62 protein-coding genes and 1 pseudogene (2 of these 63 running past the window's edge) are annotated in these 57671 nt (G+C 38.4%); 52 read left to right on the forward strand and 11 right to left on the reverse strand.

The genetic code is table 11. The annotated features are described in order from the left end of the window. The 13 genes from DWX57_RS01805 to DWX57_RS01860 form a co-directional block, all read left to right on the forward strand. Window positions 1-673, forward strand: the final stretch of a protein-coding gene (locus DWX57_RS01805; RefSeq protein ID WP_133300864.1) for a hypothetical protein. Its footprint begins 2318 nt before the window's first position; 673 of the gene's 2991 nt are visible here — the last part of the coding sequence; the start codon falls outside the window, past its left edge; it ends in the stop codon at window positions 671-673. Window positions 674-939: 266 nt separating this feature from the next. Then, on the forward strand, window positions 940-1140 hold the full coding sequence (locus tag DWX57_RS01810) for a hypothetical protein (protein ID WP_118016652.1): 201 nt from the start codon (window positions 940-942) through the stop codon (window positions 1138-1140). A gap of 136 nt (window positions 1141-1276) precedes the next feature. Beyond that, window positions 1277-2203, forward strand: a complete 927-nt coding sequence (locus DWX57_RS01815) for a DUF932 domain-containing protein (RefSeq protein WP_120122933.1) — start codon at window positions 1277-1279, stop codon at window positions 2201-2203. Window positions 2204-2220: 17 nt separating this feature from the next. Next, window positions 2221-2373 (forward strand): hypothetical protein, encoded by a 153-nt coding sequence (locus DWX57_RS14015; protein WP_158564566.1) that lies wholly within the window; start codon window positions 2221-2223, stop codon window positions 2371-2373. Beyond that, window positions 2364-2723: a hypothetical protein gene (locus tag DWX57_RS01820; RefSeq protein WP_118016650.1), complete on the forward strand. Its 360-nt coding sequence runs from the start codon at window positions 2364-2366 to the stop codon at window positions 2721-2723. The genes DWX57_RS14015 and DWX57_RS01820 overlap by 10 nt, the downstream gene beginning before the upstream one ends. Then, window positions 2711-3643: a YqaJ viral recombinase family nuclease gene (locus DWX57_RS01825; RefSeq protein WP_118016649.1), complete on the forward strand. Its 933-nt coding sequence runs from the start codon at window positions 2711-2713 to the stop codon at window positions 3641-3643. Before DWX57_RS01820 ends, DWX57_RS01825 begins: the two co-directional genes overlap by 13 nt. Before the next feature lie 14 nt (window positions 3644-3657). Then, window positions 3658-4458 (forward strand): recombinase RecT, encoded by an 801-nt coding sequence (locus DWX57_RS01830; protein WP_118016648.1) that lies wholly within the window; start codon window positions 3658-3660, stop codon window positions 4456-4458. A gap of 82 nt (window positions 4459-4540) precedes the next feature. Next, complete coding sequence (locus tag DWX57_RS01835; protein ID WP_118016647.1) at window positions 4541-5449, forward strand: DUF5688 family protein; 909 nt, start codon at window positions 4541-4543, stop codon at window positions 5447-5449. A gap of 49 nt (window positions 5450-5498) precedes the next feature. Next, the gene (locus DWX57_RS01840; RefSeq protein WP_118016646.1) at window positions 5499-5798 is read left to right on the forward strand and encodes a hypothetical protein; all 300 of its coding nucleotides are present in this window, start codon (window positions 5499-5501) and stop codon (window positions 5796-5798) included. 136 nt (window positions 5799-5934) lie between these two features. Next, a complete protein-coding gene (locus DWX57_RS01845; protein ID WP_118016645.1) occupies window positions 5935-6549 on the forward strand; it encodes a recombinase family protein in 615 nt (204 codons plus the stop codon). Window positions 6550-6638: 89 nt separating this feature from the next. Continuing rightward, a complete protein-coding gene (locus DWX57_RS01850) occupies window positions 6639-6812 on the forward strand; it encodes a helix-turn-helix domain-containing protein (RefSeq protein WP_118016644.1) in 174 nt (57 codons plus the stop codon). A gap of 128 nt (window positions 6813-6940) precedes the next feature. Continuing rightward, window positions 6941-7696, forward strand: coding sequence for a phospholipase D-like domain-containing protein (locus DWX57_RS01855; RefSeq protein WP_118016643.1), 756 nt, complete (start codon window positions 6941-6943; stop codon window positions 7694-7696). 23 nt (window positions 7697-7719) lie between these two features. Further along, window positions 7720-8499, forward strand: coding sequence for a hypothetical protein (locus DWX57_RS01860; RefSeq protein ID WP_118016642.1), 780 nt, complete (start codon window positions 7720-7722; stop codon window positions 8497-8499). A gap of 285 nt (window positions 8500-8784) precedes the next feature. Here DWX57_RS01860 and DWX57_RS14790 read toward each other — a convergent pair whose 3' ends face one another. After that, window positions 8785-8976 (reverse strand): helix-turn-helix domain-containing protein, encoded by a 192-nt coding sequence (locus DWX57_RS14790; protein ID WP_118016641.1) that lies wholly within the window; start codon window positions 8974-8976, stop codon window positions 8785-8787. Further along, window positions 8973-9134: a hypothetical protein gene (locus DWX57_RS14020; RefSeq protein WP_158564565.1), complete on the reverse strand. Its 162-nt coding sequence runs from the start codon at window positions 9132-9134 to the stop codon at window positions 8973-8975. The genes DWX57_RS14790 and DWX57_RS14020 overlap by 4 nt, the downstream gene beginning before the upstream one ends. Window positions 9135-9688: 554 nt before the next feature. Here DWX57_RS14020 and DWX57_RS14795 point away from each other — a divergent pair. The 27 genes and pseudogenes from DWX57_RS14795 to DWX57_RS02000 all read left to right on the forward strand — a co-directional run. Continuing rightward, a pseudogene (locus tag DWX57_RS14795) lies at window positions 9689-10126 on the forward strand (CHAP domain-containing protein); the annotation flags it as partial. 158 nt (window positions 10127-10284) lie between these two features. Further along, window positions 10285-10497 carry a helix-turn-helix domain-containing protein gene (locus DWX57_RS01880; RefSeq protein ID WP_008703822.1) on the forward strand — a complete coding sequence of 71 codons (213 nt, stop codon included), beginning with the start codon at window positions 10285-10287 and terminating at the stop codon, window positions 10495-10497. 5 nt (window positions 10498-10502) lie between these two features. Continuing rightward, window positions 10503-11204 (forward strand): VanR-ABDEGLN family response regulator transcription factor, encoded by a 702-nt coding sequence (vanR, locus tag DWX57_RS01885; protein ID WP_004853366.1) that lies wholly within the window; start codon window positions 10503-10505, stop codon window positions 11202-11204. Next, complete coding sequence (locus DWX57_RS01890) at window positions 11191-12276, forward strand: sensor histidine kinase (protein WP_008703821.1); 1086 nt, start codon at window positions 11191-11193, stop codon at window positions 12274-12276. Before vanR ends, DWX57_RS01890 begins: the two co-directional genes overlap by 14 nt. A gap of 137 nt (window positions 12277-12413) precedes the next feature. Next, entirely contained in the window at window positions 12414-13268 is an 855-nt protein-coding gene (locus tag DWX57_RS01895) for a hypothetical protein (protein WP_226841040.1), read from the forward strand. A gap of 4 nt (window positions 13269-13272) precedes the next feature. Next, window positions 13273-13986, forward strand: a complete 714-nt coding sequence (locus tag DWX57_RS01900; protein ID WP_004853372.1) for an ABC transporter ATP-binding protein — start codon at window positions 13273-13275, stop codon at window positions 13984-13986. Then, window positions 13976-15160, forward strand: a complete 1185-nt coding sequence (locus DWX57_RS01905; protein ID WP_120123139.1) for an ABC transporter permease — start codon at window positions 13976-13978, stop codon at window positions 15158-15160. The genes DWX57_RS01900 and DWX57_RS01905 overlap by 11 nt, the downstream gene beginning before the upstream one ends. A gap of 27 nt (window positions 15161-15187) precedes the next feature. After that, window positions 15188-15691: a hypothetical protein gene (locus tag DWX57_RS01910; RefSeq protein WP_015514509.1), complete on the forward strand. Its 504-nt coding sequence runs from the start codon at window positions 15188-15190 to the stop codon at window positions 15689-15691. A 43-nt stretch (window positions 15692-15734) separates the two neighbouring features. Next, a complete protein-coding gene (locus DWX57_RS01915) occupies window positions 15735-16691 on the forward strand; it encodes a D-alanyl-D-alanine carboxypeptidase family protein (RefSeq protein ID WP_012744280.1) in 957 nt (318 codons plus the stop codon). 65 nt (window positions 16692-16756) lie between these two features. Continuing rightward, window positions 16757-17155: a winged helix-turn-helix domain-containing protein gene (locus DWX57_RS01920; protein WP_015514508.1), complete on the forward strand. Its 399-nt coding sequence runs from the start codon at window positions 16757-16759 to the stop codon at window positions 17153-17155. Window positions 17156-17596: 441 nt separating this feature from the next. Next, window positions 17597-18325, forward strand: a complete 729-nt coding sequence (locus DWX57_RS01925; RefSeq protein WP_118016639.1) for a site-specific integrase — start codon at window positions 17597-17599, stop codon at window positions 18323-18325. 287 nt (window positions 18326-18612) lie between these two features. Further along, window positions 18613-18837, forward strand: a complete 225-nt coding sequence (locus tag DWX57_RS01930) for a UDP-N-acetylenolpyruvoylglucosamine reductase (RefSeq protein WP_118016638.1) — start codon at window positions 18613-18615, stop codon at window positions 18835-18837. Continuing rightward, window positions 18827-19243 carry a PIN domain-containing protein gene (locus DWX57_RS01935; RefSeq protein WP_118016637.1) on the forward strand — a complete coding sequence of 139 codons (417 nt, stop codon included), beginning with the start codon at window positions 18827-18829 and terminating at the stop codon, window positions 19241-19243. Before DWX57_RS01930 ends, DWX57_RS01935 begins: the two co-directional genes overlap by 11 nt. Before the next feature lie 523 nt (window positions 19244-19766). After that, the gene (locus DWX57_RS14025; RefSeq protein ID WP_158547569.1) at window positions 19767-19922 is read left to right on the forward strand and encodes a hypothetical protein; all 156 of its coding nucleotides are present in this window, start codon (window positions 19767-19769) and stop codon (window positions 19920-19922) included. Further along, window positions 19900-21381 carry an RNA-binding domain-containing protein gene (locus tag DWX57_RS01940; protein ID WP_120122934.1) on the forward strand — a complete coding sequence of 494 codons (1482 nt, stop codon included), beginning with the start codon at window positions 19900-19902 and terminating at the stop codon, window positions 21379-21381. The genes DWX57_RS14025 and DWX57_RS01940 overlap by 23 nt, the downstream gene beginning before the upstream one ends. Window positions 21382-21853: 472 nt before the next feature. Next, complete coding sequence (locus DWX57_RS01945; RefSeq protein ID WP_120122935.1) at window positions 21854-22168, forward strand: hypothetical protein; 315 nt, start codon at window positions 21854-21856, stop codon at window positions 22166-22168. A gap of 13 nt (window positions 22169-22181) precedes the next feature. Then, entirely contained in the window at window positions 22182-22493 is a 312-nt protein-coding gene (locus tag DWX57_RS01950; protein ID WP_120123140.1) for an HIRAN domain-containing protein, read from the forward strand. A 99-nt stretch (window positions 22494-22592) separates the two neighbouring features. After that, window positions 22593-23072 carry a hypothetical protein gene (locus tag DWX57_RS01955; protein ID WP_120122936.1) on the forward strand — a complete coding sequence of 160 codons (480 nt, stop codon included), beginning with the start codon at window positions 22593-22595 and terminating at the stop codon, window positions 23070-23072. A 385-nt stretch (window positions 23073-23457) separates the two neighbouring features. Beyond that, window positions 23458-25188: a phosphoadenosine phosphosulfate reductase domain-containing protein gene (locus DWX57_RS01960; RefSeq protein WP_243106143.1), complete on the forward strand. Its 1731-nt coding sequence runs from the start codon at window positions 23458-23460 to the stop codon at window positions 25186-25188. Between the two features lies 1 nt (window position 25189). Next, entirely contained in the window at window positions 25190-26050 is an 861-nt protein-coding gene (locus tag DWX57_RS01965) for a DUF4007 family protein (RefSeq protein ID WP_120122937.1), read from the forward strand. 8 nt (window positions 26051-26058) lie between these two features. After that, on the forward strand, window positions 26059-29640 hold the full coding sequence (locus tag DWX57_RS01970) for a hypothetical protein (protein ID WP_120122938.1): 3582 nt from the start codon (window positions 26059-26061) through the stop codon (window positions 29638-29640). 11 nt (window positions 29641-29651) lie between these two features. Continuing rightward, entirely contained in the window at window positions 29652-30794 is a 1143-nt protein-coding gene (locus DWX57_RS01975; protein ID WP_120122939.1) for an aminotransferase class V-fold PLP-dependent enzyme, read from the forward strand. Continuing rightward, window positions 30787-32520 (forward strand): DEAD/DEAH box helicase, encoded by a 1734-nt coding sequence (locus DWX57_RS01980; protein ID WP_120122940.1) that lies wholly within the window; start codon window positions 30787-30789, stop codon window positions 32518-32520. The genes DWX57_RS01975 and DWX57_RS01980 overlap by 8 nt, the downstream gene beginning before the upstream one ends. Before the next feature lie 9 nt (window positions 32521-32529). After that, window positions 32530-34326, forward strand: coding sequence for an ATP-binding protein (locus tag DWX57_RS01985; protein WP_120122941.1), 1797 nt, complete (start codon window positions 32530-32532; stop codon window positions 34324-34326). Between the two features lie 8 nt (window positions 34327-34334). Then, a complete protein-coding gene (locus DWX57_RS01990; RefSeq protein WP_120122942.1) occupies window positions 34335-35243 on the forward strand; it encodes a phospholipase D-like domain-containing protein in 909 nt (302 codons plus the stop codon). Next, the gene (locus DWX57_RS01995) at window positions 35243-35791 is read left to right on the forward strand and encodes a GIY-YIG nuclease family protein (protein WP_120122943.1); all 549 of its coding nucleotides are present in this window, start codon (window positions 35243-35245) and stop codon (window positions 35789-35791) included. The genes DWX57_RS01990 and DWX57_RS01995 overlap by 1 nt, the downstream gene beginning before the upstream one ends. 11 nt (window positions 35792-35802) lie before the next feature. Beyond that, window positions 35803-37047: a DGQHR domain-containing protein gene (locus DWX57_RS02000; protein ID WP_120122944.1), complete on the forward strand. Its 1245-nt coding sequence runs from the start codon at window positions 35803-35805 to the stop codon at window positions 37045-37047. A 134-nt stretch (window positions 37048-37181) separates the two neighbouring features. Here the strand turns inward: DWX57_RS02000 and DWX57_RS02005 are convergent, their stop codons facing one another. From DWX57_RS02005 to DWX57_RS02020, 4 genes are all read right to left on the reverse strand, one after another. Continuing rightward, window positions 37182-37760 carry a TetR/AcrR family transcriptional regulator gene (locus DWX57_RS02005; protein WP_120122945.1) on the reverse strand — a complete coding sequence of 193 codons (579 nt, stop codon included), beginning with the start codon at window positions 37758-37760 and terminating at the stop codon, window positions 37182-37184. Between the two features lie 94 nt (window positions 37761-37854). Further along, window positions 37855-39414 (reverse strand): AMP-binding protein, encoded by a 1560-nt coding sequence (locus tag DWX57_RS02010; RefSeq protein WP_120122946.1) that lies wholly within the window; start codon window positions 39412-39414, stop codon window positions 37855-37857. Between the two features lie 68 nt (window positions 39415-39482). After that, complete coding sequence (locus DWX57_RS02015) at window positions 39483-39731, reverse strand: acyl carrier protein (RefSeq protein WP_015534183.1); 249 nt, start codon at window positions 39729-39731, stop codon at window positions 39483-39485. A 59-nt stretch (window positions 39732-39790) separates the two neighbouring features. Beyond that, the gene (locus DWX57_RS02020) at window positions 39791-41182 is read right to left on the reverse strand and encodes a condensation domain-containing protein (RefSeq protein ID WP_119999145.1); all 1392 of its coding nucleotides are present in this window, start codon (window positions 41180-41182) and stop codon (window positions 39791-39793) included. A gap of 745 nt (window positions 41183-41927) precedes the next feature. Between DWX57_RS02020 and DWX57_RS02025 the strand changes: the two genes are divergently transcribed. The 5 genes from DWX57_RS02025 to DWX57_RS02045 all read left to right on the forward strand — a co-directional run bounded on the left by DWX57_RS02025 (window position 41928) and on the right by DWX57_RS02045 (window position 44768). Next, window positions 41928-42374 carry a LytTR family DNA-binding domain-containing protein gene (locus tag DWX57_RS02025; RefSeq protein WP_004853256.1) on the forward strand — a complete coding sequence of 149 codons (447 nt, stop codon included), beginning with the start codon at window positions 41928-41930 and terminating at the stop codon, window positions 42372-42374. 11 nt (window positions 42375-42385) lie between these two features. Further along, window positions 42386-42841, forward strand: coding sequence for a DUF3021 domain-containing protein (locus DWX57_RS02030; RefSeq protein WP_004853253.1), 456 nt, complete (start codon window positions 42386-42388; stop codon window positions 42839-42841). A gap of 261 nt (window positions 42842-43102) precedes the next feature. Then, window positions 43103-43333: a type III toxin-antitoxin system ToxN/AbiQ family toxin gene (locus tag DWX57_RS02035; RefSeq protein WP_015534180.1), complete on the forward strand. Its 231-nt coding sequence runs from the start codon at window positions 43103-43105 to the stop codon at window positions 43331-43333. 185 nt (window positions 43334-43518) lie between these two features. After that, window positions 43519-44079, forward strand: coding sequence for an RNA polymerase sigma factor (locus tag DWX57_RS02040; RefSeq protein ID WP_044998344.1), 561 nt, complete (start codon window positions 43519-43521; stop codon window positions 44077-44079). Beyond that, window positions 44076-44768 carry a hypothetical protein gene (locus tag DWX57_RS02045; protein ID WP_004853247.1) on the forward strand — a complete coding sequence of 231 codons (693 nt, stop codon included), beginning with the start codon at window positions 44076-44078 and terminating at the stop codon, window positions 44766-44768. The genes DWX57_RS02040 and DWX57_RS02045 overlap by 4 nt, the downstream gene beginning before the upstream one ends. Here the strand turns inward: DWX57_RS02045 and DWX57_RS02050 are convergent, their stop codons facing one another. From DWX57_RS02050 to DWX57_RS02070, 5 genes are read right to left on the reverse strand one after another with little or no spacing between them, the layout of a single operon-like run. Next, window positions 44769-45863, reverse strand: coding sequence for an NTP transferase domain-containing protein (locus tag DWX57_RS02050; protein WP_243106144.1), 1095 nt, complete (start codon window positions 45861-45863; stop codon window positions 44769-44771). Beyond that, window positions 45796-46131 (reverse strand): winged helix-turn-helix domain-containing protein, encoded by a 336-nt coding sequence (locus tag DWX57_RS02055; protein WP_022216050.1) that lies wholly within the window; start codon window positions 46129-46131, stop codon window positions 45796-45798. The genes DWX57_RS02050 and DWX57_RS02055 overlap by 68 nt, the downstream gene beginning before the upstream one ends. Then, window positions 46128-46952, reverse strand: coding sequence for an ABC transporter ATP-binding protein (locus DWX57_RS02060; protein ID WP_120122948.1), 825 nt, complete (start codon window positions 46950-46952; stop codon window positions 46128-46130). The genes DWX57_RS02055 and DWX57_RS02060 overlap by 4 nt, the downstream gene beginning before the upstream one ends. Then, entirely contained in the window at window positions 46949-47950 is a 1002-nt protein-coding gene (locus DWX57_RS02065) for a FecCD family ABC transporter permease (RefSeq protein WP_117548800.1), read from the reverse strand. Before DWX57_RS02065 ends, DWX57_RS02060 begins: the two co-directional genes overlap by 4 nt. After that, the gene (locus tag DWX57_RS02070) at window positions 47934-49055 is read right to left on the reverse strand and encodes an ABC transporter substrate-binding protein (RefSeq protein WP_118016634.1); all 1122 of its coding nucleotides are present in this window, start codon (window positions 49053-49055) and stop codon (window positions 47934-47936) included. The genes DWX57_RS02065 and DWX57_RS02070 overlap by 17 nt, the downstream gene beginning before the upstream one ends. A 129-nt stretch (window positions 49056-49184) precedes the next feature. Here DWX57_RS02070 and DWX57_RS02075 point away from each other — a divergent pair, with 129 nt between their 5' ends. The 7 genes from DWX57_RS02075 to DWX57_RS02105 all read left to right on the forward strand — a co-directional run. Next, complete coding sequence (locus DWX57_RS02075; protein ID WP_165852745.1) at window positions 49185-49985, forward strand: FAD binding domain-containing protein; 801 nt, start codon at window positions 49185-49187, stop codon at window positions 49983-49985. Beyond that, window positions 49976-50446 carry a (2Fe-2S)-binding protein gene (locus DWX57_RS02080; RefSeq protein ID WP_117548803.1) on the forward strand — a complete coding sequence of 157 codons (471 nt, stop codon included), beginning with the start codon at window positions 49976-49978 and terminating at the stop codon, window positions 50444-50446. Before DWX57_RS02075 ends, DWX57_RS02080 begins: the two co-directional genes overlap by 10 nt. A 12-nt stretch (window positions 50447-50458) precedes the next feature. Next, window positions 50459-52753 carry a xanthine dehydrogenase family protein molybdopterin-binding subunit gene (locus DWX57_RS02085; protein ID WP_117548804.1) on the forward strand — a complete coding sequence of 765 codons (2295 nt, stop codon included), beginning with the start codon at window positions 50459-50461 and terminating at the stop codon, window positions 52751-52753. 69 nt (window positions 52754-52822) lie between these two features. Beyond that, window positions 52823-54214 carry a uracil-xanthine permease family protein gene (locus DWX57_RS02090; RefSeq protein WP_022216044.1) on the forward strand — a complete coding sequence of 464 codons (1392 nt, stop codon included), beginning with the start codon at window positions 52823-52825 and terminating at the stop codon, window positions 54212-54214. Between the two features lie 233 nt (window positions 54215-54447). Further along, window positions 54448-55443, forward strand: a complete 996-nt coding sequence (locus DWX57_RS02095; RefSeq protein ID WP_120122949.1) for an ROK family protein — start codon at window positions 54448-54450, stop codon at window positions 55441-55443. A 25-nt stretch (window positions 55444-55468) separates the two neighbouring features. Beyond that, window positions 55469-57010 carry an MATE family efflux transporter gene (locus DWX57_RS02100; RefSeq protein ID WP_243106147.1) on the forward strand — a complete coding sequence of 514 codons (1542 nt, stop codon included), beginning with the start codon at window positions 55469-55471 and terminating at the stop codon, window positions 57008-57010. 73 nt (window positions 57011-57083) lie between these two features. Further along, window positions 57084-57671 carry the start of a Y-family DNA polymerase gene (locus tag DWX57_RS02105; protein ID WP_117548808.1) on the forward strand. 948 nt of this gene lie beyond the right edge of the window, so the window shows 588 of its 1536 coding nt (coding positions 1-588); its start codon is at window positions 57084-57086; its stop codon lies off the right edge, out of view.

The raw sequence follows: 57671 nt of genomic DNA on the forward strand, positions 1-57671 counted from the left end.
CACCAATAGTACTATATGCCATGATATTCCGCCTAAAGATGATAATGAAAAAAAGATTGCTCATAATAAAACTATAACTGATAATGAAAACTTAGATGGCAAAGAAATTACCATAAAGAAAAACGTACTGGAAGAATCAGGGAAAGAAACAGAACATGTGACAATGATATCCTCCACAATTGTTAATAAAGTTGATGACAATGGAGAAAAGATAATAGCTGTTGAGCAACCTGTTGCAGTAGAGCCAGTAAAAATTAACCAGAAAGAACAGGTGACTAAAAATCAAAAGCAAATAGAAGAGCAAAACATTGAAAATAGAGATGTTAATAAAATAGTAGAAGATAGGGTAAATAAGAATCAAAAACAACCAACTCAAAATGTTACAGATCAGGATGACGACGACAGAATACGAAGAGAAGAAATATTAATGACGTTGGCTGAAAAAATAGAAAGAAAAAATACTATAGGTGTAGTATCGTTGATTTTGAGTATTATTGGTTTGGTGACAACATTTATAGTTGTAGGTATTGTTCCAGATGTAATATCTTTAATTCTAAGCGTGGTGGCACTTTCTAAGAAGGGAAAGAAAAAGAAGGCTGCAACGGCAGGTTTGATTATATCACTTATAGGAACCGCTATTTGGATAGCAGAAGCGGTAATACTGGGATTGTGATTATTCCGTAATTTGGTACTTCCTGTTTATATATCATCTATATGATGATAATAAATCATAGAAAACAGGAAGGAGGATGATGAGATATAAACAGGCATACGATAGCAGCTATAGGACTTGCTGTACTTCAGGGAGTGGTTGTGTTTCTGCAGGAAACGGTACTCAGTGGAAAGTCTTAGATAACTACATATTTAATTTTAAGAGAGATGAAGTTGTGTTTTTCATCTCTCTTTTTCTATGCTCATTTTCGGGAAGGGGGTGAGAGTGTGAAAATGCAGCGTAGAGATTTATTAGAACAGGCAGGTCAGTTGATTAATGGAATGAGAAGTCTGTGTCAGCTTTTGGAATGTCCGGGAGTCCCACCGATCACAGAGGATGTCCTTGCGGTATTTGAATGTGTTGATGATGAAGTGCTCCGGCTCATTGATGAAGCAATGAAATTGGATAGCGATGATGACGAGGAATAATCATAAGGAGAAAAGAGTTACATGCAGAAGATTATTATTTCGATACTGTCTACAGTGATTGTTATTTGGAATGAACTACGAGACAGAAATGGAAAGAATAGAGAAGAAAACAAAGGTGAAAGGAGAAAAAAATAATATGGCAGCAAATGTAGAAACGATGTTTAGTGTAAGGGAAAAACCATGGCATGGCCTTGGTGTTGTAGTAGAGGAGGCTCCATCATCAGAGGATGCATTAAGACTTGCCGGACTTGATTGGAGAGTAGTGCAGAAATCATTGTATACAAATTCAGGACTGGTTGATGGGTATAAGGCAAATGTAAGAGAGTCCGATAATACTGTGCTTGGGGTTGTTACAGACAGGTATAAGGTTGTTCAGAATACAGAAGCTTTTGCGTTTACTGATAATCTGCTGGGAGAGGGTGTAAAGTACGAGACGGCCGGATCTCTTCAGGGAGGGAAGAAAGTATGGATTCTGGCAAGGCTTCCGAGGGAGTACATCATGTCTGGAGAGCGAATAACACCATATCTTGTGTTTAGTAATACTAATGATGGTTCGGGAGCTGTGAAGGTTGCAATAACACCAGTGAGAGTTGTTTGTAATAATACATTGAATCTGGCATTAAGCACCGCAAACAGATGTTTCAGTATGGTCCATACAGGTGATATAAAGGGTAAGATTGATGAGGCAAAACAGACTTTGTTTATGGCAGATGAATATATGGAGGCTCTTGGTAATGAATTTGAGAGAATGCGTAGACAGAGGATAACAGATCAACAGGTAAAAGAATACATAGAAATGCTGTTGCCGATAGATCAGAATTCAAGTTCTGTTACTACAAGAAATATAAAAAAGCTTCGTGATGATATGAGAATGAGGTATTATGATGCCCCAGACCTTACACATCTTGGAAATAACGCATATAGATTTATCAATGCGGTATCAGATTTTGCTACTCATGCTAATCCGATAAGAAGGTCAAAGAACTATAATGAAAATCTTTTCATGAAAACATATGAAGGAAATCCTATGATAGATAAGGCTTATCAGCTTTTAGCAGCATAAAAATATGGAGGTAGATTATGAATATTAAGATAATTGGAGCGATAACTGCAGGAACAGTTATGGCACTTGTTTCAGGACTGCTTATATGGCATAAGTCAGGTAAAACGGAGTGCGTATATACAATAGATGGAAGAAATGGTATTTGGGATTGTGATGACGTATGGGAATAAAGGATAAATTTATAAAAAAGATCTACGCTGAGCTGCAGCAGTACAAGAAGTTGTACGGTGATAAAGAGTCCAGGGAAAACTCAAAGTTGGAAATATGTTCATGTATATATGAAATACTTATCTCTTCGGCAGATGAATTTTCGGACATGCTGCTTATGAATCTTGTAAATCAGAGCACAAATATTTTGGAATCTATATATAAGGACTGTGCTCAGAATGAGGATTATTACATGGTGGTAAGAGAGCATATGAAGAATACAGAATATGATATAGCGCAGGAAGAGGATGAAGAATGTACATGGTGGAGCAGCGTGAACTACGATGATGGAGGTATAGGATGCGACGATTAATTTCAACACTGGATCTGCCAAAAGAAGAATGGCTAAGATACAGAAAGAAAGGAATTACGGGAACGGATGCTGGTGCTATATGTGGATTGAATCCCTATTCATCAGCATTCCAGATATATCAGAACAAGATATCTGAAGATATTGAGCAGACAGATAATGAATCAATGAGACAGGGAAGAGACCTTGAAGAATATGTTGCACAGAGATTTACTGAGGAGACAGGCTTAAAAATTAGAAAAGCAAATGCTATTTATCAGAATGAGGGATATCCATTTATGCTTGCAGATTTTGACAGGCTGATTGTTGGTAGTAGAGCAGGCCTTGAGTGTAAGACAGTGTCTCCGTATTCATCTGACAAATGGGATGATGGGAATATACCATTACATTATCAGATGCAGGTTCAGCATTATCTCGCTGTAAGTGGATATGATTGCTGGTATGTTGCGGTTTTGATATTTGGACAGAAATTTCTTGTAAGAAAAATAGATCGGGATGAAGAGCTTATTAAATATCTGATCACGATTGAAGAGAATTTTTGGAATAATAATGTGCTTGCAAGAGTAATGCCTGATCCAGATGGAACAGATAGCTGTTCTGAGACTATATCAAAGATGTACTTCAAAGGTGATAGGAATAAGCAGGTCGAACTTCATGGCTATAAGGCTGTTCTTGATAGAAGAATGGAACTTGATTCACTGATAAAGAAACTGGAGCAGGAAAAAGCAGCGATAGATCAGAGAATCAAGATTGAAATGCAGGATGCTACTATTGCGGTTGAAGCAGATTATAAGATTTCATTGTCGAACATTGAGCAGAGCAGATTTGATGCTAAGAAGTTCAAAGAAGATGACCCGGTTATGTATAACAAATATTGCAATAACACTGCAAGCAGAAGATTTATGATAAAACGTGCAGCATGAAGGAGGATGAGTATATGGCAAATAATATAGATCTTAAGCAGGAACTTGCTGAACAGGCGTCAAAAGTCCCAGCGAAAAAGGATGAAGAAGTTAAACTTACAAAGAGCATGACAATACCGGATATGGTCAAGGCAATGATGCCGGAGATAAAGAAAGCACTGCCAGCTGTAATGACCCCAGAGAGATTTACGCGTATAGCATTGTCTGCACTTAATACCACACCTGCATTGAATCAGTGTACTCCCATGTCGTTTCTGGCAGCGCTTATGAATGCGGCGCAGTTAGGACTTGAGCCAAACACTCCGCTTGGGCAGGCGTATCTTATTCCGTATAAGAATCATGGAACCTTGGAGTGTCAGTTCCAGATTGGATACAAAGGATTGATTGAATTGGCATATAGAAGCGGTCAGATGCAGACGATACAGGCTCAGACTGTGTATGAAAATGATGAGTTTGCATATCAGTATGGGTTGGAACCGGTTCTTGTTCATCGTCCGGCATATTCGGACAGAGGCGAAGTTAAATATTTCTATGGAATATTTAAAACTGTGAATGGCGGATATGGTATGGCGGTCATGTCTAGGGCTGAAATGGATTTATATGCAAAGACATATAGTAAAGCGTACGACAGCAGTTATTCCCCTTGGAAATCAAATTATGAGGATATGGCTAAGAAAACTGTGATAAAGCAGGCGTTAAAGTATGCTCCGATAAAGACAGATTTTCAGAGGGCTTTATCGTTTGATGAAACAATCAAGAAGGAAATATCTTTGGATATGTCTACGGTCAAGAATGAGCTGTTAGATGTAGCGTAAGCAATAAAATACAAATCATGGCCTTGTCTGGTTGAGTAAACCGGGCAGGGCTTTTTTATTTTTGAGGAAAGGATATGTAACTATGGTCAAATTAAATAAAGAGCAGTTTATAGATGAGATAGTAGGGAAACTTGAAAGGATATATGGTCATGAAAATGTTCAGACTTCTATTCAGATTAAAAACAACGGTGTTAAGTTCGATGCCATTACCATACACAGAGAAAATAGACAATTGTCTCCATGTGTTTATATAGACAAGTATTATGAGAAATATAAGATTGGGATCATGGAGATAGGAGATGTTGTAAGAAAGGTGGTACAGAAAAATGAGGAGAAGATGGGTGATGATGATTTTGATATTTCTGTTCTTTCTGATTATGACCGTGCATGTACCAGAATACGTGTTAGATTGATAAATACAGAGCGAAATGGGGAACTGTTGTTAAATGTTCCACATAGGGAATTTTTAGACCTTTCTCTGATTTATTATATCGACATGACTTCTGATAAGAATAAGGATGTCAGCATTCTCTGTACAAGAGTATGCAATTCACAAATGGCAAAATGGAAAATTACAGAGCAGGAGCTTTATCAGCAGGCGATGATCAATATGGAGATTTGTGATGAGGGGTGTATTATCAGCATATGGGATCTGTTTAGAGATAGGTATGATGCAGATTACAAAGAAGATACAGAGAAAGATGAAACATATTATATTATGACAAATAAACATCTGATTTATGGAGCTAACCAGTTGCTGATGAAAAATAAAATAAAAGACTTTGCAGCTTACATGGAAAAGGATATTTATATAATTCCGAGCAGTGTGAATGAATGCTTGTTATTGCCGATTTGTGATGGAACAAAAAGTCCCCAGGAGCTTTGTGCTGATGTGGTCGATGTGAATAAAACTCTTCTCCCTCAGGACGTTCTATCCAATCACGTATATAAATATGACAGAAACACAGAAGAAATATTTATAGCAGCATAGAGGTGATTCGTTGAAAAGACAGCTATTTACTGAAAGAGAAAATCGTCTCATGTTGCAAATAGAACATGAACATGATTTCTTTAAATACAGGATGATTTCAAAGCAGAGAAAAGATATTTATGAGGTATGTGATGAGATATATTTTACAGAGTGCGTATATGAGTATCTGATTTATGTAGATGAATTGCCGGATGATCAGATAACAGCATTGGTACAGTGCAAATGTGGAATTTTTAAGTGCTTGTATTCGATATATCTGGATGACGAATATATACATGTGGATACATGGGATGAAGTATCGAGTCTCATTGAGCAATTGATAGATAGACAGCTGAAGAAGGCAAGCTAGTGTCCGAAAAGGTGGTTGTATTTACAGGATATGTCCGTTTATTGGTATTTGACCTTTCAGAACACATATATGTGATGATTATTATGTGTTCTGAAAGGTACACCTTTGAGGACATGGTATATGGAGGTAGGTTATTATGACAGGCAGAAAGTATGGATATGCCCGTGTGAGTTCAAATTCGCAGAATCTTGACAGACAGATAATAGCACTGAAGGAATATGTAGAAGATACGAATATTATAGTAGATAAGAAGTCTGGAAAGAATCTTGAACGTGAAGGGTATCAGGCTCTTAAAGGTCCAATGGGACTTCGCAGGGGAGACTCATTGTATGTGGTTTCCTTGGACAGACTCAGCAGGAGCAAACAGGATATTTTGTCGGAGGTAAAGTGGTTTAAAGATAGTGGCATAGATCTGAGAATCCTTGATCTGCCAACAACGATGATAGATTTCCCTGAGGGACAGGAGTGGATCAGGGATATGATAAACAACATTCTCATAGAGGTTCTTGGCAGTATTGCAGAGCAGGAGAGGATTACGATAAGGAAAAGGCAAAGAGCTGGAATAGAGGCTGCAAAAAAGAAAGGCAAGCATCTTGGTAGGCATAGTGTTGCAAAACCTGAAAATTATGATGATGTTATGAAGTTGTGGAAGACAAAGAACATTACAGCTGTTGAGGCAATGAAGAGATTAGGGGTGACTAAAACTCTTTTTTATAAATGGGCAAAGGAGATGGAAGATAGGAAATCATAGGTGAACAGATATATTCTAATATGAGCACATATAGACAGTAATTTGTTTTTTTACACGAACATTCCATTAACAAAGGAAGGAGTGAAAATATGTTACAGAACGAACCTGATGTATTAACTATAAAAGATGTAATGAGGGTGTTGCATTGTGGGAGAACAAAGATACTGCAGATGATTCATGATGGAGTTCTGGAAGGGCACTTCGTTAGTGGACGATGGCTGGTATTTAGAGAAGATGTAGAAGAATTTATACTTAGATCTTGAGAAATAGATATGAGGGATCTGCTGTACAAATGTATTAACATATACAAAGAATTTGTATATGTTAATACATTGATGTTATAATATTATATACATTTACGTTGCAATATATACGATATAGAGGGGGAGTTATGACAGAACAGCAGTATAAAGATTTATTAATAGCGACAGCTAAGATGAGTGAGTATGAGTATAAGGACGAGGTAATAGAGGCTCTTAAAGTTGCTTCTGTTTCATTTCAAAAAGAATGGGGTTTTACATATCATTTGCCTAATCATCGCAAGGAATACATTATTATTAGTGTAGTTCCTGATAAATTAACAGTCCTGAGAAAATATGAGAATTTTGTTGATGGTTTGTGTAGACAGGTTTATGAACCGAACGATGATAACGAGTACTGGGGATTGATATTAAAGCCTGGAGTACTGAATAGTGCCTCAGAAGAAATAAGCCAAGAGATACTTTTTGATGATATACAAAATCGAATAATTGATGAGATTCGTCAGGCTAAATTTTTAATATGGATTGCAATGGCATGGTTTACCAATAAAAAAATATTCGATGAATTATTAAAAAAAAGGAACGATGGGTTGGATGTAAAAATAATTATTGATAATAACATGATCAACAAAGATAAACCTTCATTCGTTTTGGAAGACTACTTTGAGGTATATCGAGTAGATGTGATGTCAGAAAAATATAAAAATATAATGCATAGGAAATTTTGTGTGATTGATTTGGAGGTTGCAATGCACGGAACTTTCAATTGGACGACTGCTGCAAACTATAATAAGGAGCATTGGGATGTTGATCATAATAGACAAACAGCGAAATCATTTGCAGAAGAATTTATAAAAATGAGAAGGGATGCAAATTGTAGATACTAAAACTTTTTTTATGGAGTATTTTTATGGATTTAAGAGAGTATTATTTAAGTAATGTGAAGGCATCAGATTATCATTATCGTTTTCTGGATTTTGTGAAAAAGGTAAACTATTCATATAATGTTTTTTACGGAGTAAGAGAAACCCAGAATTATCAATTTGAAATTTATGATGTTGAAGATGCAATAACTAAATTTAGAGAATTATGTCAGCTAGATCTTTATTTTTCAGTTGAAGATAAATGTTGGTTTTATTTAATAACATATTATTTGAATATGCTAGGTTATGAAATAAAAGAGTTCCCTAGGATATTGGCAAGACCTCCTGTTGAACCAGAGAAATTCACACGTGACGATATTGGAGGAAAAATTATAGCGTTGGGTAGAGATGATAAAGGAGACATTCGTTATGCTGCTAGAAGAGCATTTGTAGAAGAAATGACGTTCAAGAAAAACAATTGCAGCATTGAGGTAAACGATTCTATAAATCAAAAATTTATTGAAATTTCTACTAGGCAGGCATCTTTTAGCAGCATGCATATAGATGAGAAAATTGCGGAGATTGCAAATCTTATCGAAAACTTGTTGAAACAAGATGGAAAATATAGCACACCAGAATACGAAAATGTATGCTGTGGATTCATTGATGATTCAATAGTAAAGAGTTATAGAAATAAAATGCAGTGTTTTAGACATTGCACAGATGAGGCAATAGAGGAGAGAAAGGCATATTCAGAAGCACAGAAAAATTTTCTTGTGGATTATGGCCTTACGATTGTAAAGGCCATTCATCAACTGGTAAAATAAATAGCAGTAATATAGATTTGGTTTAAGACAGATGATTTATATTATTTCAATCTCATTGTTTTATTTCATAATTGAAAAAACTATTTATTATTCGGTGTCAGGGGCAACAAGAGTATAAAATCCAATTTATGTATGGGGTAACATATTGAAGAATGCTTATGTGAGTACATTATCACATAGGCATTCTTTTTTTGTATATGCAAATTATATTTAGGGGGGCATAGTAGTCACAGAAAGATAAGGGGCATTCGCAGTCCATAACCGAAGAAGGCTATGGACTGATTTTTATGAAGAATTTTTCTTTCCGTCAATCTTGTTTGATATGTATTCATCTAACGCATTTCGAGTGATAAGTATTCGTTGCCCTATCTTGGCTGATTTAATTTGGTGTGTCTGTGTAGTGAGTTTATATGCGGTATTTTTGCCAATACCGAGTTCTGTGCATAAATCATTGATAGTTAAAAGTTGGTCGTTCATAATGAGCTCCTTTCATTGATGGTAAGTGCACTATATACTCTAAAATATAGCTCTGCAACGTAGTCTCTGCTTTCCTTCCCATCTAGCTCCAAGCTCTCAATTTGTTCATAGATAAGGTTCTCCATAAGCCTGTCGAAAGAATCTTCATCAAATGGCATATCCTTCCACCCATTGTCCAGACAAAACTGCCAAAATATGCGATATGCAATTGAAAGAATATTTCCATTGCTGTTCAATCTCTCCTGATAAATCAGTTCCCTTCTTTCTCTTAACTGCAAATATTTATCGTTTTCATCTCTTATAAATGATTCAATATCATCATAGTGTTCTATAGCCCATTCAATAAACCACTTGAAAAAAAACGATAGTAAGACTGGCTCTCTATAAAAATGCGTTTCTCTATACAAAAATGAGGAATGTAGCCGGGATTGCACAGAACGAAGCACAGAAGTCGGCAGATATGAATCAAATATCTTCCCGAACAGAGAGCAAGACCGAAACAGTTATTACCGAAACCGATGACGGACACGGTAATATCGTGGAAACTGAAAGCACGGTCACACAAACCTATCTGTATATTACCGTCAGCCACAAGACTGCCGAGGAAATGGCGGCGCAATATGGTTTTAACGAAGAACAGAAAGGCTACCTCGCTGAACTGCTTGCAGATGAAAACAATTACCTTTGGTCACAGGTGCTTTACGGCATTACAGGCGGCGACGGACAGATCGTGACCGTTGCACTCTCTCTGGTTGGCAATGTGGGCGGTCAGCCGTATTGGTCGTGGTACGGTTTTAACTCCCGTGTAGAATGGTGTGCTTGCTTTGTATCTTGGTGTGCCAACGAGTGCGGCTATATCGACGCTGGAGTTATCCCAAAATATGCAGGCTGTGTCAACGGAGTACAATGGTTTAAGGATCGTGGACAATGGCTGGATGGCAGCGCCGAGCCTGCCCCCGGAATGATTATTTTCTTCGATTGGGCAGACGAAAGTGGTCAGGATGGATTATCCGACCATACGGGTATTGTTCAAAAGGTCGAAAACGGCAAGGTTTATACGGTCGAGGGCAACTCCGGCGACAGTTGCCGAGTCAATGAGTATTCTATCGGTTATTACGAGATTCTTGGCTACGGCGCACCTGCCTATTAAAATACACAAGCCGCCTGCATTTTGCAGGCGGTTGGATTACATATCAGAAAGATATTGTGCCGGTTTGAAAACTAAAAGTCTCAAAATACAGACTTAATAATTGCGATTTCACTCTCAAAGTGCTATAATACAAACTATATTTGGGTGGAGGTGCGGAAATGAAAGTACGGTACAACAAACTTTGGAAACTTCTGATTGACAAGGGAATGAAAAAGAGTCAATTACGAGAAGCGGTCGGGGCAAGCAAAAGTACATTTGCGAAACTCGGAAAAAATGAAAATGTTACCCTTCCCGTGCTGTTGAATATATGCGAATACTTAGAGTGTGATTTTGGCGACATAATGGAAGCCGTACCCGAAAATGAGGTGTAGGATCAATGAACAAGAAGATTTTAATTGTGGATGACGAAAAAGAAATCGTTGATCTGCTTGAAGTGTATTTGAGTAACGATGGTTATTCAGTATATAAATGTTATAATGGGTTAGAGGCGATGAAATGTATCAAACAGTCGCAGATTGATTTAGCGATACTTGATATTATGCTGCCGGATATTGATGGTTTTCGACTTTGCCAAAAAATTCGGGAAAAGTTTTACTTCCCTATTATTATGCTTACCGCCAAAATTGAGGATAGCGACAAGATTATGGGGCTTACGATTGGTGCGGATGATTATATAACGAAACCGTTTAATCCTTTAGAGGTTGTGGCAAGAGTAAAGACGCAATTAAGGCGTTATCAGAGCTATAACAGTCCTAATTTGAGCCAATCCGAAGAAAAAGACGAGTATGACATCAGAGGTCTACTGATAAACAGAGTCAGCCACAAGTGCTACTTGTATGGCAAAGAAATAGCCTTGACTCCGTTGGAGTTTTCTATTCTGTGGTATCTGTGCGAACATCAGGGTAAAGTTGTCGCCTCGGAGGAATTATTTGAAGCCGTGTGGAAAGAAAAGTATCTTCGCAACAGTAACAATACGGTAATGGCGCACATTGGGCGGCTTCGGGAAAAATTGAATGAACCTTCAAAAAATCCGAAGTTCATTAAAACTGTTTGGGGGGTAGGGTATGAAATTGAATAAAAAAGAAAAAAACTATCTGCTCTCTACCTTGTTCAAAGGGTATGTAATTCAATGTGCGATTTGCTCTGTGCTTATTTTTGGCGGTACTTTTCTTTTAGGAATTATGGCAGAGGAAATTCTCCGCAAGTATGTTTTGTATTATTACTTGTATTACAGAACAGTATATCTTTATATAGTGGCTGTAATCGTGTGGGGTGGCTGTATTATATACATGACATACCTACTTTTGAAAAAAGTAGTCGCCTATGTGTACGAGGTACAGGCTGCGACAGGAAAAATGTTCGATCAGAATGTCAGTTACATTGAAATGTCCCCGGAGTTGAGTGAAATCGCCGCTAACATCAATCAGTTAAAACAAGAGGCTGAAAGTAATGCAAGGCTTGCAAAAGAAAATGAGCAGCGAAAAAATGACCTGATTATGTATCTTGCACACGATTTGAAAACACCGCTTTCTTCTGTAATCGGGTATCTTACTTTACTGCGTGATGAGTCGCAAATCTCAAAGGAACTTCGAGAAAAGTACCTTTCAATCACTCTTGGTAAGGCAGAACGGTTAGAGGATCTGATTAACGAGTTTTTCGAGATAACACGATTCAATATATACGATATTACATTACAATACACGAAAATCAATTTAACTCGCCTGCTGGAGCAACTTGTATATGAATTTAAGCCTATGCTCAAATCAAAGAATTTGCAATGTAATCTTTGTGTTGATGATGATATAATGCTTCGATGTGACGCAGACAAAATTCAGCGTGTTTTTGATAACCTTTTGAGAAATGCGGTTATCTACAGTTTTGAAAATACGGATATCACGATCAGCGCACAATGTCAGGAAGATACGGTCAGCATTATTTTTTGTAACCACGGCGATACTCTGCCGGAAGAAAAGTTAAACAGGATTTTCGAGCAGTTTTATCGGCTTGACGCAGCGAGAAGTACAAGCAGTGGAGGAGCTGGATTAGGTTTGGCGATTGCAAAGCAGATTGTTGAACTACACAATGGTACAATCGTTGCAGAGAGCCAAGAGGATCAAAACAAGTTTTCAATTACTTTGCCGTTGGCGTAGGAAAATTGTAAGAATTTGCATAGAAAAAAAGAGGAATATCTTACGAGCAATCAAGAAAATACGGGCTTCTGTTTTGGTACAATAAAAGTATCAAGATAGAGGCTCGTATTTTTTGTGATACAGCATAAGGAGGAATGATGAAGTTGCTAAGAAAACAAATGCTGCTATGTTCTATTTTGTTTCTTGTATTTACGCTATCTGCCTGCTCTGCAATTGGGCAGACAGACGAAAACAATCTTACAGATAGCGCAACATCCGCAGAAAAAACGGTATCAGTTGTACGAGGGACAATTACTCCAACCGTTTCAACGCAAACGACTATTGTTCCGGCAGTACCGTTTATTATTTTCTCACCCGAAAATGGCATATTTAATACAGCGGTAGAATTAGAAGAAAAAATCACTGCCGGGCAAATTATTGGAACTGTGAACGGCAAAGAATTGAAATCTCCGGTGGATGGTACAATTACCTCTATTGCCCCATCCAATGAAAGCGTACCGAGTAATTATCCCGTAGCGATAGTGCATTATACAGGATTTGCCCTCAATGTAGAGGCAGATAATTTTTTGAGTACCTTACCGGAGTATGCAGAGTTGAAAGCAAAATTTCAAGTATATGATGGTGTAGGACCAACCGATATGATTGCCGTGGTGTCGCCTGCCGCAGATGAAAATGCGTTTACGGGAATCGTGCCGCAAGAGGGCATTCTGCAATGCTTGATCAGTCAAACAGTCGATGTGAAATCGGGGCAAAGTGCAACGGTAGTCATAACGGCGACAACGAGAAATGATGTCCTTATATTGCCGCTGTCGGTAATAGCGGGTAGACAAGGGACGGGATTGGTTACTGTAATTACTCCGAATGGAGAAAGAGTGGAAACAAAAGTGACATTGGGTGTGACAGACGGAGCCAATATAGAAATACTGTCCGGCTTAGAGGAGGGCGATGTAGTTTCTGCTACTCCGCCAAACCTTGATCCGAGGGGGATTTGATAAAATGAAAGGAATTTCCGAAAAGACTTTAATCAAAATAAAGGATTTGAAAGCAAGCGTCAAATTGAATAATGGCGATATGCTGACAACAGTAACCAACGCTAATATGGAATTGCAACGAGGGCGCAGTTATGCCATTGTCGGAAAGTCCGGCTCAGGCAAAACAAGCCTTATATCCATTATTGGCTTGTTAAATCGGGAATATGAGGGCGAGTACCTTTATGATGGTATATCTATTTCTGCTTTGAAAGACCGTGATCTGTCTATACTGCGAGCCAATAATATCGGATTTGTATTTCAGAACTACTCTCTGATTAAGCACTTGCGGGTATGGGAAAATATCGAATTACCCCTACTCTATGCCAAAAAGTCGTTTACCGCCAAACAGCGTCACGAGATAATTACAGGCTTGCTAAAAAGTGTCGGCTTAGAAAGCAAGGAAAATGATTACCCAATCAATTTGTCCGGCGGTGAACAACAAAGAGTTGCAATCGCAAGGGCGCTTGCAGTATCTCCGGAAGCCATTTTATGTGATGAGCCTACGGGAGCGTTGGATAAAAAGACGGGAACGCAGATTATGGAACTGTTGCACAGCGTCGTAAAAGAAAATGGAATTATGCTGCTGTTGGTTACGCACGATCCTGATATTGCAGATACCTGTGATACGATTTTTGAAATGGATGGAGGGAGGATAACTTGTGCTAAAAATGATACTTAAAGACCTTCGTCTGTCTCCACTTAGAAGTATTCTGACAAGTGTTTCAATGCTTGTAGGCATTATCGCAATGCTTGGATCGGTATTAGTTGGTACGCTTGGACGGGAGTATTTGATTTCCGTAAACGCACAGGTATATGGCTGGTCACCTACTTACTCATTCGTGATAACGGAATCCGATTTTCACGATAGAAATAAAATGGAACAATTATTCCAGAGATTTGAAGCCATTGATGATGTAGCCGCTGTTACTTTTTCTATGGGAGAAGATATTCGATTTGCACCAATGAAAGATTTAACGCCAATACCGCCGAATGATGTTTACCAAAACCTGATGGCTTTTGATTTAGTTTGCACCACGGAGGCATATAGTCAAGTCTATAATCTTCCAATGACATCCGGTAGACGGTTAGAGCCTTCGAGTGAGGGCGGATCGCTTGAAGTGGTCATAAACAAAGAAGCTAAAAACTATTTTAATGATTCGCCCTATGCTGCAGGAAATGTAAAAAGCACACTTTCGTTAACCCCATTCAATATTGTCGGAGTAGTAAACGATGGCAGGGATTTTCCGACTATCTATGCGGATTCTGCGGCGATCCTCAATTTCGCACCAGCAATGTGGCAAGTACAAAATGCAAATGTGTATTGGCATCCCACAACAGGACTGACAATCGAACAGATACATTCTGCCCTTGGCGACATTTTGACTGATACCATTGGCGGTTACTGGGAAAGTGCTGGGCGGAGTGATATTGGAGATACCTATGATTCGGTATTGTCCATACTGCAATTAGGGCTTTTGGTTACTTCGCTTTTGTTGCTGTTTGTTTCCGTATTAGGGCAGATCAATATCGGACTATCTTCATTGGAACAGCGCACACATGAGTTGCTGATCCGCAGAGCGATAGGTGCTTCACGAACAAATATTGTGGCATTGGTTTTAGGCTCACAGTTGATTTTATCAATATTCGTTTGCTTTGCAGCTATTTTGATTTCGCTGATTTTGGTGCATTGTATTGGAGCGTTGCTCCCTGTGGATTCCCCGGTGGGAACACCGAGTTATCCAATCAGCGTTGCTGTTGTTGCAGTTGCTGTGTCTGTGCTTACAGCATTATTGGGCGGATTATTACCAGCATTGAAAGCAGCAAAATTAGAGCCTGCATTGGCTCTTAGATAATAAAACTCAATTCAAGGAGGAAACAAAATGAAACGAACAATCTCAAAATCCGAAAGACCGTACAGACTGTTATTGTGTGTTATGATTTCTTTGCTGGTGATTATGCTGGCAGGCTGCTCCACTTCTTCGGACTCCGACACAAACACAAGAGGTTTCACGGACTTTGCTACCATTGAAGAAGAATACCTAACGACCATTGAGAGTTTGAATTGGCCGGAGGGCTTTACGCCGCCTGATGCTTTGGAAGGCGAAGATACGGGAGCGTCTTTTCAGATAGGATATGGCGATACAAGAGCATCTAACCTTTGGGAATATTCTTGGATGCAGGAATGGCTTGATACTTACAATACGGATTCGGAAAGGGCGGCAAAAGCCTTAGCTGAACTCGAAAAAGCCTTTGATATGCCTTATATGGGAACAGATCGCTGTGATGACGCCACACGCAAATATCTTCGTGATAATATTGATAAAGCTAAGTTGGGAGATCCGTCTGGATTTACAGAGTGTATTCAGGCAAATTATGCCGATTAAAAATGGCACATAGGAGTTTTGGTGTTGGGAGGTGAGCACATATATGCAGAGAAAACGCCGTAAGAAAAAACGATTTGGAGTATTTTTGTTTTTGCTTGTAGTTTGTATCGGCATAGGTATAATGTTTGTGCCGTGGGCAATGCAGCCGGAAAATTTCAGAGAGGTAAAGAATAAAATAAATGGTTTTCTCTACAAAGAAGATTTTCCTGACTCTTATAATGCAAAATCGCTGATTTTGGTGGATTGTTCTGATGATGAAATATTTGTTTCAAAAAACGAGAACGAGCCACAAATTCCTGCAAGTTTAGCCAAGCTGTTTGTTATTGAGTATGCGTCAACTTTAGCAGACCTTGATAGTATCGTTGTTGCAGACTATGGTGCTATTTCACTCACGAAACCTGGCTCGTCTGTTGCTCAAATCAAGGAAAAAGAATACTTTTTACACAATCTATTTGCGGCAATGTTAGTACCGTCAGGGAATGACGCAGCTTATGTGGTTGCTGATTATTGTGGAGGATTACTTTCGCCGCAAGCAGAAAGCTGTCAAGAGCGTGTGAGGATTTTCATGGAGAACTTAAACCTGCATTTGCAACAGCAGGGGTACTTAGACACAGTTTTATATGATCCGAGTGGTTTTGATATGGAGGCACTTACCACCACTTTAGATTTGAAAGAAGTAGTATATCGGTTGTTGGAATACTCGTGGTTTAGAGAAATTGTATCTCAAAACACTTATACGGCAACACTGCCTGATGGCAGTACACAAATATGGCAGAATACAAACGCCTTCCTTGATCCGACATCCGAATATTACAACGAAAATGTATGCGGAATTAAGACTGGCTCTCTGTCTGACGACTATAACTTGATTGTGCTTTATCAGCAGCACGGAAAAGAGTTTTTGATATGCAGTTTAGGCTCTCAGTCCGATTCCTCTCGTTATGACGATGTGAATTTTATTCTGAAAACGATTGATGAATCGTATTATCTCACGCAATAAATCTTATGTTGTCCAAGACAAAAAAACTAACCAAGGGGGGTGATAATATCGGACGAATCGTAATAATGGAGTTCAAAGCACAAGACTCAACAGCCTTTGACGATATGCTGGCTTTTGTAAAACAGCACCCTGATTTTGAAAAATTAGAGATTTCATATGAGCCGACATTATCCCTTTCCGGCTTAGAAATCAATTTGAGCCGGCGCAGAGTTATCAATAACGGTCAGGAAATTGAACTGACCGTCAAAGAGTACGATATACTCTGCTTGCTCGCAGCCAATAAAGGTCGTGTTCTTACATACGAGCAGATTTATGATAAGGTGTGGGGCGAAATATCAGCAGGCAATGAAAAGGATACCGTAGGCTTTCACATTCGGAATCTTCGTAAAAAACTTTGTGATACAAACTCTCACTTTTCCATAGATAGTGTTCGTGAGATCGGCTACCGCTTTAACAGTCAGTAAGCAGTCCCTCGTAGTTCATAATGAATTGCGAGGGATTATTCATTTTCTAAGACGGTATGTCGGAATTTGATAAATCCCTGCAAATGTTGATTTTATACGACTGTTAAGAGCAATATCGTGTCTAAACTTGCGACTGGACTTTGCATTTTCTACGAGTTATCTTCGTAATATCTCGGCATTATACTACTGGAATGTTTATCATAAACAGGGCATGATTTATGGCAGAATGGGCAGTCGTTCTCGTGCCATTTATTAGGTCTTGCTTGGATACGAATATGTTTAACTCCATTCTTATCAGAGTAAAGATTACAATTTTTTATAACTGTGTTCTTGACATTAAGGACACTTTTGCATAATGTATTAACTGAAGCCACTTGTGAATACTCCTTTTGTGTTTTTCTTCGCAGTTAATACATTAAAGGACACAAGTGTTTTTTCAATATGGTGTTGTTAATTTATGGTGTTAGGCTTCCACCATTATGCCAGAAGCCTCATATAAATTTATTGGGAAGAGTTGCTGGACTGAAGTGGTCTGATATTGACATGAATAAAAAAGTAATATCTATAAACCGGACTTTAGTGTATCAGCAATATGATTCTGATTCAAAGAAAGAATTCCATATAGAGGACCCTAAGACGGCTGCCAGTAAAAGAATAATACCGATCAATAGGCAATGTGAACTGGCGTTGAAAAGACAATACGTGCAAAAGATAGTGGTCTCTGATAAGGCCCCTAAGAGCAAAAAGGTGAAGAAAGAATTCAAGGATTTTTTGTTTACTACTAAATTCAATACTCCTTTAAATTCTCAGATTGTATGTGACGCTATTAAGAAAATAGTAAACGAGATTAATCTTATGCGTGATACATTGACTGAAATGGAGCTGTTTTCTGCGCATTGTTTTAGACATACATTTGCTACTCGGTGTTTTGAGGCCGGTATACAGCCAAAGACAGTTCAAGCTTATCTTGGACATGCTACTCTCCAGATGACCATGGATCTATATACAGCAGTTATGCCTAAATATTTGGTTAGCGAGATGGATAAGATATCGAGTCTATATGATTCAATAGAAGAAGATGGGGATAATATAGCCGAGAAGATATACTTAGAAAAGATGATGGAGACTGCTGATATAATAGAGTTTAAGGGTGATCCTAAGGTTGTATAATAATTTAAAAATAAGTTGATATATTATAATATATGTCAGCTTATTTTTTTTGTGTGGTTTGTGTCGGTAATAGGTCGGATATTGATAGAAAGTATAAAAGGTGTGATAATGTTTGTAAAAAATATGTGGTTACTTGAAATGGATAAGATCATAAAATATAATAGAAATATAAGCGGAATATATGCAGACTATGATGGCTTAGCAGTTATTACATAATATACTTATGATGGTTGATTTATATGTAATGCTGTAAGCGTATTAATATAAAATTGAAGGAGGTATGACCTATGACAGCATTAAGACAGAGCGCAATGATGGAGTTGGAGAAAATACCAGAAGACAAGTTGATTTTTGTAATCCAGATTATGCAGGGAGTTAATGGATTATACGATAATTCTAATGATGAAAGGAAAGAAGCGTTTGCAAGACTTGAGCAGTTACGAAAAAAGGGGACTGTTGTTGATGATGCAGCAGAATTAGCTTCTTATAGGGACGAGAAATATGGTAAGTAGAATTTTGATTGATACAAATATATTGCTTGATTATCTCCTTGAACGTGAACCATTTGCAGATGATGCGAGGACAATTGTTGAATTATGCACAAATGGGAAGGCCAGGGCATGCATTGCGGCACATTCAATTCCCAATATGTTTTTCATTTTAAGAAAAAATTACACAATAAAGGAGAGGCGGGACATATTATCAAGTATATGTACGTTGTTTGATGTAGAGGGGATAGATAAAACGAAACTATTGTCAGGTCTTGAAAACGAAGATTTTTCTGATTTTGAGGATTGCCTGCAGATGGAATGTGCAAAGAGCTTTGGTGCTGAGTACATCGTAACAAGAAATGTGTCTGATTATTCGGCCTCGGAAGTGAAGGCAATAGAACCTGGAGAATTCTTGAAAATGTGTTAGTAGTATAAGGAAATATTTTCAAAAGAAAAAATGGAGATTTTATGGTGGTTTTATTTCGAAAAATGACGATAAGAATATAGAGAATCCTGTAAAATAGCCATTTGTGGGGCATAGTAAAATACAAATAGTATTTCTTATTACGTTTATCAGCTCACACCTTATAAGTGGGAGTAGGAACTGGTGAGACCGCATAAAACCTATGGATTTAAGCCAAATGCGTTACATATCAATAAAATCATAAATGTATGTAAAATGATGTGATTTTCTGTAATTTAATGACTTTGTGTCGATTAATTGGTGGTTTTTCAAAATGCAGATGGAGTTTTTTTAAACGGCGTTAGTCGGGAAAGATATTAAATATAAAATCAGAACACAGCACTATGTAGATGAGGGGTAGTTATCTATATGGTGCTGTGTTTTTTCTGCTTGTCACTTGTTCCATAATTCATTTTTATTAGTTGATATGATATAATAACCAATGAGACTAATGAATGAAAAACGACATAATATGAGGGGAAGATGTATGGATAATTCTAATGATGAAAGGCAGGAAGCTTTAACAAGACTTGAACAATTGCGAAAAAAAGGATCGGTTGTTGATGATGAAGCAGAATTAGCTTCTTACAGGGAAGAAAAGTTCAGGAGGTCTTATTTAGATGAAACAGGAAATATTAAATAAATTGAACCTTGTCGAAGATCATGAAAGAGAATGTAAGTTAGCAATCGGTGGGCTTCCTGAGAGCATATGGGAGACATATTCTTCTTTTGCAAATACCGATGGTGGAACTATTTTGCTTGGAATTAGGGAGCACAGAGATTCATTTACTATTGAAGGATTGACAGAGAAACAGATTGTTAAATATCAGAAAGATTTCTGGAGCACTTTAAATGATAGAAATAAGATATCTAAGAACATTTTACTGAATCATCATGTACGGGTAGTCGAGGTGGAAGACAAAAAGGTACTTAGAATTGATATTCCTGCAGCAGACAGACATGATAAACCTGTTTATATTGGAACAGACCCGATGAGGGGTACTTATAAAAGAGACTACGAGGGAGATTTTCTTTGTACAGAAGAGGCAGTACGGGCAATGTTCGCAGATCAGAGAGATGTATCTGGTGACTTGGAAGTACTGGATGAGTTTGGATTGGATGTGCTCAACCAGGATACTATAAAAGGATATAGAATTGTTTTTGAGCAGCTTCACAGTGGGCATCCATGGAATGCTCTTGAAAATGATGAGTTCCTTATGAAATTAAGAGCCGCAGCGAAGAATAAGAATGGTACATTGTCTCCAACGATAGCTGGGCTATTATTCTTTGGAGAGGCTTATCATATTACTGAGATTTTTCCAAATTATTTCTTGGACTATCGTGAAGAATGCAATGATAAAGTCGTCCGTTGGCTGTTTCGGACACACTCTAACGAAGGTGACTGGAGTGGCAATATATACGATTTTTTCTGCAAGGTGCGTACCAGAATGGATGATGAGGTAGCAGTCCCATTTGCAAATAGAAGAGATGGGTACCGAGTGGACAGAGTTGATGTTCATGATGCATTGGAAGAGGCACTGGCAAATGCGTTGTCACATGCAAATTATTATGGCAGAAGGGGAATTTTTGTTGTTAAAAAGGGGAAAGAACTTAGCATTTCAAATCCTGGTACTATCAGGGTAACAAAAGAGGAGTTTTATGCCGGAGGCAATAGTGACCCTCGAAATCCTAATATTTTAAAGATGTTTGGATTTGTTAATGTCGGTGAGCGCGCCGGAAGTGGTGTCGATAAGATAATGACTGCATGGGCAGAGCAAAACTGGAAGAAGCCGGAATTTGATTTTTCGGAGCGTAATGACAGGGTTACATTAAAGCTGGAGGTTGGACAGGTAGTATATATTCCGAGGGCTGCTGATATAAGAAAAGAAAACATAATTCAGGCAGAAGTAACTGCAGTGACGAAAGAAGAGAAAATACTTGAGTATATCAGACGTAATGGAAGCATTTCTTCTCAAGAAGCTGCGGATATTGGCGGTTATAAGTCGAAGACTGGTGCAAGAAAATTGCTTGATAAGATGATTGCAAAAGATTTGATTAAAAAGGTTGGAAACGGACCAGCAACTAGATATGTAATTCAGTGACGATACTAATGGTTATCGAACACTTTATTGAATACTAATGAACACTTTGTTGAACACTATCGAACACTTTCTTCGTATATCGTACATAAAGTGTTCGATTAGTGACTGGTAGTAATCATTTATCGGATACCTATGCTTGGTGTAGATTATGTTTATGATAAATTTGAAGAACGAAAATAATATAATTGTGGTATTAGTAAGTATGTAATAAAACAGAAAATTTCAAAGTCCTTGAAGTATAATTTAATTTTTGAACTTTTACAGATAGCCATCTGGGATTCTTCCGGGTGGTTATTTTATTTTCATAGCAGGGACACTCTTATGACAGGGGACACCCTTCGAGACAAAAGAAACGTCACCAATATCACGGTGGGAGAATTTCCGTACATGACTTATGATAATCTGTATTCAGAAGCAGGAAAATGAAATCAGTTAAGTGATAAATTACCAAATCTGAAAGGAGACATAAGTTATGAAGAAGGATGGTTACAGTACAAGAGGATTATTTGGAACGATCAATCATTATGATAGTCATGGACATAAGACAGGCGAGAGCAGGCCGGGCCTTTTCGGTGGTATGAATAATTATGATGCCAGCGGGCATAAAGTAGGTGAAAGCAGACCAGGGCTTTTCGGCTCATATAATCATTATGACAGTCATGGACATAAGACAGGTGAGAACAGACCGGGAATCTTTGGAAGTGTTAATCATTACGATTCACATGGACACAAGACCGGGCACAGCGATATGGGTTTATTTGGTGGATTCAACCATTATGATGATTAGTGAGGTGAAGATGATGAGTAAGAAGTATTTTACGATTGCAGGATGTAATCACTACTATGGAAACGAGTATATGAAAAAGGGCATGAAGGTAAAACTTGTTAAGGAACCTGATAATGAATATGCTCAGGAAGCAATACAGGTGAAAATCAAAGGCCCTGGCAAGGTTGGCTATGTGGCAAACAGTTCGTATACAGTCAAGGGAAAGTCGATGAGTGCAGGAAGACTTTATGACAAGATCGGCAAAAAAGCTAAGGCGAAGATAGTATTTATATTTGATGGTAGCGCAATATGTGAAGTGACGGATGATGGACTATCAAGTAAATAAAAAGATATATAAATATTTCTATGTTGAAGTAGTTAATTATTTATAATAGCCATCTAAGGAATATGCCTTGATGGCTATTATAAAAGAGAGGTGGGTTATATGAAGAACAATTCATTTGGCGGAAAGATCCTGATTGTTGTGATCATAATAGGTATTATATATATTATCGGCAACATAGTAGATGTTAGTAAACCAAAGTGTGCTAAAGCCGGATGCAATAATGAGCGGTCATCAGGAAGCGTGTACTTTTTACATAAACAATATGAAAATCCATCGTATAAGAATTCATATAGCAGCACCACAAGAGCCACAACTGAAGTTATGACAAAGATAACTGAGAGAGCAACTACCAGTGTTACTACAAGGGAAGAACCTACTACCAGAGCCTGGAAGGATAACAATTCATATAAAAATAATACATCTGGCAATCCATACAAGTCATACGATGATGGATATGATGACGTGTACATGGACGGGGATTATGATGATGACAGATATAACAGAGATTCAGATTACGCTGATGGTGTGGACGATGCTATAGAGGATGATTATGAAGAGGGAGATGGAGATTGGGACTAGTAGATTATATTTCATCCGGAACTTGTGTGATTGGGGGAATATGAAAAATCATAATGGCAATAACTTTAATGCTTTTATGTATTTATGATGGAATTTTGAAACCTTTGTGTTAAAATGTCTAATGGGGTGTTGTGTCATTTCTACTCTATATTTTGAAGAACTGAAATAAAGAGTAACTATACAAGAATATATAAATATAGATATCTATGGTAGCATATTAAATGGCAGAGCAGGTGTTTAGATAAATGTATTTGGTACGATGACGAAATAGAATAGATATTAGGAAGTATCAAAGTCTGTTGGACTATGTATTTGTGAATACTTCAATTGAAATATTTTGAGAGTTTGCTATGGTATAAAGATGAATTAGTGTGTTGGAGAATATATGATTGAAAGAATATGCCCTAAGTGTAGGGTACCTATGAATGGAGAAAAATGTATAAAGCCTAATTGTGGACATGCTACAGAAATGTCATCAACTATATATTGGTGTGATGATTGTAATATTCCTGTTTTTGAGAATGTTTGTCCTATTTGTGGCAAAATGGGAAAGTATATTGCAACAGATATGAGACCAGTATTTCCAGAAGAAAATGTCCTGATTTCGCTTTTGATGGAAGATGACCCCAAGAAGTATCAAAAAGAATCGGTTTGGTTTGGAAATGGCGCTTACATAATTAATGGGAAAAAAGCACGGCTTTCTGTTACTAAAATAAACAAACTACCAATTGAAGAAATAAAGAATTTAAAAGAAAAATATGATGCTTTTTCAGAAAAAATAGATTATACATTTTTTAATGAATATGTAAAAAAATATATAGCTGCAAATGCTGATAGATATAATTCTATTACAGAAGAAGCCGTACATTTTGTTCAGCAGTATCACGATAAATATGCAATTGAAGATATGATGGTTTCTTTTAGTGGAGGAAAAGACTCAACAGTTACTTCTCATGTTGTTAATAGAGCGTTGGGAACCAATAAGGTTCTTCATGTTTTTGGTGATACTACTCTGGAATTTCCATATACGTTGGAATATAAGAAACGATTCAATAAGAATGAGGAATCTCGGGGAGTAAGAGTTTTGACTGCAAAGAACAGGGAAAAGAATTTCGAGGATCTTTGTAAAGTAGTAGGCCCACCGAGTAGAGTAATGAGATGGTGCTGTACTGTTTTTAAAACTGGAGCAATACAAAAAACCATTTCATCTGCATTCAAGGATAAAAAAAATATTTTGAGTTTTCAGGGAATTCGTCATAATGAATCAGTTAGTAGAAGCAAGTACGAAAGAGAAAGTGAAAGTCCTAAAATTTCAAAGCAGACAGTAGCATCTCCGATTATAGATTGGATAGACTATGATGTATGGCTTTATATATTAACGACGGGCATAGATTTCAATGAGGCGTATAGGTTAGGATGGACACGTGTTGGTTGCTGGTGTTGCCCTAATAATGGAGGTTGGTCTGAATTTTTGGCGAAAGTTCATATGCATGATCAATATTTACATTGGCATGAATTATTAGTTGATTTTGCTAGGCAAATAGGAAAGCCGGATCCAGAAGATTATGTTACAGAAGGGGGCTGGAAGGCCAGACAGGGTGGTAATGGATTGGCAGCAGCACAAACTTCAATTGTTTCTTTTGAACCATGTGCGACGGATGATAATGCATTCAATTATGAGTTGCAAAGACCAATAACAGAAGAATTGTACGAGTTGTTTAAGCCATTTGGGTATATTAATAAAGAATTAGGTAACAAACGGCTTGGAGAAGTATATGTAATTAATAATGCGGGAAAGGTTGTTCTTATATTACAGGGGCGTATTGGTAGTACAAAATTGAAAGTTATTATTAAAGACTTTCATATTGCAAGAGCAAAGACACTTACTGTTGCAGAAGGTAAAATTCAGTGTCAGCTTACAAAGTACCAAATGTGTTTAGGATGTAAAGCTTGTGAAAGTGTATGTAGATATGATGCAATAAGTGTTAAGGATAATGGGACAGGAAAAATAACTTATAACATCGATGATAAAAAATGCCAACGATGTACGGAATGTGTAGGTCATTTTAATGCTGGGTGTTATATGAGAAAAGTTCTAGGAATAAAGAGGACATAATATGACAACTAAAAAAATTAAAATAAAATTACAGGGACATGAAAAGTTTGCATTACGTGAAGGGTGGATTAATAAGGCATTAATGTTATTGCCGGATAATACAGATGCCTTTACTAGAAAAGATGCCACCGATTTATTTGGAATTGGTAGTAATATGGTAAAATCTCTTAGATATTGGATGCGCGCATTGGGATTAACGAATATGGCTGGAACAGAATTATCTGGGATGGGGAAGCTTGTTGCAAAGTATGATCCATATTTGGAGAAGATATTTAGTCTTTGGATTATGCATTCATATATTTCTAAGAATATAGAGAATGCTACTACATGGTTCATGTTTTTTAATAGATGTGATGCTGATGATATGGAGAAAAATGAGATTGAAAGCATATTGTTAAGAGAGGTAAGGAAGTATGCTGCAGAAACGGTATTTTCAGAAAAATCACTCAGTAATGATGTTGATGTTTTATTGAATATGTATAGCCGAAGTAAGGAAAAAAATGATCCAGAGGATAAAAGCGTATCACCATTTTCACAGCTATCATTAATAAAAAAAATGGATGGAAGATATAAAAAAATTCATCCAAATAAAACTCAGTTTCCAGAAGAGATAGTTCTTTATGAACTTGCATTGAGGATGCTAGGAGAAGATGGAATTTCTATTGAAGATATGGTGTTTGGAGAGTGCGGATTGAACAAAGCATTTAATATGACCGCAGTAATGGCTAGTGATTATTTTGATAGATTAGATGCAGCTGGATATATTCGAGTGGACAGAACAGCAGGTTTGGATATGATTTATCCAGTGCAGAAATTAGATCCATTAATAGTTATTGAAGATTTTTATAAGAATAATTTGTAGGTGTAAAAATGGAAAAGCTTAATTCATTAAAAGATATTATTAAATTTAACAGCAGTTTTAAGACAGCTGTTAACTTATATTTAAGTCTGAATAAACCGGAAAAAGTACTTGGATACATTCCAACAAAATCTTCTGTTAATTTTATGGGGGATTATTTAAATGCAGTGCTTGAAAATAAGGAGCAGGCAACCTTGTTAGTGGGACCTTATGGAAAGGGTAAGTCACATCTATTGTTAGTACTTTTAGCAGTATTATCAATGGAGCGTACAAAAGAAAACGATGAAATTATTAAAGAACTAATAAATAAAGTGAAAAATGTTGATGAAGTTGGCAAGATTGTTTCTGGAAAGATTGATAGGATATGGAAAAATAAAAGATTCCTACCTGTGTTAATAACTGATACAACAGGAGATTTAAATCAGGCATTTCTTTACGGATTGAATGATGCTCTTAAACGTGAGAAATTGGATAACTTAGTACCTGATACATATTACTCTATAGCTTTAGATAGAATTGAAGAATGGAAACAAAACTATCTCGATACATATGATTACTTTGAAAAAGAAATCGTACAAAAAGGAATAAGTATGTCTGGCTTAAAGGCTGGCTTAAGATTGTTTTCAAAAGATTCGTTAGATATTTTCAAAGATATTTATCCGAAAGTGACCGCTGGAAGTGAGTTTAATCCTATGGCAATTTCCGATGTTCTTCCGCTTTACAAGAGTACTGGTGAAAAACTTGTTGAAGATTATGGATTTGGAGGAATTTATATTGTTTTTGATGAGTTTAGTAAATTTATTGAGAGCCAGAATGGCAATTCAACTGGAGCAAATATGAAGTTGCTTCAGGAGATGTGTGAATTGGCTGCAGATTCTAGAGATGCAAAGATTTTCTTTACAATGGTTGCTCATAAGAGCATCAAAGAATATGGAAAATATCTTTCTCAGGATCTAATTAATTCATTTACTGGAATTGAGGGAAGAATAATTGAAAAATATTTTGTCACTTCATCAAAAAATAACTATGAATTAATAAAGAATGCTATAGTTAAAGATGGAAAAAAACTTGAGTTAATTCCGTATGTTGATAAATATTTAGGTGATGATAAATTTTCTGCGTATTGGTCTTTACCTGCGTTTAGAAGTAACTTTTTGGAAAACGAGTTTAGAAATATAATTTTTGAAGGCTGCTATCCTTTAAATCCGATTGCTGCGTATCTATTGTTGAATATAAGTGAGAAAGTAGCGCAGAATGAGAGAACACTTTTTACTTTTATATCTAATGATGAACCTCATAGTATGGCAAGATTTGTGATGGAACATACTGGAAACATGGAGTGGAGTATCGGAGCTGATTTGATTTATGATTATTTCAGTTCATTGTTTAAAAAAGAAGTCGCAAATGAATATATACATAATATTTGGCTGAGTGCGGAGTATGCACTTGATAAGTGCGAAAATGTCGATCAGAGGAAAATAGTTAAGGCATTAGCGATTATTTTGATTGTAAATAAAGAAGAAGAAATTCCGGCAACTAGAACTTATCTTAAATTGTCTGTACATGCTGATGATGCAGATCAGGCTATAAATGAGCTGAAAGATAAAGAATATATATATAGAAAAGGATCCACGGACACATATATTTTTAAAACCAGGGCTGGCTCAGAGTTGAGAGCAGAGATGCGCAGGCGTGGTGAACTAAAAGGGGAAAACATAAATTATGCTAAGGCTTTACTAGAAGTTACAGGAAAGTATTTTATTGTTCCAAGAAAATATAATACTGAAAAAACAATGACTCGTTATTTTACAAATGAGTTTATGGGTGTAGAAGATTTTTTGAACATTGATTCAGCAGATGCATTAATAGGTGAGGATACATTAGACGGTAAGGTTATTACTTTGTTTAGTTTTTGCGGAGTTAGGCAGGAATTAGTTAATAAGCATCTTCTTAAATTGGCGGATAAAAGATTAGTTGTAGTGTGTCCTAAAAAGGGACTGAAGGCACAAAAACAACTAAAGCAATATGAAATCATTCGAGATATAAGAGATGATTCTTTATTTACAAACAATAATGAAATATTAAAAAAGGAAATACCGCTATTGCTAGATGATCTTTCTTTGGAATTAGAGACGCTTTTGAACATAGTGTATGAGGGCGATTCGGAGACCCGGGTTCTTTACTTTGATGGCAAAAAAATTAAGAATGCAAAATCAGGAAATGAAGAGATAGCAGTTAATGAATGCTGTTCGGTACTTTATCCATTTGCTCCAGAAGTAAACAATGAGATGGTTAATAGAGCTGTAATTGGAACGGCGCAAACAAAAAAAACTAGAATAAACATAATTCAGGCCATTCTTTCTCATACTGATACACCAGACTTTTATACAGGTTCAAGTCAGGAGGCAACAATTTACAGATCTCTATTTACAGTAACAGGGGTAAAAGAAAGCAATCCAAAAGAAAATATAAATAGAATTCTTGATGAAGTAAATAATTTTGTGGATTCATGCTGCGACAAAAAGGTTTCCATATATAATTTAGTGAAAAACTTAATTAGTGAACCGTATGGTATGCGAGTCGGATTAATAGCTTTTTATGTATCATATGTTTTGGCAAATAGAAGAGAAGATATAATTGTTTACTTTGCAGATAAAGAACTTCAAATCACACCAGAAATTGTAGTAAATATGTGTGAACATTCAGAAGATTACTCTATGTATGTGTCAAGGGAGGATCTTCAGAAGGAAAAGTATATTGCCGAGCTAAATTCTCTTTTTCAGGTGGAAGAAAATAGAAATTTATCCTCCAATAGAATAAAAAACATAATTATTTGTATGCAGAGATGGTTCAGAGCGTTACCACAGGCAACAAGGAACACAATAAATCTAGAGCAATATGTTTCAGATGAATCTACAGTAAGAGCGATAAAAGAAATTAAGAGAGCAATGCAAAAGGTTGATTACAATCCTTTTGAAATCCTGTTTGTAAATTTCCCAGACGATTTTGGTACTGATTCATTGGAAAATACCTATATAATATTGGATGAATGCAAAACTTATTTTGACGATTACTTTAGCTGGATTGAGCAACAAGCAATTTCAGCAATTTATGATGTTTGGGATCCAAAAAGAAAACAGGATTTATATCATACGCTAAAAGAATGGTATGACAAACAAAGCAAGCGTTCAAAACAGGGACTTTATGATGGTAGAATGACAAACTTTATGTCGTGTATAGAAAGCCTTGATGTTTATAGCAATGAGGATGTTGTAGGCAGGGTAGTAAAAGCTGTTACAGATGTTTATATTGAAAATTGGAATAGCGGTTCAATTGAGGAATTTGTAGAAGCGTTAGAAAGTGTAAAAAATGAAATTGAATCGGTTTATGATGGCGTATCTACAGGAGAGCTTGAACTTTCATTTGTTGGCAGAAATGGAGATAAAATAAGTAGATTGTATAGTCATGCTGATGAGAGCGCTGGTAGCGTGCTAAGAAATATTATTGAAGATACATTGGAAGAATATGACGATTTGAGTGTAAATGATCGGGTTTCAATTCTTCTTGAAATGATTGAGAAAATAATTAAGTGAGGGGATGTGTTATGATTTATCTAGATAATGCAGCGACAACCTTTCCAAAGCCGGAAAGCGTGTATGTGGCAATGGATAAGATAAATAGAGCTGGGGCAGTAAATGCAGGAAGAGGGTCTTATAAACTTGCACAGTCGGCAAGTAGGTTGATTTCTGACTTAAAAACTAGATTAAGATTGCTAGTGCATGTTGATGCTTCAACAGCTGTTGTACTTTCTCCATCTATAACAATAGCTATGAACCAAATTGTTAATGGACTTGGTTTAAGGCAGAAAGCAGTTGTATATGTATCACCATATGAACATAATGCTGTTGCAAGAAGTTTATATGGTCTATCAAAGCGGCAAAAATTAGTTATCAAGGAACTTCCGCTTGATGATAGTCTGGAAATTGATATAGAGAAGATGAAATATGAATTCTCAAAAGATAAGCCAGAAGCAGTATTTTGTACACATGTGAGCAATGTTACTGGATATATTCTTCCAGTTGAGGAGATATTTAGAGAGTCCAAAAAACATGGAAGTATTAATGTGTTAGATTCAGCTCAGTCGTTAGGACTGATAGAGGTCAGGGCTGATTTAATGGACGTGGATTTGATTGGATTTGCAGGACATAAAACATTGTATGGTCCTTTTGGAATAGGAGGATTTATTAATGTGTCAGCAGTTCAATTAAACACTTTTATCACAGGAGGAACGGGTAGCGATTCTCTTAATCTTGAAATGCCATTGGGGAATGAAGCGAGATATGAATCATCGAGTCCAAATATTGTTGCAATAGCGGGGTTAAATGCGGCACTTGAATGTCTTGATCAAAAGGTTAATTTTAATCGAGAATATGAAATGACTTCTTATTTAATTGAACAGTTAGGTTCAATTAGGGAAGTAAAGCTATTTCTTCCATCAAACTTAGAAAAACATGTTGGAATTGTTTCTATTTTGATTGAAGGATTTAATTCAGAGGATATAGGTACAATATTAGATGAGGATTTTGACATTGCTGTTAGAACAGGTTATCATTGTGCTCCGTATATACACAAATATTTAAAAGATGCTTCGTCACTAGGAACTGTAAGAATAGGAATAAGCCAATTTACTACAAAAGATGAGATTGACATTCTGATAAAAGCTTTAAAGGAGATAGTAGATGAGTAATTATAGGGATTATATGGTTAATTTTAGTCAATCTGATTTACGAGGATATCTAGGAGAAGATATAGTGGATCTGTTGGTAGAATGGATGCCAAAAGGAGAGACTCTTTTAACCAAACAAAAGATGATAAGTATGATTAATTCATCATATGGAACTTCTATTCTAAAAAACAGGCAATTTCGTAAAAATTTACTTCAGAGTATGAATGAATCTGATATTTTAAAAATACGAGATGCATGCTTAGTTGGTCGTGAACGTAATGAGAGTAATCCATTGACGTTAATTGAGATTATTGCAAATAAACCGTGGGGCAAAAATGCAGTGACAGCTTATTTATTAAAGATGTGGGATGTACCAGAATCGGTGTTAGATAAGCCAGTAGATACGACTGTAATTGAAAATGAAATTTTCGCTCCAGATGATCAATTTTATGAATTACTAGATTATCAGTATTACATTAAACAAAGGGTATTGAATAATTTGAATTCTGGTCATTTATTGGAAAGAATGCTTGTACATATGCCTACTGGTACAGGAAAAACAAAAACAGCTATGCACATTATTACAAATTACATTAATTTTACTTTGGAAAAGAAAGGAATAGTGATTTGGGTAGCTCATACAACTGAGCTATTACAGCAGGCATATGATACTTTTGAATCAGTGTGGCAGCATTTAGGTGATGGGAAAATTACTGCATATAAGTTGTGGGGAACAAAGACGATAGGGGATATAGATAGACCATTAAATGGTATAGTTTTTTGTGGATTATCGAAAATTATGTCGATAGCGGATTCTAATCCTGAGCTATATGAAAGACTAAAAAGAGCTTGTAGATTAGTTGTTTTCGATGAAGCTCATAAAGCAGCCGCTAAACAGACTCAAAAAGTCATTGAGGGATTAATGAGGATGCCGGCTGGATATGAAAATAGGGCTTTGATAGGACTTACGGCGACGCCAGGTCGAACTACAGAAGATTCGTATGATAATAATATGCTAACTAATATGTTTGGGAATAAGCTTATTTATATTGATTCAAATATATTAAATCAGATCAATCTAGGTCGATTGAAGGCTCTCAACACAGTGGCAGAAAATAACATAATTAAGTACTTCCAAGAACGTAGAATTTTAGCAAAAATGAATCCCAAGAAACTTACATATAAGACGGAGTTCTCAGAAGAAGATTTAAAAACACTTAGTAGCGCATTAATAGATATGGGATATGACGATAAGGAATATACAGATGAACAGCTAAAGGTGTTGGCTAGAAATAAAGAACGTAATCTTGCGATTATGGCCCAGCTAAGACAGTTGAATCTTGATAAGAAACCAACAATAGTATTTGCTTGTTCAGTTGATCATGCAAAGATGTTAGCAGCAATGTTAACACTTGAGGATATACCCAATAGCTTAGTATTGGGAGAAATGGATTCAATAGATAGAAAACATGCAATTGATATGTTTAAAGATAGAAATTCTGGGGTAGATATTATTATTAATTATGAAGTTCTTACAACAGGTTTTGATTCAAAAAATATAAAATGTGTGTTCATAACTAGACCAACAAAGTCAATTATTTTGTACAGTCAGATGTTAGGTAGGGGGTTAAGAGGACCATTGATGGGTGGCAATGAAGAGTGCGATTTGATAGATATTGATGATAACTTACAAGCATTTGACAACGAAACAGCATTTTCACATTTTAATGATTATTGGAGAATTTAGGAGGTACATATGGGAGCAAGTATTGTAGATATTAAAAATATGGGAGATGCCCTTAGAAATACAGGTTACAAGAATATCGAAAGCGCTGTATCGGAAATTATTGATAATTCGATAGAGGCAAATGCTAAAAATATATTTGTTATTTTAAGAGAGGGGATTGCACTATCGGGTAGAAAGGTTGTTACAGAAATTGGTTTTTTAGATAATGGAGATGGTATGGCAACAAATATACTGGCAAATTGTCTTGGTATTGGTTCGTCTACTAGACAAGCACGGAAAGGAATGGGAAGATTTGGTGTTGGGTTGCCACAAGCATCTTTATACGCTTGTCCTGAAATAGAAGTGTATTCTTGGCAGAATGGAATTGAGAATGCTCAAAAGGTTTATCTTGATATTAACAAGATAAAAAATGGTGATCAGACGGAAATTGAGGATCCGGAATTAAAGCCTCTTCCAGCGCCATATGCTTCCTATATAAATTATCAGACTGTATTTGAACAGTATGATTTTTCCAAATCAGGTACATTAGTAATTTGGAAGAAGTGTGACAGAGTAAATCCAAAAACCCGTGGGCCATTGACAGAGAGATTGGAATTTAGTTTGGGACAAAAGTTCCGTTATTTTATTCATGATAGAGTATGCAGTATTAAAATTGTATGTGATGAAAACCCGGATGTAGCAGTTGATGTGGCTCCGAACGATCCTTTATTTTTAATGGAAGATAATTGTGTTCTCTGCAAAGCTGATGAACCTAAGAAGATTTATAAGCCAGGACAGGAAGACGGGATAGAGGCTCCTTTCGAATTATATACAGCAAAGGGAGCAGGAACTGGAGAAGTAAATATTCCAATTAAGTATATTGATAGAAATGGTAATAGGGCAGATGGGTCAGTTTTAGTGCGCTTTTCAATTGTAAAGGATAAGTTCTATGATGAGACAGCTATTCCAAAAGGATTAAATCCTGGAGATTATGCATTGGGAAAACATGCTGCTAAAATGGAGGGGATTTCTGTAATTAGAGCAAGGAGAGAAATTGATTTTAGAAGATTTGATTTCTATAATGTTATTAATGAGCCACAGCATAGATGGTGGGGATGTGAAATTATTTTTGATCCAGAACTTGATGAAGTGTTTGGCGTTGCAAATAATAAGCAGTATGTAGAGTTAAAGAAAACTGATGTAACCGATCTTGATCCTGATGAAATAGATGTTCCACCAATTTGGGATCAGCTAGCTGATACAATTATTTCTACAATTAAGGCTATGTATGCTCAAAATCAGGAAACACGTCACAATACTAGAACATTTGAAGAGACGCAGAGTCCAAGTACAGATATCATAAATACAGTAGAACATGATCCTGCTATAATTGATATAGATGACGAAGAAAAAGAAGATGGAGAAACATCTCCAGAATTAGTTGCAGAAACAGGTAAAGAGGAATTAGAAAAAATTGGTTATGAAAATCCCACAGATGAGCAAGGAACAGCATTTATCAACAATTCTGTAAACTTTGTATATGCTGATAAAGGCGAGAGAAGTCCAGCTTTTGATTATAAGGCAGTTCTTACAACAACTGTAATAACAATTAACACAAGTCATAAATTATACACATCATTTTTGAGTAAGATATACCCTAATGCCGAAGTGAAAACTACATTTGAATTATTTTTGGCATCTTTGATTCAGTCAGTTAGAAAAACTGATACATATCAGTCAGTTGAGAATGATCGACTTATGACTGCGTGGTATAACAGATTAAATAGTTATATTTCAGAACAGTTGAATCCTAGAAATAATAAGTAGGTGAAGATATGGCAATTTTATTTTCTAATGAAATTATGGATTCTGTAGTAAAAGAACTACATAAAGCAACAAATTCAGTTCAAATAATAACTGCGTATTGCAAAGAAAAAACGTTTAGGTACTTAGATTCAGAAATAAATACAGAAGTACATGAAAAAAGGCTGCTGGTACGTTTTCGACTAGATGATATACTGAAAGGTAGCACTGACTTTGAAATACTGAGATATGGAATTGAGCATGGTTGGAAGGTTTATTTAAGATTTGACCTACATGCTAAGACATATATCGTTGATAACAAGAGATGTCTAGTGGGGAGTGCAAATGTAACTAATTCTGGATTAAATATTGGAGAATCGGGGAATGTGGAAATGGCTGCATTTGTAGACGTTGAACCTCAAGATATTGAAAAAATAGGAAATTTGTTTAATGATGCGATATTAGTTGATGAAGCTATTTTTCTTAATTTAAAGAAACAGTTTGATTTGGTGAAAAAAGCAGCAATAACAGATGTATATAGTTGGGATAACTCAATAATGGATTTATTCAATTCTCAGATTTATACTCTGTTTTCCTATGAAATTCCAGGAGATTTTGAACTTAAAGTGGGTGAATATTTTCAGTTTCTTGATGTAAATTTTGATGGGAATAAGAAAAAGCTGAAAGAAAAATTTAGGTGGAGTAATGTATACATATGGCTTATTAATACATTAAGAGAGTGCGGAGATTGTATGTATTTTGGAGAATTGTCTGAAAAGCTTCACAATACAGTCGTCTCAGATCCCAAGCCTTACAGAAGAGACATCAAGCAAATGCTGGCAAATTTATTGAGACTAATAGATGAACTTGAAATGGAAGAGATTGTTATAGATAGACCTAATTTTTCACAGAGAGTTACTTTAGTGAGGAAGATGATATAATGAGTACGAGTATTTATGATATGGATATTTTTGCTCCGTTACAAACGGATTTAGAAGCTTTTCAAGAAACATATACTTTATCTCCTGAATTATGGAGTAAATTTAAAATTGATGATTTGCCAGGTGTTGACTTTTCAAATTGGAAAGAAGAAAAGTTAATAGAGAATGGCAAATTTTCAGATAGTTTGGCTAATATTACTAATGCATATGGAGGAATATACATATATTCAATTGAACCAAATATAATACCAAGTATTGGTTGTTACGTTATGTACATTGGGAAAGCTTCAAAAACACAAAATGAGAATCTTAGAGTACGTGTGAAATCTTATCAAAAACAGATTGGAAGTAATTATGATAGGGATAGATTGCATAGACTTTTTGTCAAATGGGGAGACTATGTGCATGTACATTATCTTGCAATAGACTCGACAAATGATGTTATAACAGCGTTGGAAGATAGGCTTATTGCTGCATATGGAAAACCTAGATGTAATTCTGATGTAAGGGTTGAGTCGGTAAAGAGGGCTACTCGTGCATTCAATTAAGGAGATTGATTATGAAAATACCTGCAATTAGAGGGAAAATAGGTCAATGGACTTATTATTCAGGAATAATGACTTTTGAGCAAATTGCAAATAATGTTATTCCGTCAATAAATGAAATATATCAGGCACAATGTTTGGATGATTTATTGCAAAGGGCAATCACAGATAATTACGAAAGTATCACAAATTATATATTAAAAGATGACGAACGGTTTTTTAATGCATTGATTTTGGCTGTTTATGATGGAGATCCTCAATGGTTTGAAGTTGAATTTCCAGAAGAACAAAAAGAGTACACTAACGTCGGATTTTTGGAGATAGAAGCAAACACTATGGAAAAATTTGATCCGACAAAAACAACAATATTCCCTGTAGATGGTCAACATAGGGTCAGGGGCATTATTGAGGCTTTGAAGAAACAACCTAATTTGTCAATGGAACAAATTCCAGTTATTGTTATTGCACATCAGCAGAGTGAGGATGGTAGAAAGAAAACAAGAAAATTGTTTTCAACTTTAAATCGACGAAATAGGGCTGTTGGTAAAAATGAAAATATAGTATTAGACGAAGATGATGTTTGTTCTATAATTACGAGAGAGTTGATTCAAGATAATCCTTTGTTTTCTGGTAATCGAGTTGTTAATATTAAAGGAAAGCAAATTCCTGCATCTAATGGAAAGGCGATAACATCTTTAATTGCACTTTACGAGGTTGTTGATTGGCTTGTACAGCAAAAACTTCAACTTACTGGTAAAAAGTATGCAGAATATAAATTATATAGACCTAATGATGAAGAAATAGCAGGTATTAGGAAATATATATTTGATATTATGCAGGCGTTTATGGAAAATATGTCATCGGTAAGTCAATTTTCTATGAGTGAAGAAGAGAACCCTGCAAATGAATATAGAAATTCAAAAGGTGGTAATATTGTATTTAGGCCAATGGCTATTTTAGAGATTTTTAAGGCTGCAACTATAATAAGCCAAAAGAGAGAATGTTCTTTTGCGGAAGCTTTTGGATATCTAGATAAGGTTTCTCTTAATTTGGACAAAAGCCCCTGGTTAGGGTTTTTGTGGGATGGAACAAAAATGATTAGTGGAGGTTCACACACTATTATTAGATATTTATTACTATATATGGTGGATGAGGATTTATTAAGTTGTGAAGAAAAAAATAAGCTTTTTGTTGAATATGCAAAAATACTTAAAATTTCAGAAGATAAGGCAAGGGTTATTCTAAATAAAATACATTAAGAAACTGATACGTAATCTAACTTTTGTATGTAGAATATTAATATGTGTAGGTTAATTTAAATATTCATTGTAGGTTTTACAGCTATAATAAAAATTGGGTACGGTGAAAATTTATATATCTAAAGAAGACGTGCCTACAACCCCAAATACGGTCTCATACCATCCAGAAACGTTTCTGTCAGGAAAGCGGACACCTTGTCGCTGCTTTCCTGACAGTTATCCACCGCAAACTTGTGCAGGATACCAACCACGCCGCCTATTGCGTATGCTACGGCATATGAGTATTTCTCCTGGGCCAGGCCGGTCTTGCTGGATTTTTCCAGAATTAATCGCACGTATCTATGGAACATTGTCAGTGCCTTTTCCACGAAATCATAAGCCTCAGGTGTGGCAATGATGATCATGAGAAATTTATTTGCTTTCATGTATTCGCATAGAGACCTGAAGAACTGGTGGCAGATCTCAAGATTGCCTTCTGGTTTGAAGCTATTCATGATCTGAAATATTTCATCGACGATGCGGTCTTCCATGGCATTGATGAAAGCAGGCATGTCTTCGTAGTGGTTGTAAAATGTGCTTCTGGTCACACCTGTGAGTTTGGTTATCTCGGACACGCTTATTTTGTTCAGAGCCTTTTGACCTGCAAGTATCTTGAATGCATCTAGAAGGTCACTTTCAGTTCTATCATATCGGGGATCGGTTGAGTTGATCATGGCTGTCTCCTTTATCTGCTGCCTGGCTTGGTGCTGCAGTTTTGTCGCTATCTAATACAGCAATGTTACAACAATAATGCGTGTGAGTCTATTGTTATACGAGATTTCTTTTGATCTTTTTTGTCGAACTCTTTTCAAACGGCTCTTTTCTTATATCCAGTGCCGAGATCCTTTTGTATGTTGGCTGGTTTTTGTTGAAGGTATCAATAATTTTTTGCAATTTTTCAGAAGTCCTGGCTGCATCCATATGTTTCTTATCTACAAAATCCTGATCTGGATATATGTGAGCAGTGAGATGGTTGCCGTCGCCGGTAATGACTATTTCTGAAATAAGGGGCTCTATAGAAAGCTTTCCTTCCAGTTCCTCAGGGGATATGTTTTCACCATTTGCCAGGATGATGAGGTTCTTTTTCCTTCCGGTTATATACATGAAACCATCGGAGTCGAGATAACCAAGATCTCCGGTGCAGAGCCAGCCGTCTTGAAAAGCTTCTGCGGTCTCGTCTGGCATGTCGTAGTATCCGGACATGACGCTTGTGCCTTTTACCTGAATTTCCTCATCGACAAAACGAACAGCACAGTTGTCCAGGAGTTTGCCAACGGATCCGGGCCTGTTGTATCTGTGATTGTTGGAGCAAATTACAGGGGAGCATTCAGTCATGCCGTATCCCTGGAGTATGTCTATTCCGTATTTTTTGAATTCGGTAACATACATAGGATCCAGATATGCCCCTCCGCAGAATATATATTCCAGTTTACCGCCAAATGCTTCCTTGGCAACCAGCTTTTTAGGAAGGAGAGGGTTGACGTCTTTGAGTTTTTTGTAAATGGTTTCTACCATGAGAGGAACCATCAGCATGCCGACCGGCTGGAACCGTTTCATGTTTTTCAGCATGTGGAGCAACGAGTCATTGATGCAGATAGTGGCGCCCAGCGAAATGCCCTTCATCCATTCCATTGTCAGGCAGAATGCGTGATGTATAGGCAGAACGCTCAGAATAGTTACACCAGGTTCCAGATTTATATATACATTTTCAACATTTTGTGCGAGATTGAATTGAGACAGCATGACGCCTTTGCTTTTGCCTGTTGTTCCAGAGGTATACATAAGCGTACACATTTTATCCTTATCCTGATCGGCAAATGCAAAGTCATCCGGTATGGTAATTTCGCTGCGGAGCTGTTCAAATGACAAAATTGCTAATTGTGGATTTGAATCTGCACCCTCCAGATGCTCTATATCGACTTTCTTTTCCATGGTGAATACAACATTCATTCTAGGACAATCTGCTGTCAGTTCTGTTATCACATCCTTTCTGGATGCCCCGCAGAATAATGCAGTTGATCCTGATCTATTCAGAAGTTCATGTAATTCTGACGCTGACAGGTTGGCATCCAGCGGTACAGCAGTATTTCCCGTGAAAAGTATAGCCATGTAGGCGCAGATCCATTCATAAGAGCTGCTTCCCACCAGTGCAATATGTGTTCCGCAGAGGCCATTATTTCGCAAAATGACAGCAGTTTTGCGAATGTCATCCCACAGATCTCCGTAGCTCTTTTCGACAATTTCTCTGTGAGACAGATATTTAACAGCTATTACATCTCTATGTATCCGACAGCTATTTTCAACAATTTCCAGAATATTTTCTTCCATATATCATATCTCCATTTCTATTATGTGAGGCAAAATGGGACATACTCCGTCGTCCCAGATTTTTAATGTTAAACCGATGCAGAAGAGCTTGTCAGGTTGTCAAGGTACTTGATGGCGTCTTCTATAGTGTGAATATTGATGATCTCATCTTCATCGATTTCCACGTCAAATGTATCTTCAAGGTCGCCGAGAAAAGTCATGAAATCAAGGGAGCTAAAGCCCAAATCTTCTATGAATCGCATATCATTAGTGATCTCATCAGCTGGTGTATTGCAGTATTCGGCAACAATGTTCAAAAAAGTTATATTAGTATTCATATTAAAAATCTCCTTATTGAATTAATTAAAAGGGACAGGAACCTCCGTCCCCAAAATGGTCAGATGCATTCGATGATTTCGCCCACAGTCATTTCTGGCTCGGCAATGCCTTTGAAGATTATCTTCATAAGGTAGTAGTAGAACAGTTCAATGTCCTGTTCGGAGAGGCTTGCGGTCTGGTATCTGAAATAGAAATTCAGGCCCAGATCATTTGCACTGTGCATGACGGTGAGATAGATCTTTTGTTTTGATGTACCATTTGGAATCCACATGCTCCTTACGGAAATGTCTTCGAGATGCGGATTTTTAAGCCTGATAGGAAGAGGCTGGTAAGTAAGCCCCACGCTCTCATAAGTAGTGTGTGGAGGAGTGTGGAACATTTCTTTCATCTGGTCAGACAAAAGTTCCGGGTCATAATTGCAGTGTCGGTATACATGATTCTGAACATCCTGAATCATGAAAACTGCATCCAGAAATTCTGTGTCCGGATCAATGATGGTTCTGCAAGGGTATGCCATTGCGCGAGAGCCACCTGATACCCACTCGGCATGTGTGGAACGTCTTGAAACATAATTCCTTATGGAAATGTCGGTCTGTCCGCCATTTGCCTTGGAGAGATAAGTTCGTATTCCCATGAGAATGAGGTTGGTCATGGATATGTGATTGTTCATACAAAAATCCAGAAGATTCTGGGTTGGCTCAGCATCCAGATGATAGTTCTTTGTAGCGACAGACAGGTTGTTAATTTCCTGATCTGCAGCGCGGAGTGACTTGTCATTGTGAAGGCGTCTGCTTTCCTGAAGTATCCGTTGTCCCTGTATATCGGAGTAAATAGGTTCTCCATTTTCCTCCAGCACATTTTGCCAGTACATGCGGTCTTTTGAGACACGTTTTTCGTCTGTGCTTTTTTTAAGATCACGTTCGACCATGTCAGTGAAACTTGCCATGTCCTCAGGATAAGGCGTGCCAAATTTGTAATGACAGTACAGTTCCATGATGTCATTCACCATGATGATAGCTCCACATGAATCCATGAGTCTGTGATCGATCTTGATGTACAGCCCATTGTAGCCACCCGGAAGCGAGATCATTTTTATCACATTCATTGGAATATTGTCCCCGTCAAACGGAATTCTGGACCATTCTTCCATGCGGTGATAAGCGTCATCACCGGAAAGCCATGAAAGGTTTTCGTAATCAATATCTCTGTCATCGTGAGAAACAACATATTGCCGTACCTCTCCATTTGGGTCAACTTTTGTAAAACGGATTCGCAGGCATTCGTATCTCTCGTATTCCAGTTGTATGCATTTTTTCAGCAGACCAAAATCAAGCGGCGCCTGCAGAGTCATACAAATGCTTATATTTGCGACTTGCTGAGTGCCAAATTCAATAATTGGTTTGAAATGTATCTTTTGTGAAGGTGTTAATGGATAATATTTTCTTGGCATAATTTACTCCTCCTGATGTTCTGATACGCTGTGGGAAAAGTTATCATAAGAAAGATGAGGATTCAATATGCCGGATCCGCTAATGGACACTTTAGATGAAATTGACCGGAAATCGGGGACGTTCCTTCTGTCACCAAGAGTGTCCCCCTGTAACGAATAAGACAGAGGGACACTCTTGGTGACAGAAGGAACGTCCCTACATGTATTCAAAACAGGTGGTGATCTGGATAAAAAATAAAGTATATGATTGTTGAAACCTAAAATAAATGATAAACTATTCATAGCAGTTGATGTAATTGTGTAGTTTGTTAAGGTAGGGGTATCTCAACAATACTATATAAATACAAAAACTGCTATCTTTTTAAAAAAGTGGTGATTTTCACGTAACTGGGGCGAGCCGTCGCGCTAGCGACTTGGTACAATGCATTAAAATCAGAGCGATAAATTTGAATTCTCACTTGAGGTATTTTAAGAAATTTAATAACTGTTATATTTGGTTATAGAAATCTCGGCAAACCCTTGAAAATACTAAAATTTCCGTGGGTGTCCTCCCCGTCACATCTTGTATTGTGTTATATCGTTTTACCCTTGTTTATGAACCCTCATAAGGGAAAAAACAAGGGAAGGAATCAACTGCGAAAACATTGTTTTTGACCAGTTAGGTAGAAAAAATTACCACCTATTGATAAAGTATAGATAATAATCCTAATCCAGATATACTACAAAGCAAGAAAGGAGGAAAATCATGAAACTGAATATTAATATCGATGCGGAAGCTAAAGAACCTGAAATTATGATTACAACAGCACAGATGACGGAAGAAGTTAACAGAGTTGTTGATTTTGTAAGCAGATTAGATGATGCTCCAACAATTATTTCCGGTATCAGAGAGGATAAGGTCGAACTATTAGATCCGGATCACATAGTAAAGATTTACGCAGAAGACAGTAAAGTTTTTACCCAAACAGACAATGGTACGTATCAAATTAGATTGAGACTATATGAAGCGGAAGAAAGATTGGATAACAGTAAGTTTGTAAGGATATCAAATTCAGAAATTGTGAATCTTAAGAAGGTTAAAAGCCTTGATTTAAGCTTTGTAGGAACAATTTGTATGGAATTATCGAATGGGACTGTAAGTTATGTTTCCAGAAGATATGTTTCAAAGATCAAAAAAGTATTAGGATTATGAGGTGACTAAAAATGAAAAAAGAATTATTTTCTAGAATATTTGTTGGATTATTGGGTGGAATTGTAATTAGTTATTTGATTACAATTGGAATTTCACTTGCAATCGGTGATGGTAGTTACTATTCATGTGTTCCGAGTTTGATTGAACGATTTGGCAATGAGGTAACAGCGATTATCATACAGACTGTTTTAAGTGCCGTTCTTGGAGCAGGATTTGCAGGAGCATCTGTTATCTGGGAAATAGATAAGTGGAGTTTATTAAAACAAACAAGCATTTATTTTGGAATTGTATCTGTACTTATGATGACAGTTGCATATATTTGCGAATGGATGGAGCATTCTGTTAAAGGTGTATTAAGCTATTTTGCTATTTTTGTTGCAATATTTGTTGTAGTTTGGATAGTACAATATTTGATTTGGAAGATACGTATTTATAAGATAAAAGAAGGCATTCAAAAGAATAATTAGTCGAAATACACAGAGTACAAATCGAAGATTTGTGCGGTGGGTGTATTTCGCTCTACGAGGCTGAAAAATGATTTGTGCTAAATATAAAAAGATTATGAATTTTTAGAAATTCATTGACAAAAGAATGGCATTTGGTTCAATAATATTGAAGGAGGGTTCTGCCGATAAGTGGACGTTCAAAAAGCGTTAGGGTCGCTACGGTGACACTACATTCAAGGACTATGGAAACATAGTCCTTGAAATATTTTAAAGAAGAAATGAATGATTCAAGCACCATTAGAAGTATATCGTATTGATATGAAATACATCAGAAACTTACATAATATAGATGACAGAGTTTTATCGGTATCTCCTCAGATTGGTAAGGACGAGCGACCTTTTCTTGGAGTGCTTGTTATTTGTAATGAACATAAGTATTGTGTTCCCTTATCTAAGCCAAAGGAAAAGCATGAAAAAATGAGGGATAAAATTGATTTCAAAAAGATTGTATGAATTGTAATTTTCCGCATTGAATATTAAGAGACTTGTTGGTGTATGTCTTTTGCTGTTTTATTATATTCTTTCAAAAAATGAAAGCTAATCTTTGAATAAATATCTTTTGAATTTAAGTGACGCTTGACACATTTTCCCCGTCTATTAGAGTGAAAGGCCTTAATACAAAGGAGGAGGAGAAGCCTATGGATGATAAGCAGATATTAGATTTATATTGGGAGCGCTCCGAAGCTGCTATATCCGAAACTTCAAAAAAATACGGAAAGTATTGCAGATACATAGCCTTTAATATTCTTCACAATGACGAAGACAGCGAGGAATGTGTAAATGATACTTATTTAAGAGCTTGGAACAGCATACCGCCTAACCGTCCATCTGTCCTAAAAACTTTTTTAGGGAAGATTACTCGCAACTTATCTTTGGACAGGTACGAACTGCTCAATGCAAAGAAACGTAATGGCGGGCAAATGCCATTGATTCTTGATGAAATACAAGAGTGCATACCATCGTTGGATAGTACAGAAAACATTGTTGAAGAAATTGCTCTAACGGATATTCTCAACCGCTTTCTTTCTTCCCTGTCATTAGAACAGCGAAAAATCTTTATGAGAAGATATTGGTACTTATCGCCCATTAAAGAAATTGCAACGGAATATGATATGAGCGAGAGCAAAATCAAGATGTCATTATTTCGTTCAAGGAACGAACTTAAAAAATTGTTAGAGAAAGAAGGTATCTCTGTATGAAAGAAAAGAAACTTTTAAGGGCATTGGGAAATGTCGATAATCAGTATATTAAGGAGGCTGAACCTATGAAAAAAACAAGTAAAATAACTAATCGGCAAAAATGGGTGTCTGTTGCTGCTTGCTTCGTACTCGTTGCTGTGATTGGAGTGGGAGTTTTTCAAAGCAATCTGTTTGGTACAAAAAACGATATTGCCACGCTGGATGGTGGAGAAACAATTACTTTTGTTAAAAATGACTTATCACAATCTTCAATTAACTTAAATGTAACAACAAGGCCCTTGAGCGATGCTGAGATTGAAATGCTTTTTGCAGACTTGCCTGTTACCGCAGATGCTTACTTTGATGCTGACAATCATAATATTCTGGGTCTTGAGGGAAAAATTGGTGATACAAGAATGGTAGTATCTAAACAGGGTGTAAATCTATTAGATACTATCATTGATGGAAATACAATCACTTCAAGTGTAGACGGCGTTGATATCAATGCAGGATATTTCGTAACAAAGTCAAATAGTCAAGGTATCAAAACCGTAATATATTATGCAACCTTTGATATGGGAGAGAACACTATTTATGTAGAGTATTCTGGCGTTGAAAATGAAAGTGAAACTGTAAAAAACAACTTGGTAGACACAATTTTGAAGTTGATTGAGAACGGTGCATTTGATTTGAGTCAAATCCAAGAATAATCAGGGACGTTCCTTCAGCCGCGCCATATCTGCTGGTGTGTCAATGTCCATCAATTCAGTTTTGTTGGTGACGGGTAGCTGCCTTACCTGAGATTCGTGACTGTGGACAACGACATTCCCGCCTTTTCCCTGTGGGAGAGACATAAGCTCATCAAAATATTCTTTTGGAAATATCACAGGTGCCCCTGGTGTTTTGTCATAACACGTTCTCCATATATATGATGGCTCATTTTTTGCACATAATAATAGTGATGCTATAGATTCCGTCTTTATGAGTGGCTGATCGGAAGGAATAAAAGCACAGCGGTCAATATAGGAACCAATTGTATCCAGACCAAGACGGATCATATCATTCCGATATGGTGAGGAGTGAAGGATTACCGGTATACTATATTCTGTGCAAAGCTTTTCAATATCCTGGTGTATGGTGACAACGAGTCGCCTGGAAAACAAATCTTTTGTTATATCAAGTATCCACTTTATGAGCGGCTGTCCGTGATATTCAGCCATGAGCTTATTGCTGCCAAAGCGTTTTCCCTGCCCTGAAGCCATGATGATACATCCGGAATTGCCAAATGGTCTGTCAAGGTCAACAAGGAACACATCCTTATGGCTGCACAGCCGGTTCAGAAATGAGAGATCCTGTTTTCGAACAACCATAATGATCCGCTTTTTATTCATGAGCCTTTCGAAAGCTTTTTGATAATCGTATGATGTGTTTTCAAGATATCCAATTTCGTCTACAGTAATCCATGGTGCTGTTGTGTCTGCTAGGCTTTCTAAAAATGCAATACATGTGCTGTTAAAGGCATCTTTAATGGGTTGCATGAGGTTCTCGCAACCTGTGGCATCAGAGCAGAATTTGCCGATACGTACAACTTCACCGCTAGAGTTATTTTTCATGTACACGCCTTCTTTTGGGACGGCCCATGATGTAATTCCGGGCATTTGTCTGTCGAAAAGTGAAGAGAGAAGTGTTGATTTGCCACTTTTCCTGTCACCGGTAATAACGATATGTTTCTTTTTGCTAGTCAGAAAAGATCTCCATATACAATTTGCTTCCGGCCTGAATACAGGCTTCTCTATATTGTTCATATTTTTTCAGCCATTCCTTTCCCTCTGGTGTTATCGTGCTCCCCCCACCTGACCTGCCACCTGCTTGGCGGCTTGTAAGTGAAAATCCCAGCGCCTCTTCAGCGTTTTTTATCATGCGGAATGCTTTGCTGTAGGCAAGCCCCATTGACTGGGATGCGGAGCGGAGAGAACCGGTTTTTTCTATAGCCAAAAGAAGGCGGTATGGACCTTCACCAAAGAATTTCTCATCATTATCATCAAAAAATGTTATTTTAATAGCAGCTCTCAATGCATATCATCCTCCTTCATCATGACAAGCTGGCGCTTTCCCTGACGGTTGCGAAGTTCTCTGATACTGATTGTACCATAAACTTTGGACAGAAGCATTTCCATTTCCTCAATGGGTGTTTTATCAGGATATATTTCACCGATCAGTTTGGATTCAGATAAAACCAGAAGAGTGTTGCAGTAATTTAATGCAAGTGATGAATCGTGAAGCGTTACCAGAGACACCGCGAGGTTTTGTTCAACATAGCTGCACAGAAGGTTCATGATCTGGTAACGCAGTCTGAAGTCCAGTGCACTTTCCGGTTCGTCCAGGAGTAAAAGCTTCCGTTTTGCCACAAATGTACGTGCCAGCAGGGCAAGCTGTTTTTGACCCTCGCTCAATGTCTGAAAATTATCGTTTATCCGTGAATCAAGTCCGACCATTGCAAGAACTTTATAAGCCTTTTCTTTCATGGTCTCAGTATGGGGTTGAAGAAGCTTAAGCTCTGGGTTAAATCCCATCATGACAACATCTAAGAGAGATATGTCTATGGATATGCCGCTTTTTTGAGGGATATATCCACATAGCTGTGCTAGTTTTTTGTGAGGCATATGTTCCAGCTGGAGATTATCTAACTCGCAGCAGCCACTATGCGGAATCAAATTGGCGATTGCTTTGATAAGGGTTGTTTTGCCACAGCCATTCTCGCCAAGTATACCAACAATTGTACCTTCTTCTGCAGAAAAGCTGATATTATTTATCACATTTTGCACATCTGTGGTGCTGGTGCGGCTGCTGTGGTGGTAGCCGGCTGACAGATTGCGTATGTTTAATATACTCATTTTACAGGTTTCCTCCTTATGCATAGATAGATAAGAAATGGTGCTCCTATGATACTTGTGAATATACTGACCGGTAGTTCTGTGGAACATACACTGCGGGCAAGTATATCACCGAAAGTGAGAAGGCATCCACCTATAAGACCACTTAGAAGCATAGTTGATAAGCGGTTATTTTTGAGCAGCATTCTGGCTCCGTGCGGAGCAAGCAGAGAGATAAAGCTGATAAGTCCCGTCATGCTGATCACACTTGAAGTTGCCAGGGTTGCGATCAAAAGAACCAGCATTCGTATCTGGTTAACATTCACACCAAGCATTTTGCCCTCTGCGTCATCAAGGGAGAGCATTATGATCTGCCTGTACAATAGGAACATTATCAGCAGGCAGACAGCGCACAGTATTACATTTGAACCAATGGAATATATACTTATGCCATTAAGGCTTCCCATGATCCAGTATTCAATTGATGATAATTGTTTTTCAGGGTCGGCAGTCAGCTTCAGACATACAAGAGCGGTCTGGGCAAGACTGTGTACTGCTATGCCTGCCAGTACTATGCTTTTTCCATCACGCTCATATGTCAGCGATGACAGAAGCAGAACCAGTATCACACAGCATATGGCTCCGGCAAAAGCAGATATGGTTACAGACATTGTCCCGGACAAAAACAGAATGCCAAATGCGGCACCGGCGCTTGCACCTGAGGATACACCTATGATGTCTGGAGAAGCCAATGGGTTCTTAAAGACAGTCTGATATACAAATCCTGCTATGCCGAGAACAAATCCCCCTATACAGCCGATGATTCCGCGGCTTGCGCGAAGCGTGAGAAATACACGCCACTGCATGTCATCACCTTGCAGCAATCCATTAAGTGTAAGAGGATATTTTCCGACAAAAAAAGAAAATATACTGAGAGCTGCCAGAATGACAGCTCCCAGTATAATAGTTATTGTTGCTTTGTTTTTATTTTTACGCTTGTTATTAATTGTTGATTCCATAGAATGTTTCATAATAATTTGTCATTTCAGTTGTATATGTGTCAGTTGATACCTGATCAGGATGAAGGATCCCTGCAAGCCATACAGATGCCAGGATTCCTGCAGGTACCGGGCTGTCCAATGCTTCCACGTCTCCAGGAATAGCATATACGTGGCTGTTTTTTACAGCAGTGCATTCTGCAAGGTTTGGATCGTTCATTACGTCATCTACTGTATATTCGGCATCAGATGCGATTATTATATAAGAAGGATCCCATGCAAGAAGCTGCTCATAGCTTATCTCAGCCCAGTAGGTGTCTGTGATAGAATCAGCTGCATTTTTTCCACCGGCAAGCTCTATGATGCTTGACTGATACATAGAAGGACCGGCAGTAGACAGGAATGATGAGTTGCCGGCAAGGTATACACTTTCAGGTTCTACGCCAGACAGAGCTGAAGTAAGCATATCCTTCTGAGAATCTATATATGCGAGCAGCTTTGCAGCCTCTGAGTTGGTGTTAGTTGCCGTAGCTATGGTGTTGATCATTTCTGTCAGAAGATCCTGACTTTCAGGATTGACGAGCAGTACTGCGATACCGAGGTCTGTCAGGCTCTGAGCTGCATCCTTCAGCTTCATTGGCAGAATAACCAGATCAGGGGAAAGAGCAGCGCATGTCTCAAGGTTGAACTCTTTGGCAGTTCCAACATTTGGCAGCTCTGTCAGTTCTGGTGCAGCAAGCTTATAAATAGGGCGCTTGTCTGCTTTTGCCTCAATACCGACAACCTTATCCTTGAGACCAAGAGCGATCAGAAGGCTTGAAGAAATATAGTAGCCGCTCACGATAGAAGATGGCTCTTTTTCAATTGTAACTTCACGGCCGGCCTGGTCAGTAACTGTTACAGGGTATACAGTCTGTTCAGCATCTGCTTCAGTGGAAGACTCTTCAGAAGATAATTCTTCAGATGATACTTCTTCACTGGAAGCTGATTCGGATACTGAAGCAACTGTGGTGCTTTCCGTAGTACTCTGTGTTGTCGTAGCACTGTCTGTACCACAGGCTGTAAGTACTGCCAGCATAGTACAGATAAGGATGATAGATAGTTGCTTTTTAAAAGTTGTTTTCATGAATTCAATGTTCCTTTCGTTATTCTTGAAATAATACAACGGTATTGTAACAAAGCATCTTTTCAAAGACAAGCTGTTTTAATATAATATATTTTGAAAAATTGTGTTTATATGTTAAAAGGAGCTTTTATGGTAACAATACAGAATTATGTACGCGCACAAAGTATTGATGAGGCATATGAACTGAATCAGAAAAAGGGAAGCTGTATTATCGGAGGAATGCTCTGGACAAAAATGCAGGATCGCCTGATACAGACAGCCATAGATATGTGTGATCTGGGACTTGATAAGATTGAAGAAAAAGAAGACGAATTCATTATTGGTGCAATGACATCACTCCGTCAGATAGAGCTGCATGACGGATTAAACAAATATACACATGGTGCAGTATGCGAAGCGGTGAAGGATATTGTGGGAGTTCAGTTCCGAAATCTCGCAACGATTGGCGGAAGCATATGGGGACGTTTCGGGTTTTCAGACATTCTGACAGTTTTTTTAGCTATGGATGCATTTGTAGAGCTTTATCATGGTGGTATGATTCCTCTCAGGGAATTTGTTGGCATGAAACAGGACAGGGACGTGATTGTACATCTGATCATCAGGAAAACTCCCGGAGTTTTTGCTTATGCATCAGTCCGCAATCAGAGAACAGATTTTCCTGTCATTGCATGTTCGGCATCATGCGTGGATGGAGAATACCGTTTGGCTGTGGGAGCAAGGCCTGGAAGGGCGATGCTTGTTCTGGATGAAGAAGGCTTGCTCACAGGGGGACTTTCTGATGATACAGAGAAAGCATTTGCCAGTTGGGTTTCTGACAAGATCCCGGTTGGAAGCAATCATCGTGCTGGCGCAGAATACAGAAGCCGTCTGATACGTGTGCTTGGACAGAGATTATTGAAAAAGATTGAGGAGGAGCAGCAGTGGAAATAAAAGTTAAATTAAATGGGAAATTCGTCTCGGGAAATATAGCTCCTGATATGCTCCTTATAGATTTTCTGCGTGATCATGGCTGTTATAGTGTGAAACGCGGCTGTGAGACGTCAAATTGTGGTCTGTGTACAGTGCTTATGGATCAGACTCCTGTCCTTTCCTGTTCGATGCTTGCTGCCAGGGCAGATGGACACGAGGTGCAGACCCTTGAGGGCCTTCAGGATGAGGCAGCAGAATTTGCCGGGTTCATTGCTGATCAGGGTGCTGATCAATGTGGTTTCTGCAACCCGGGTTTTGTGATGAATACAATAGCTCTTCTCAGAGAAAATCCTGATCCATCGGATGATGAGATCAGGGCATATCTTGCCGGAAATTTGTGCAGATGTTCCGGATATGAGGGACAACTGAGAGGAATCCGAAATTACTTAGACAGTAGAATTTCTGCAGATGACAGACGGTAAAGGGGTGAACTCATGGAACATAAAAAATATAATGTAGTTAATAAATCCGTTAGAAAAAAAGATTCTATGCAGTTACTTCTTGGCAAACCGGTATATGTGGATGATATCACTCCCGGTGATGCACTTGTTGTGAAACTGCTTCGCAGTCCACATGCGAATGCTATTGTGGAGGATATAAATGTCTCCATAGCAAAAAAAATACCTGGAATAGTAGATATTTACACATGGCAGGATGTGCCAAATAGCCGGTTTGCAATAGCAGGACAGACATATCCTGAGCCGTCACCGTATGACAGACTCATTATGGACCGCCATGTGAGGTGTGTGGGCGATGTGGTTGCAATCATAGCAGCTGAGGATGAAAAGTCAGCAATTAAGGCTATGAAACTCATAAAGGTTAAATATAAAATCTTGGAGCCTGTTCTGGATTTCCACAAGGCAAAGGATAATGAAATATTGGTTCATCCTGAGGACGACTGGTTTCCGCCAGTTCAGGTAGGAGGCGATCCGAAACGCAACCTGATAGCAAGCGATGTAGGCGGTGATGGCGATGTTGATGCTGTTATAGCTGACTGCGATGAGGTGCTGGAGAACAGATATCATATGAGAGCCTTTAACCAAGCTATGATGGAGACTTTTCGAACGTATACACACCTTGACCGTTATGGAAGGCTTCATGTAATTTCTTCTACACAGATCGTGTTTCATGTACGTCGTATTCTGTCAAGAGCGCTTGGCATTCCAAAGAGCAGGATCAGAGTGGAAAAACCACGTATAGGAGGCGGATTTGGAGCAAAGCAGACAGCGGTAAGTGAGGTGTATCCTGCATTTGTGACCATGAAGACCGGGCGTGCGGCTAAGATAATATTTACGAGACAGGAAAGTCAGATCGCAGGTTCACCGCGCCATGAGATGGAGGTGAGAGTCCGTCTGGGAGCAGACCGCGATGGACATATAAGAGGACTTGATCTGTATACTCTGTCCAACACTGGAGCGTATGGGGAGCATGGACCTACAACAGTCGGACTTAGCGGGCATAAGTCCATCCCGTTATATACAGGAGGCCTTGAGGCATATAGGTTTGGATATGATGTTGTATATACGAACACTATGGCGGCTGGTGCATACAGAGGATATGGGGCTACACAGGGAATCTTTGCGCTTGAGTCTGCGGTGAATGAACTTGCGGAGAAACTGGGGATAGATCCGACCGTGATCCGTGAGCAGAATATGCTGCGCGAGGGAATGAAGATGCCTGCGTATTATGGCGAGACGGCAAATGCGTGTGCTCTTGACAGATGTATGGCCAGATGCAAGGAGATATTTAACTGGGATGATAAATACCCTGTCAGGAACATGGGAAACGGAAAAGTCAGGGCTGCAGGAGTAGCAATGGCCATGCAGGGTTCTTGTATATCGAATGTGGATGTAGGATCTGCAACGGTCAAGCTTGCGGATGATGGTACATTTAACCTGATAATCGGTGCTGCAGATATGGGAACCGGATGTGATACTATCCTTGCACAGATGGTTGCGGAGTGTATGGATTGCTCGGTTGATGACGTGGCGGTATTTGGAGCAGACACAGATGCTTCACCATATGATTCCGGCTCGTATGCTTCATCCACTACGTATGTAACAGGAAAGGCTGTGGAGCTTGCCTGTGATAAATTGAAGAAGAAGCTGTGCGCAATTGCAGCAGGAATGCTTGGATGTGAACAGGATGAAATGTATTTCGAAAATGGCAGGGCATATCGGACAGGAACAGATCAAAGCGTTTCTTTGGCTGATATAAGTGTTAAGGATCAGGTCGCAAATGATATTGCCGCTGTAGCTACAGTCTCTCATTCGTCTCCGGTTTCGCCTCCTCCATATATGGTCGGAATGGTTGAGATAGAACTTGACAGATATACAGGAGAAGTGAAGATACTGGATTATGCTGCAGTCGTGGATTGTGGCATAGCCATAAACCCGGCACTGGCACGTGTTCAGGCTGAGGGAGGCATAGTCCAGGGAATAGGACACACTCTGTTTGAGAACATCACCTACAATGCGAAGGGATGCCCGATAGAGTCGAGTTTCATGCAATACAAGATACCAACCCGTCTTGATATGGGGCATTTGAGAGTGGAATTTGAAAACAGCTATGAGCCTACAGGTCCTTTTGGAGCCAAATCGATAGGAGAAATAGTTATCAACACTCCGGCACCTGCTATTGCACATGCCATATATAGGGCGACAGGTGTATGGCACAGAGAACTGCCGATCACACCGGAGAAGATTCTTATGTCCATGCCGGAAGAGTAATTGGAGATAACATAAGCAGAATAACAGAATCTGTAATATGAAAATAAAATATACAGGAGAAAACAACAGATGAAAAATAAGTTTAAACTTTCAGAAACAGCATTCCAGCTTGATGGAAGGATGCCTCTTTCCCAGGCGATACCTCTTGGACTTCAGCATGTCCTTGCAATGTTTGTCGGAAATTTGACACCGTTATTAATTATCACAGGAGCATGCGGACTGGTCGGTGGTGAATTTGCTGATCTTCAGCTTTCGCTGCTTCAGAACGCAATGCTTATCGCGGGAGTTGTCACCCTGATACAGCTTTTCTCAATAGGTCCTGTTGGAGGAAAGGTGCCGATCATTATGGGTACATCTTCAGGTTTTATAGGAGTATTCAACAGCGTGGCGGCGACCATGGGCGGTGGAGTGCTTGCGTATGGTGCGATTATGGGGGCATCCATTATCGGTGGCTTGTTTGAGACTGTGCTTGGCTTTTTCCTGAAGCCATTGCGCAGGTTTTTCCCGGCTGTTGTAACAGGTACAGTGGTTTTATCCATTGGACTCAGCCTTATATCGGTGGGAATAAATTCATTTGGAGGTGGAAATAATGCCGCAGACTTTGGCTCCATGGAGAACCTTCTGCTTGCATTATTTGTCCTTGTGGTCATCCTTTTCTTTAAGCACTGGACAAAAGGATTTTTAAGCTCGTCATCTATTCTTTTTGGAATAATCGCAGGCTATATCGCAGCGATCATAATGGGACTTGTTCTTCCGAGAACAGGTATAACTGCTGACGGTGTGGAATATACCAAAGCCTGGGTGCTGAACTGGGACAAGGTGAAAGATGCTTCCTGGTTTGCGATTCCACAGCTCATGCCTGTAAAACCGGTGTTTGATGTGCGCGCAATCCTTCCGGTGCTCATAATGTTTATTGTTACAGCGGTGGAGACTGTAGGCGATATATCAGGTGTTATGGAAGGTGGTCTTGGAAGGGAAGCCACAGACAAGGAGCTTTCAGGTGGTGTGATGTGTGACGGTCTGGGTTCATCTCTTGCGGCGGTGTTTGGAGTACTTCCAAATACATCATTCAGCCAGAATGTGGGACTTGTAGCTATGACTAAGGTCGTCAACAGATTTGCGCTTGCAACAGGAGCGATATTTCTGATATTATGTGGCCTTTGCCCTAAACTTGCAGCACTGGTATCGATCATGCCTCAGTCAGTGCTTGGCGGAGCTGCGGTTATGATGTTCTCTTCGATAGTTATCAGTGGTATTCAGCTCATAACAAAGGAACCGTTAAGCGCGCGCAATCTGTCCATAGTTTCAGTAGCACTGGGTGTGGGCTATGGAATGGGAGCCAATCCTGGTATTCTAGCAAATGCCCCTCAGCTGCTCCAGCTTGTTTTTGGAGGCTCAGGAATTGTTCCTGCGGCAATGGTTGCAATTCTGCTTAATATTATCCTGCCTAAAGAAAAGTAGTAATCAGGGACACTCCTCGTTACAGAAGGAACGTCCCTGTGGCGTACACAACTTGTTGTTATGCTACAAAAGTAGTTGTTGATAACAAAAAAATATGCTAACATAAAAATAGTGGTTTTCGAATGTATGTTCGATATAGTATAATATATACTGTATATACATTTGAGACTGCTATTTTTTAGCTTGAAGAAAAATATATAGTAATAAAACCTATTCGGTATGGAGGAGAAGATATGTACATTGTGATAGACGTAGGCGGAACATTTATAAAACACTGTGTGATGGACAGAGAAGCTGAGATAATGGAGAAGAATAAATTCCCTACACCTGGAAGATTTGGAAATGGACTGGAGAACATACAACAGGGGCTGGATGCATTCCTTGATGCAATTCAGTCGATATATGATGGATATAAGGAAAGATATGATATACAAGGAATAGCAATATCACTTCCTGGACAGGTGGACGTGGACAACGGAATATGTTATGCCGGCGGAGCCTTGCCTTACCTTGACAAAGCACATATAGGCGAGCTTGTAAGCGAGAGATGCGATGGACTTAAGGTAGCGCTTGAGAACGACGGCAAATGTGCAGCATTGTCGGAGATATGGCAGGGAAATGCAAAGGACTATAGCAGCGCAGTTGTATTGGTATTTGGCACAGGTGTCGGTGGAGGAATAGTCATAGACAGAAAGATACTCCACGGCAGAGGTATGGTTGCCGGTGAGATGTCGTACCTGTTTGAGGATGTGAACAGGGATAATATAGACAAACTTGTACCGCTTGAGGCGAATCTCAAGAATACAAAGAAACATGTAAAACTTCCGGACAATGTCACCTGGACGATGCAGGCATCGGTAAGCTCACTCAGAAGAGAGGTGGCAGCAGTCAAGGGCATGAGGGAAGATGAAGTGTCAGGCGAGATGATATATGAGTGGGAAGCTGAAGGCGATGAGGCTGTCATAGGTGTACTTGAGGACTGGTATCTGAACATCGCGAAGCACTGCATGAATATACATGTCATTCTTGCACCGGACATCATACTCCTTGGAGGTGGAATCAGTGCGGAACCGAGGTTCATACAGGGCGTGAAGAAGTACGTGGATAAGCTTGCAAAATTTTCAGTGATCTATAATGAGATGCAGGTTGGACTGTGCAAATTTGGCAACGATTCCAATCTCATAGGAGCACTTTTCAACTATCTTCAGAAGTATGAGGGTGCCCACTAGATAAGAAAACGGAGATCATATCAGAATGAAACACAATGACGGAAAAGAGACGGACATCAGAATGAAGCACAATGACGAAAAAGAGACGGACATCAGAATGAGCGCAGAAAAGAGTAAAGAAAGAAGCATAGAAAAAAGCAAAGAAAAAGGCAAAGAAACGAATACAGAAAAGAACACCGATTATAGAAAAAAATCGCACGAGATGGATATGTTAAATGGTTCACTGGCGCTTAAGATGCTTATATTTGCCATGCCACTTGCCGCCAGCAGTATACTGCAGCAGCTTTTCAATTCGGCAGATGTGGCTGTGGCAGGAAGATTTGCGGGAAGTGATGCACTGGCAGCAGTTGGAAGTAATGCTGCAGTCGTTGCTCTATTTGTGAATGTATTTGTGGGACTTTCTGTCGGTGTGAATGTTCTTGTGGCGCATTATATAGGCCAGAATAAGAAGGATTCAATAAGCAAATGTGTCCATACCAGCGTGAAGTTCGCCCTTATATGCGGAATAGCTATGCTTGTGGCTGGAATGTTTGTGGCAAGACCTATACTTGAGGCTATTGATACTCCTGCCAAGGTGCTTGACCAGGCTGTGCTGTACCTTAGAATTTATTTCGTAGGTATGCCTTTTATCATACTGTATAATTTTGGAGCGGCTGTGCTCAGAGCTATAGGTGATACAAGGCGTCCGCTTTACTGCCTGATAGTTTCAGGCGTACTCAATGTTGTACTCAACCTGTTCTTCGTGTGTGTGTGTAAACTTGGAGTGGCAGGCGTCGGCATGGCAACGGTCATATCAAATGTTGTCAGTACGGGAATAGTCATGTATATATTGATGCATGAGGAAGGTCCACTCAGACTCGATATAAAGAATATACGAATAGATAAAGTGTGCCTGGGAAAGATACTCAGGATAGGAGCTCCATCAGCGATACAGACGGCAGTTTTCTCATTGTCAAATGTGCTGATACAGGGCGGAATCAACAGCTTTGGTCCTGATGCTGTGGCAGGCTCATCCACGGGTCTTAATTTTGAATATTTTGCATATTTTGTCATATCCGCATACGCACAGGCAGCAGTGACATTTGTGAGCCAGAATTATGGTGCAGGTGAGAAGGAGAGATGCAGAAAAGCTCTCAGGATTGCCATGTTAGAGGGCATGCTTATGACGGCTGTGTTCAGCAGTGTCATGATGCTTTCAGGGGATTTTCTTGTGAGATTTTATACAACAGATACAGAGGTTATAAAGTATGCACTTATAAGAATGAAGCATGTCATGCTCCTTGAGGCGATGACAGGAACATATGAGATGACAGCTGCGGCACTCAGAGGCCTTGGCAGATCCATGCTGCCGGCTATTATAACAGTTGTGGGTTCAGTAGTGTTCAGGATCATATGGATATATACGGTGTTTGCGCGATATCATTCTTTTGGCATGCTTTTGAACGTGTATATAGTTTCATGGATAATAACAGGTACGGCGATGATAATCGCATACATACTCGTATCGAGGAAAGTGCTGGGGCATACACGGGCCGGTGGGAAGGGTGCTGAGACGGCTGCTGTATAGTATGTGACCCAAGGCACATAAGCATCAGAAAGAGAAGATTAAGACTGAGCATGAAGTGACAGGGGGATTGGCTGTGGATAGGGATAAGAAAGATAGAACGTATATTGCGATAGATCTGAAATCCTTCTTTGCATCGGTTGAATGTGTTGAGCGCGGACTTGATCCGCTGACCACCAATCTGGTTGTGGCAGATGCGTCGAGAACAGAGAAGACTATATGCCTTGCTGTTTCCCCGTCGCTGAAGAGCTATGGTATACCTGGAAGAGCCAGACTGTTCGAGGTGGTGCAGAGGCTTAAGGAGGTCAATGCCAGCAGGAGAACACTTTCACCCGGTGGAAACTTTTCCGGGGAGAGCTGCGATTCCAATGAGCTTGCGGAGCATAATGAATTTGCGGTTTCGTATATAGCCGCTCCGCCACGTATGGCATATTACATGAAGTATAGTACGGATATATATAACATCTATCTGAAGTATGTAGCACCAGAGGATATGCATGTGTATTCCATAGATGAGGTGTTCATGGATGTGACGGATTATCTTGGGATATATAAGATGAGTCCGCACGATCTTGCCATGACGATCATACAGGATGTGCTTGCACAGACCGGTATAACAGCAACAGCAGGGATAGGAACGAACCTCTACCTGTGTAAGATAGCG

Origin of the sequence: Coprococcus sp. AF19-8AC (genome assembly GCF_003603115.1) — a bacterium.
Lineage (GTDB): Bacteria > Bacillota > Clostridia > Lachnospirales > Lachnospiraceae > Coprococcus > Coprococcus aceti.

What these genes read in the sequence shown, in the direction of transcription:
- DWX57_RS01945 (WP_120122935.1), top strand. Translation starts at nt 21,854, where the DNA reads ATGAAGAAGGATGGTTACAGTACAAGAGGATTATTTGGAACGATCAAT.
- DWX57_RS01820 (WP_118016650.1), top strand. Translation starts at nt 2,364, where the DNA reads ATGGGAATAAAGGATAAATTTATAAAAAAGATCTACGCTGAGCTGCAG.
- DWX57_RS02065 (WP_117548800.1), bottom strand. Translation starts at nt 47,950, where the DNA reads ATGGAATCAACAATTAATAACAAGCGTAAAAATAAAAACAAAGCAACA.
- DWX57_RS01990 (WP_120122942.1), top strand. Translation starts at nt 34,335, where the DNA reads ATGGCAATTTTATTTTCTAATGAAATTATGGATTCTGTAGTAAAAGAA.
- DWX57_RS01920 (WP_015514508.1), top strand. Translation starts at nt 16,757, where the DNA reads ATGGAGTTCAAAGCACAAGACTCAACAGCCTTTGACGATATGCTGGCT.
- DWX57_RS01880 (WP_008703822.1), top strand. Translation starts at nt 10,285, where the DNA reads ATGAAAGTACGGTACAACAAACTTTGGAAACTTCTGATTGACAAGGGA.
- DWX57_RS01925 (WP_118016639.1), top strand. Translation starts at nt 17,597, where the DNA reads ATGGTGTTGTTAATTTATGGTGTTAGGCTTCCACCATTATGCCAGAAG.
- DWX57_RS02030 (WP_004853253.1), top strand. Translation starts at nt 42,386, where the DNA reads ATGAAAAAAGAATTATTTTCTAGAATATTTGTTGGATTATTGGGTGGA.
- DWX57_RS02060 (WP_120122948.1), bottom strand. Translation starts at nt 46,952, where the DNA reads ATGAGTATATTAAACATACGCAATCTGTCAGCCGGCTACCACCACAGC.
- DWX57_RS02040 (WP_044998344.1), top strand. Translation starts at nt 43,519, where the DNA reads ATGGATGATAAGCAGATATTAGATTTATATTGGGAGCGCTCCGAAGCT.
- DWX57_RS14015 (WP_158564566.1), top strand. Translation starts at nt 2,221, where the DNA reads ATGAATATTAAGATAATTGGAGCGATAACTGCAGGAACAGTTATGGCA.
- DWX57_RS01890 (WP_008703821.1), top strand. Translation starts at nt 11,191, where the DNA reads ATGAAATTGAATAAAAAAGAAAAAAACTATCTGCTCTCTACCTTGTTC.
- DWX57_RS02010 (WP_120122946.1), bottom strand. Translation starts at nt 39,414, where the DNA reads ATGGAAGAAAATATTCTGGAAATTGTTGAAAATAGCTGTCGGATACAT.
- DWX57_RS01975 (WP_120122939.1), top strand. Translation starts at nt 29,652, where the DNA reads ATGATTTATCTAGATAATGCAGCGACAACCTTTCCAAAGCCGGAAAGC.
- DWX57_RS02045 (WP_004853247.1), top strand. Translation starts at nt 44,076, where the DNA reads ATGAAAGAAAAGAAACTTTTAAGGGCATTGGGAAATGTCGATAATCAG.
- DWX57_RS01860 (WP_118016642.1), top strand. Translation starts at nt 7,720, where the DNA reads ATGGATTTAAGAGAGTATTATTTAAGTAATGTGAAGGCATCAGATTAT.
- DWX57_RS01910 (WP_015514509.1), top strand. Translation starts at nt 15,188, where the DNA reads ATGAAACGAACAATCTCAAAATCCGAAAGACCGTACAGACTGTTATTG.
- DWX57_RS01815 (WP_120122933.1), top strand. Translation starts at nt 1,277, where the DNA reads ATGGCAGCAAATGTAGAAACGATGTTTAGTGTAAGGGAAAAACCATGG.
- DWX57_RS01850 (WP_118016644.1), top strand. Translation starts at nt 6,639, where the DNA reads ATGTTACAGAACGAACCTGATGTATTAACTATAAAAGATGTAATGAGG.
- DWX57_RS02085 (WP_117548804.1), top strand. Translation starts at nt 50,459, where the DNA reads ATGGAACATAAAAAATATAATGTAGTTAATAAATCCGTTAGAAAAAAA.
- DWX57_RS01940 (WP_120122934.1), top strand. Translation starts at nt 19,900, where the DNA reads ATGAAACAGGAAATATTAAATAAATTGAACCTTGTCGAAGATCATGAA.
- DWX57_RS02095 (WP_120122949.1), top strand. Translation starts at nt 54,448, where the DNA reads ATGTACATTGTGATAGACGTAGGCGGAACATTTATAAAACACTGTGTG.
- DWX57_RS02050 (WP_243106144.1), bottom strand. Translation starts at nt 45,863, where the DNA reads ATGAACAATATAGAGAAGCCTGTATTCAGGCCGGAAGCAAATTGTATA.
- DWX57_RS14790 (WP_118016641.1), bottom strand. Translation starts at nt 8,976, where the DNA reads ATGAACGACCAACTTTTAACTATCAATGATTTATGCACAGAACTCGGT.
- DWX57_RS01895 (WP_226841040.1), top strand. Translation starts at nt 12,414, where the DNA reads ATGAAGTTGCTAAGAAAACAAATGCTGCTATGTTCTATTTTGTTTCTT.
- DWX57_RS01995 (WP_120122943.1), top strand. Translation starts at nt 35,243, where the DNA reads ATGAGTACGAGTATTTATGATATGGATATTTTTGCTCCGTTACAAACG.
- DWX57_RS01960 (WP_243106143.1), top strand. Translation starts at nt 23,458, where the DNA reads ATGATTGAAAGAATATGCCCTAAGTGTAGGGTACCTATGAATGGAGAA.
- DWX57_RS14025 (WP_158547569.1), top strand. Translation starts at nt 19,767, where the DNA reads ATGGATAATTCTAATGATGAAAGGCAGGAAGCTTTAACAAGACTTGAA.
- vanR (WP_004853366.1), top strand. Translation starts at nt 10,503, where the DNA reads ATGAACAAGAAGATTTTAATTGTGGATGACGAAAAAGAAATCGTTGAT.
- DWX57_RS02035 (WP_015534180.1), top strand. Translation starts at nt 43,103, where the DNA reads ATGATTCAAGCACCATTAGAAGTATATCGTATTGATATGAAATACATC.
- DWX57_RS01950 (WP_120123140.1), top strand. Translation starts at nt 22,182, where the DNA reads ATGAGTAAGAAGTATTTTACGATTGCAGGATGTAATCACTACTATGGA.
- DWX57_RS01915 (WP_012744280.1), top strand. Translation starts at nt 15,735, where the DNA reads ATGCAGAGAAAACGCCGTAAGAAAAAACGATTTGGAGTATTTTTGTTT.
- DWX57_RS01980 (WP_120122940.1), top strand. Translation starts at nt 30,787, where the DNA reads ATGAGTAATTATAGGGATTATATGGTTAATTTTAGTCAATCTGATTTA.
- DWX57_RS01825 (WP_118016649.1), top strand. Translation starts at nt 2,711, where the DNA reads ATGCGACGATTAATTTCAACACTGGATCTGCCAAAAGAAGAATGGCTA.
- DWX57_RS01840 (WP_118016646.1), top strand. Translation starts at nt 5,499, where the DNA reads ATGTTGCAAATAGAACATGAACATGATTTCTTTAAATACAGGATGATT.
- DWX57_RS02025 (WP_004853256.1), top strand. Translation starts at nt 41,928, where the DNA reads ATGAAACTGAATATTAATATCGATGCGGAAGCTAAAGAACCTGAAATT.
- DWX57_RS01985 (WP_120122941.1), top strand. Translation starts at nt 32,530, where the DNA reads ATGGGAGCAAGTATTGTAGATATTAAAAATATGGGAGATGCCCTTAGA.
- DWX57_RS02070 (WP_118016634.1), bottom strand. Translation starts at nt 49,055, where the DNA reads ATGAAAACAACTTTTAAAAAGCAACTATCTATCATCCTTATCTGTACT.
- DWX57_RS02005 (WP_120122945.1), bottom strand. Translation starts at nt 37,760, where the DNA reads ATGATCAACTCAACCGATCCCCGATATGATAGAACTGAAAGTGACCTT.
- DWX57_RS01830 (WP_118016648.1), top strand. Translation starts at nt 3,658, where the DNA reads ATGGCAAATAATATAGATCTTAAGCAGGAACTTGCTGAACAGGCGTCA.
- DWX57_RS01845 (WP_118016645.1), top strand. Translation starts at nt 5,935, where the DNA reads ATGACAGGCAGAAAGTATGGATATGCCCGTGTGAGTTCAAATTCGCAG.
- DWX57_RS02100 (WP_243106147.1), top strand. Translation starts at nt 55,469, where the DNA reads ATGAAACACAATGACGGAAAAGAGACGGACATCAGAATGAAGCACAAT.
- DWX57_RS01970 (WP_120122938.1), top strand. Translation starts at nt 26,059, where the DNA reads ATGGAAAAGCTTAATTCATTAAAAGATATTATTAAATTTAACAGCAGT.
- DWX57_RS02090 (WP_022216044.1), top strand. Translation starts at nt 52,823, where the DNA reads ATGAAAAATAAGTTTAAACTTTCAGAAACAGCATTCCAGCTTGATGGA.
- DWX57_RS01905 (WP_120123139.1), top strand. Translation starts at nt 13,976, where the DNA reads ATGATACTTAAAGACCTTCGTCTGTCTCCACTTAGAAGTATTCTGACA.
- DWX57_RS14020 (WP_158564565.1), bottom strand. Translation starts at nt 9,134, where the DNA reads ATGCCATTTGATGAAGATTCTTTCGACAGGCTTATGGAGAACCTTATC.
- DWX57_RS02075 (WP_165852745.1), top strand. Translation starts at nt 49,185, where the DNA reads ATGGTAACAATACAGAATTATGTACGCGCACAAAGTATTGATGAGGCA.
- DWX57_RS01935 (WP_118016637.1), top strand. Translation starts at nt 18,827, where the DNA reads ATGGTAAGTAGAATTTTGATTGATACAAATATATTGCTTGATTATCTC.
- DWX57_RS02020 (WP_119999145.1), bottom strand. Translation starts at nt 41,182, where the DNA reads ATGCCAAGAAAATATTATCCATTAACACCTTCACAAAAGATACATTTC.
- DWX57_RS01900 (WP_004853372.1), top strand. Translation starts at nt 13,273, where the DNA reads ATGAAAGGAATTTCCGAAAAGACTTTAATCAAAATAAAGGATTTGAAA.
- DWX57_RS01965 (WP_120122937.1), top strand. Translation starts at nt 25,190, where the DNA reads ATGACAACTAAAAAAATTAAAATAAAATTACAGGGACATGAAAAGTTT.
- DWX57_RS01835 (WP_118016647.1), top strand. Translation starts at nt 4,541, where the DNA reads ATGGTCAAATTAAATAAAGAGCAGTTTATAGATGAGATAGTAGGGAAA.
- DWX57_RS02015 (WP_015534183.1), bottom strand. Translation starts at nt 39,731, where the DNA reads ATGAATACTAATATAACTTTTTTGAACATTGTTGCCGAATACTGCAAT.
- DWX57_RS01855 (WP_118016643.1), top strand. Translation starts at nt 6,941, where the DNA reads ATGACAGAACAGCAGTATAAAGATTTATTAATAGCGACAGCTAAGATG.
- DWX57_RS02000 (WP_120122944.1), top strand. Translation starts at nt 35,803, where the DNA reads ATGAAAATACCTGCAATTAGAGGGAAAATAGGTCAATGGACTTATTAT.
- DWX57_RS01930 (WP_118016638.1), top strand. Translation starts at nt 18,613, where the DNA reads ATGACAGCATTAAGACAGAGCGCAATGATGGAGTTGGAGAAAATACCA.
- DWX57_RS01955 (WP_120122936.1), top strand. Translation starts at nt 22,593, where the DNA reads ATGAAGAACAATTCATTTGGCGGAAAGATCCTGATTGTTGTGATCATA.